The sequence below is a fragment of the Martinezella lusitana genome, from assembly GCF_016901135.1.
GTDB classification, from domain to species: Bacteria; Pseudomonadota; Alphaproteobacteria; order Rhizobiales; family Rhizobiaceae; genus Rhizobium; species Rhizobium lusitanum_D.
Genome location: NZ_JAFEVL010000003.1, coordinates 288,358 through 346,028 on the forward strand (window position 1 = coordinate 288,358; position 57,671 = coordinate 346,028).

A 57,671-nucleotide genomic window follows, 5' to 3' on the forward strand; every position below is an offset into this window, starting at 1 on the left:
GTCGTGGCGATCGGCGACTTCGTCGGCGTTGTCGCCACGCGCGAGGAAAACGCTGCCGAGGCCGCGCGCCGGCTTGAGGTCGTATGGCGCGATCCGCCACTTCTGCCCGACCTCAACAATCCGGAGCAGGCGCTGCGCGACAATCCGGCGAAGAAGCGCATTCTAGCCGATCAGGGCGATGTCGAGCGCGCACTCGAAGGCGCGTCGCCGCGTTTTGATCGCAGCTATGTGTGGCCCTATCAGATGCACGGTTCCATTGGCCCATCCTGCGCCGTCGCCGATTGGCGCCCGGAGCGATTGGTCGTCTGGTCCGGAACACAAAATCCCTATCCGATGCGCCGTGATCTGGCGCTTCTCCTCGACATGCCGGAAGAAGCTGTTCTCGTCGAGCGGCTGGAGGCCGCCGGCTGCTACGGGCGCAATTGTTCCGACGACGTCACAGCCGATGCCGCCCTTTTGTCGCGCGCAGTCGGCCGACCGGTACGCGTGCAGCTCACCCGCGAACAGGAGCACGGCTGGGAACCGAAGGGCGCCGCGCAGGTGATCGATGTGCGCGGCGGGCTCGATCTCGAAGGCGGGCCGGCGGCCTATGATTTCGAGACGCGCTATCCGTCGAACCTGTCGCCGACGCTTGCCCTGATCTTGACCGGCAAAACCTCGAACATCACGGCAACATCGGATATGGGCGACCGCACGGCGATCCCGCCCTATGCTTTCAGCAATATGCGCATCGCCGTGCACGACATGCCACCGATCGCGCGGGCGTCGTGGTTTCGTGGCGTCTCGGCCATGCCGAACAGCTTCGCGCATGAAAGCTATATCGACGAACTCGCCTTCGCGGCCAAGGTCGATCCAATCGAATACCGGCTGCGCTACCTGAAGGATCCAAGAGCGGTCGATCTGGTCCATGCGGTGAGCGAGCGCGCCGGCTGGACGCCGCGCACGGAGCCGGGAACGATGGGCGGCGAGGGCGACCTGCTCTATGGCCGGGGCTTCGCTTACGCGCTCTATGTCCACGGCAAGTTTCCGGGAACACCGGCTGCCTGGTCGGCCTGGGTCGCCGATGTCGCCGTCAACCGCAAGACCGGCGAAATCGCGGTCACGCGCGTGACGGTCGGCCAGGATTCCGGCATGATGATCAATCCGGATGGCGTGCGTCACCAGATCCACGGCAATGTCATCCAGTCCACCAGCCGCGTGTTGAAGGAGAAGGTGGATTTCTCCAGCACCGCGGTCGAGAGCGCCGAGTGGGGCGGCTATCCGATCATCACCTTCCCGGAAGTGCCCGAGATCGACGTGCTAATGCTTTTGCGGCAGGACGAAGAGCCGCGTGGCGCCGGTGAATCCGCTTCGGTCCCATCGGCTGCAGCCATCGTCAACGCCGTCTTCGACGCCACCGGTATCCGGTTCCGCGAACTGCCGCTGACACCGGAACGCGTACTCGCAGCCCTTGGCGAAACACATCCGGCACTCGCTCCGCCGACACCGGTCAAGAAACCATGGTGGCGGCGCGGATCAACGCTCGCGGGCGCAGGCGGCATCGTCGCAGGCGTGCTTGCCGGCGGCATTCTCGCCGCCTCGCCCTGGCGCGGGGCCTATCCGGAGATCACGCGACCGGACCCCGGCACCTACAGCGCCGCCACGATCGAACGCGGACGGCTGGCGGCGGCGGTCGGTGCCTGCAATGTCTGTCACACCGGACCGGACGGAACACCCTTTGCCGGCGGCCGCGCCTTCGACACGCCGTTCGGCGTGGTCCATGCCACGAATATCACGCCCGACGCCGAAAGCGGCATCGGCGCCTGGTCCTATCCAGCCTTCGAACGGGCGATGCGACAGGGCGTGCGCCGTGATGGAAAACATCTATACCCCGTCCATCCCTATCCGTCCTTTGCCGGTGCCACCGATGCCGATCTTCAGGCGCTCTATGCCTTCCTGATGACGCAGGCGCCTTCTGCCACAAAGACCGCGGACAACGCCTTGCGCTTTCCCTTCAACATCCGGCCATTGCTGGCCGGCTGGAACATGCTTTTTACGGGCGGAAAGACGGTACCGACGGACGCAACGAAAAGTGAAGCCTGGAACCGCGGCGCCTATCTCGTCGAAACCCTCGGCCATTGCGGCGCCTGCCATACACCGCGCAACGCGCTCGGCGCCGAAAAGAAGGGCGAGTTCCATCTTGCGGGCGGTGTCGCGGAGGGCTGGGATGCACCGGCGCTGAACGGTGCCGGTCTTGCCCCCGTCGGCTGGAGCCAAACCGCTCTCTACGATTATCTGCGCACCGGTACCGCCAAGGGCCATGGCAGCGCCGGCGGGCCGATGGGCGCGGTCGTCAAGGCGCTTGCTCCCCTTCCCGACAGCGATATCCAGGCCATGGCGACGTATCTGGCAAGTTTCTCCGGCCAAACCGAAGAGGGTGCTGTGGCGCAACAGACGACCGCGCTCGCTGCCACAAAGACGGCCGAGGCGATGGCGGCACGGATCGCGCCGGTGGGAGCAAGGCTGTTCGAGGGTGCCTGTTCAGCCTGTCACACCGAGACCTCACCGCTCGGATCGCTCACCTTCAATAGCAACCTGCACGCTGACCGTCCCGACAATGTCCTGCTGACGATGATGCACGGGGTGGAAGCTCCGGCGCTGCTTGCCCAGAAGGCAGGTGCCGATGCCGCCGAGATCATGTCGATGCCAGCTTATGGCGAAAGCCTGAGTGATCGCCAGCTGACCGACCTTGCCACCTATCTCCGCGCCCGCTTCGCCCCCGATAGGCCTGCCTGGCAGGATCTTGGTGCCGCCATCGAACGCGCTCGCGCCGCCCAGCCGATGGATTGAGGTGGGAGTGAATGCGCATGATGGAGGAGGCCGGAAAAATGGAAAGGACTGAGCAGGCAGCGCCGGACTGGTTTGCAGCTCCGCAATCCCGTTTCCGTCCAGCCGCCTACTGGTTCTGGCATAGCCTGCCGACTCCAGACGAGATGCGGGCGCAACTGACGGACTTTCGCGACAAGGGTTACGGCACGATCCTCATCCAGGCGCGCCTTGCGCTGCCGCGCTCGGTCTACCTCTCGCCTGCCTTTCTGCGGGCCTATGCGCAGGCAGTCGCGATTATGGGCGACCTCGGCCTCACCGCCGGTCTCTACGATGACTACAACTGGACCAGCGGCCAGGCCGGCGGACGCACGGTCGAGGGCGCGAACCACTTGCGCGAACGGCATCTCTTTTGGGCAACCGTGGAGACGCCCGCGGGCGAAATCGACGGGATCAAAGCGCCATTTGCGGCCGCGCTAGGCCCGGATATTGCCGATTGGCTATATGACGGCGGTGTACCGCGCTTCGGCGATTGGCAATACGTCGCCGCCTTGCTGCATCCCGTCGATGCTCCGTCTCCGGACCTGATCCTAGACGTGACCGATCGGGTTCGCATTGTGGGGACAGACGAGGGCTGCCGTTTCTCTTACGATGGCCAAATTCCGAAGGGATGGAGGCTGACGGTGTTCGCCTCGGCGCTCTGCCTAACCTCTCGCCTCATCAACTATCTTCTGCCGGAAGCCGGCCAACGGTTCGTGGACGTCGGCCTCCAACCCTATGCGGATGCGCTCGGCAGGCTGATGCCGAAGCCGCTTGAATTCCTGTTCTTCGACCAGCCGGGTCCCGGCTTCTATCGCTGGCGCCAGCATACCGGCAACCTTGGCAACAGCCCGCTCTATGCGCCGCTGCTGGCAGCCGCGGTCGAGACGGCAAGCGGAACCGCGTTCGGCACTGTGTTGCTGTCGTTGGTGATGGACCTGGGTCCGTCGACCGCACGGCTGCGCTGCCTCTTCTATGAGACCTATACCCGGCTAATGTATGATGGCTTTTTCCAGCCGCTGAAGGCGTTTGCGGAAAGGCATGGCCTGTCCTTGACCGGACATGAGATCCTGCCGCATGTCGGCGGCTTCGCGCTCAATGGCGGCTTCTCGTCGATCGACCCACGGGTCGCCCCTGCTGTCGACTTTTTCGGCCTCGACGCATTGCGTGACGAGACTGCCGTCGATGCCAATAATTTCGCGGCACAACTCGCACCGAAGCTCGGCGATTCCGTTGCCCGCGCCCACGGACGTTCGCGCACGATTGTCGAACTCTACGCGACCGCCACCCGCACCGAGCGGCGCGGCGCCGGGCAATGGGAGCTGACGCCGGCAACGCTGCGCGCGCAATCGATACGGCTGCATCTGCTTGGCGCCCGCCAGGTGCTGATGCACGCGCTCTACCAGACCGACGGGCACGATGATGACGATAGGCTGTTCATCAATCCGCGATTCGACTTCGCGCCCGGCCTGAATTTCGAACCCTGGTGGCCGCATCATGCCGCCATTGCCGACGAGACCGCACGGCTCTCGGCTTTCCTCGAAGATACGACACCGCTTGCGCCCATCGCGCTCTTCTATCCGCTCCACACGGCATGGGCGGAAGGACCGCGCCACGCACACGCCCGACATTTCGGTAGATGGTGCGAGGCTCTTGCCGAAAACGGCTGCGACTACATGGTGATCGATGAAGAAAGCCTGGCAAATGCCGAGATCCGTGATGGGCAGCTGCATGTCAACGGTCTCCGTTTTGCAGCCCTCGTCCTGCCAGCCGTCAGAGTTCTCGGGAGCGTTCGGACAACCAGCATACTCGGTGAGTTTGTTGCCGCGGGTGGAGAGTTGTGGACCTCGGGCGAGGTGCCGGAATGTGCATGCGACGGAAGCTTGTCAATTAGCTCGACAGCCCATCTCGACGCCGAACCGGATGCGCAGATGGTCACCCAACTGCTGAGCCGGTTGCCGGCGCAAGGTCCGACAATATCTTTCTCCGGCAAAATAGGCCGTCACATCGCCCGTGATCGCGAGGATTTCTGGCGCGTGGTGCTCTTCAATGAGGGAAACGACGCGGACCACCTGCTGATATCGCTTGGCACTGGCGTGGAATACGACATCTGGGACGCGGCACAGGGAACGCGCACGCCGATCGCAACGGCAGCATCCCTGGATATAACCCTCGAGCCGCAGCAGCTTGCTTGTCTTCGCCTGCGCGAAAGTCCGGCAGCATCCGGAGCAATCGCGCCCCTGTTCAAACAGCCGAAGCCATTGCGTGCGGTGGCTCTCGAGCGCGGCTGGACATTCAGGACACCGGAAGGCGGCGATGCTCTCGCGATCAATGTCGATGAAGGCTGGCAGGTGCAGGGCTTTGCGGATTTCTCCGGCACAGGCCGCTATCACCTTACATTCGATCTCGCCGCCGCCGCCGATATTATCCTGGATCTCCCCTCGGTGGCGACGGCCGTCACGGTTCGGATCGACGGGCGTGATGCCGGCATGCGCTGCTTTCCGCCCTTTCGGATCGCTCTCGGTCACCTCTCCGCAGGCCTACATGATCTTGAGCTTGCAGTCAGCAACACGGCCGCCAATCGCTATTATGCCGGAACGCCCTATGCCGGCTCAGCCTGGCCCGACGAAAGCGGCTTGACGGCAGCGCCGCGGCTGCTTTTCTACGCCCCGGTCAGTGTGAAGGAATGAATGCAATGCCCGGCCACGTCACGATCCCACTTGCCCGCGCCTGGAATAGCTGGTCGTCCCGCCCGGCGGAATTGACGTTCCTGCCGCTTGGCCTGCGCATTACGCCGGTGCTCTATTCGACGCGCGCGCGACGGGCGAGCGCCATTGAGCCGCGCCACGATCCCGTCCGTTTCGGCCGCCACACGATCGACAATAGTCTGATCGAGCTCGAAACGGAGCTTGGCGGAACGTCGATACGGTTTCAGGCGAGTGCGTCGGATCCTTTCGCCATCCAGGGACAATGGGAAGCGCCTCAGCTCGGTGAGTGGGGGACGCGGTTCTGGCTAACGCTGGCCGTATCATCCGATGGCGGGGAAGTGGTTCGCTACGACGCGGAAAAGGGCGCCGCCATCGTCAAGATCGATCGCCGCTTCGCGGCCATCGTCACCCGCGCACCGGCGATCCAGGTGAGCGGTCATGACAGCATCGATGCCCTGCGCGCCGACTTCGAGACCAACGGTTATTTCTATACCGCGACCCGCAGCGACAGCGCACCGGTACTCGGTCTTCGCTTCAACATGGAAATGATGCGCGAAGGCGCCTACGCCGCTGCGATCGCCGACAGCGAGGAGCTGGCGATATTGAACGCGCGCGCCTGCCTCGAAGCAGCCTCCCGGCCGGCGCCTTCTCCGCATGACGGACAATTTGCCGGCGCGCTCGATGCGGTACGCGATGTCGTCGGCTGGAACACGATCTGGGACAAGGTCAACCACCGCCCCTACACCGCCGTCACCCGCATCTGGAACCTCGGCGAGTTCGCCGTTTGGTACAATGATCAGACATTCGCCGCCCTGCTGGCTGGTGTCGTCGACACCGATCTCGCCCGCGAGAACATGGCGACGGCGCTTGCCGGTGCCACACCGCAAGGCAACATCGCCTGCATCGTCACCTCGAACGACGCCTGGGTCGACCGCAGCCAGCCGCCGCATGGCAGCCTTGTTGCTTGGCTGCTGTATCTGAGAAATGGCGAACGCTCGATGATCGAGGCGAGCTACGAGGCGCTCGCGAGAAACCAGCGCTGGTGGCGAAGCCATCGCGATCCCGATGGTTTCGGACTTATCTCCTGTGGCACCAGCGATGTCGGCGAAGGGCTCTACAAGGGGACGATCTTCGGCGCCCGCAACGAGACCGGAATGGACAATTCCGCGACGCATGACGAGGCCGTCTATGATCCCGTCACCCGAACCCTCTCGACCTATGATCTCGGATTGAACTGCGCACTGGCGCTCGACGCGGAAATGTTGTCCCACATGGCCGCCCTTCTCGGCCGCGCCGAAGAGGCCGATGAGTTCGCGACACTCGCAGACCGGAGCCGGCAATTGATCCGCGAGCATCTCTGGGATGCCGATCGCGGCATCTTCGCCAATCGACAGCGCAAGGGTGGCTTCGTCCGCTCGCTGTCGCCGACGAGTTTCTATCCCCTGATGTGCGGCGCGGCGAGCGCTGAACAGGCCTCCCGCCTCCTGGCACATCTTGCCGATCCCGCGACCTTCGGCGGCGCCTTCGTGCTGCCGAATGCCACGCGCGACGACCCGGCCTTTGCCGAAAATGTCTATTGGCGCGGCCGCATCTGGCCGAATGTCAACTTCATGGTATGGCTCGGGCTCAAGCGTTATCGCTTCGATGCCGAGGCCAGCCATCTGGCGAAGCAAAGCTACGATCTCTTCATGCAATCCTGGCGGGACCGGCGCATCGCCGCCGAGAACTACAATGCCACGACCGGCGAGGCGATGGATCAGGGCGATACCGATCCGTTCTACATCTGGGCGGCGCTGCTTCCCTTGATGGCGGTCGAGGAGCTCTGCGGCTTCGACCCGTGGAACGGCTGGAGCCTTTGCAACAACGGCACTGACGCAAGTTTTGGTCCGCTGTTGTCACCCGCAGGACGTATCCATGTCAGCGCGGAAAACGGAACGCTGACGGTGATGCGCGATGGTGTCCCGTTCCTGTCGACAAATATTCTTGGGCGGTTCACCCATCTCGTCGTTGGGGATGGCTACATTTCCTGCCGCATCGAAAGCACATCGCAGAGCGTGGCGGAACTGCATCTCGCCGGGATCGGTGCAGGCGAGGTCGTGGCGGTGAAACTTGGCGAGATGGATGCCCAATGGCGCGCAGCCGACACCGGTATTGTAGTCACTCTTCCCGCAGCGGACAAAGCCCGGGAATTTCACCTATGGCATCGCCGACAAGTAAAATGAAGCCTAGATCACGCCAACTCGCAGCCTGTGCTTGACAAGGCAATATCTCCGCATTAATCGTTTGTATACAAACAAAAAAGAATAGGGAACGACCGAAGAACTTATTTCGCGCCAGATGCGAAAACCTTGGAATTGGCGATCAATTCCGGGATGTATTCTTTTGTTCAAGAAACTATACGGAAATCAGCCGCGTTCCGAGAAAGCCGGCGATTTCCACTTCACTGATGCATATCCGTTTCGATATCCGCTAGGACTGCGAGCAAGACGAAGCCTTCACAAACATCGGCAAATGGACCAAAAGTCAGAAAAAAGGGGAACATCAGGATGAACACCACACGACGTCAAACTCTGGGCCTGATCGGCACCGGCGCTCTCGCCGCTGCTACATCGTCCCTGTTACCGCGCCAGGCGCGCGCCGCCACCAAGATCACCGTTCTCAATTGGCAGGGCTACGGCACCGACGAAGCCTGGGCTCTCAAAGCCTTCACCGAAAAGACCGGCATCGAGGTCGTTCACGACTATTTCAGCTCCGAGCCGGAAATGCTGACGAAGCTCAGGACCAACCCGGGCGTCTACGACGTGGTGCTGATCAATAGCGCCCGTTCGCAGCAAGCTGCGAGCGAAGGTCTCATCTCTCCCATCGATTTCTCCAAGGTGCCGAATGCATCGGGCCTGTCGCCGGAGCTGAAGAACCATGCCAACCTGCAGCTTGACGGCAAGACCAACGGCGTCTCCTGGGTCTGGGGCATCACCTCGCTTGCCATCACCGAGGGGTCGCCCAAGCCGGACAGCTATGCAGCGCTTGGCGACCCCGCCCATAAAGGCCGCGTCGCCCTGTTCGACGATGCCGTCACCGGCGTTGCGATCGGCGCGCTGTTGTCCGGCCAGGACATGAACAATCCGAAGGACCTCGCCGTCGTCACCGAGAAGCTGAAGGCATTCAAGCCGAACATCAAGCTGCTCTGGTCGAGCGAAGACGAATGGAACAAGGCATTCGCTGCCAAGGAATTCGACCTTTCGATCTTCTGGTCGGGTGCTGCCGTCCGCTCCAAGCGCAACAGCAAGCTGCCGGTCGAATTCGTGGTTCCGAAGGAAGGCGGCATCGGCTGGCTGGATAGCCTGTCGGTTCCGGCGACGAGCACCAATCCGGATGCGGGCCTTGCCTTCATCAACTATATGATCGACCCTGACTTCTATTTCCAATGGGCAACCAAGGTCGGCGCGCCGGCTTCGGCCAATGCCGCCGCCATGGAAAAACTGCCGGCCGACGATCTCAACCGGTTGATCCACAAGCCGGAATATCTGAAGACGATGACGATCCAGTCGGCCCTGCCCGACGATCGCCGCGAAGCCTTCAATAACCTCTGGCAGGAAGTGAAAGCCTTCTATGCAGCCTGAGGCAGTTTCTGCATCGGCCGCGCGCGGGCTGGAAGGTCCGCGCGCCCGGCCGGGCATACCCGGTTGGCTCGCGACGCTCGTGCTGCTGCTGCCCACCTACGGATGGCTCTTCATCGCGGTTCTCCTGCCGCTTTGCACGATGTTCGTGTTCAGCTTCATGAATGCGACACCGATGGGCAAGGCCCCGATCGTCTTCACGCTCAGGCAATACCAGGTCTTCTCCACGCAGCCCTATCTTCTGGGCATCGCCTGGACATCGCTGTTGATGGGTTTCTGGACGACTTTTGCCTGCGCTGTCCTCGGTTTCTTCGCGGCGCTGGCGCTCGCGCGCGCCACGATCGGCCGGACGCGCGAAACCTTGCTGATCCTGATCCTGCTGCCGTTCTGGACGAATGGTCTCGTGCGCATCTTCTCCTGGACGATGGTGCTGCGCGAAGGCGGCTTTCTCGACGATGTGCTGCACTGGGTCTGGCCGGGAGCCGGTTCGATCGGCTTTCTCTACACCAGACCGGCCATCGTGGTCGGCCTCGTGCACGGTTATCTGCCCTACATGATCCTGACCTGCTATATTGCACTGGTCACGATCGACGATGCGATCATCGAGGCCGCCGCAAGCCTCGGCGCCCGCTGGTGGACGATTCTCTTCCGCATCCTCATACCGATGGCGGCACCCGGTCTGATCTCCGGCGCCGTGCTGACTTTCGTGCCGGTGCTGGGCTCCTTCATGGAGCCGCGCATTCTCGGCGGCCGCGTCGGCGTTACCATGGGTACGGTCATCGAGGACCAGTTCACCCAAGCCTTCAACTGGCCGCTGGGTGCAGCGTTATCCTTCACGATGCTCGCGGTCGTGCTTGCGATCTTCGCGACGTTTTCGGGCGTGCTTCGGCGCGGCAGCGGGGCTGTCGCATGATCGGTCTTGCGCGCTTCTATCTCTTTGCCATCCTTGTCTTCCTCTATCTGCCGATCGTGGTGATGATGGCGATGGGCTTCAACGAGTCCTCGCTCTATGAGCTGCCGTTTCACTTTTCGACCAAATGGTATGTCGCTCTTGCAAGCAACGACCAGCTGATTTCAGCCGGGATCAACAGCATCGTCATTGCCGTCATCACGGCTGTCGTCTCGACAATCCTCGGAACGATGGCCTCGGTGGCGCTTGCCCGGCGGACATTCAAGGGGAAAACGCTATTGCAACTCATGCTGCTGCCGCCGATCGCCATTCCCTGGCTGATCACCGGAACGGCCATGCTCGTCTTCTTCTTCTGGACCGGCATCGGGCGCGGCATGCACGCACTGCTGATCGGCCATGTGGCGCTTGCCATTCCTTACGTGGTTCTCGTCGTCGGAACCGGCTTCCAAACGATCCGCGCCGATCTCGAAGAGGCGGCCATGAGCCTGGGTTCGACACCGATCCATGCCTTCTTTTCGGTGACGCTCCCACTTCTTGCCCCGAGCATCCTTGGCGCGGCACTCTTTGCCTTCGCCGTTTCGCTCGACCAGTTCGTCATTTCCTATTTCCTCGCAACACCCGGCTTCACCACCTTGCCGGTGCAAATCTATTCGGCGATCCGCAAGGGCTTCACGCCAGAGATCAACGCCATCTCGACGATCCTCTTGATCGGTTCGATGGCCGCCATCCTCGTCTTTGCGATCTTTGCCAGGCCCGGAGGCGTCAGTGACAAACGTTGAAGTATCATCGGTCGCCAAGACCTACGGCCGGACACCGGTGCTGGCCGACATCTCGACGGATTTCACGGAAGGATCCTTCACCAGCCTGCTCGGTCCCTCCGGCTCCGGCAAGACGACGCTTTTGCGTATCATCGCCGGGTTCATCACACCCGACAGCGGCAAGGTCGCGATCGGCGGCCAGGACGTGACGACGACACCGGTCTGGGCGCGCAATATCGGCATGGTCTTCCAGTCCTATGCGCTGTTCCCGCATATGACGGTCGCCGAAAACGTCGCCTTCGGCCTGGCGCGGCGCGGTATTCGCGGTGCGGAGGCCAGGCAACAGGTCGATCGCGCCCTGGAAATGGTACGGCTGCCGGGCTTCGGCGATCGCAAGCCGAAGCAGCTCTCTGGCGGGCAGCAGCAACGCGTGGCGCTTGCCCGCGCCATGGTGATCAAGCCGAGCGTCCTCTTGCTGGATGAGCCGCTCTCGGCGCTCGACCGGCGACTGCGGCAGGAGATGCAGGTCGAACTGCTTCGCATCCAGCGCGAGACCGGGCTGACAACGATCTTTGTCACCCATGACCAGGAAGAGGCACTGACGCTCTCCGATAAGGTCGCGATCCTCGATCGCGGCCGTATCGTCCAGATCGGCGCTCCTGCGGAGGTCTATGAGCGCCCGAAAACGCGTTTCGCAGCGCAGTTCCTCGGTGATTCCAACTTTCTGAACGGCACGATTGAAAATGGTGGCGTCAAGCTCGCCGATGGCACACTGGTGCGCTGCCATGGCCCACTTTCGTCCACAGGCAGCAGCGCAACGCTCGCCGTCCGGCCTGAAAAGATGTCGATCCTCCCAGTGGGTACATCGCCTGAAGCGGGTCTCAACGTCTTACAGGCCCGCATAGAGACTGTGATCTATGCCGGCCCGGCACTCACCTATGCGCTCGTAACGCCGGATGGAACCTCGCTGAAACTCTTCGCGCAAAATCGCGATGGCACCGTTCTCGCAAGCGGAACGGACGTGACCCTCGTCTGGTCGCCGGACCACACCATTGCCGTCGAGGACTGAAGATGACGACACCCTCTCTCAACAATTCCCGCCATATCGTCATCGACATGCAGCGGCTTTTTGCCGAAGAAACGGTCTGGCATACGCCGGCGGTAACCGAAATCCTACCGAACGTGCTTGACCTGACACGCGCCTTTGCCGGCCGGACGCTGTTTGCCAAATTCATGGTCCCTGCCGCCCCAAGCCACGCAACGGGGCGGTGGCGGACCTATTACGAGCGCTGGTCGATGCTGACGACGGGAACGATGGATCCGGCGATGCAGGATCTGGTCGCCCCGCTCGCGGCCTTAGCTGAGCCTCGGAACGTGATCGAGAAGACCACCTATTCCGTTTTCGGCGCGCCGGGTTTCCATGGGCGCATGATCGCCGAGGGTGTCGATACGCTAATTTTCAGCGGCGTGGAGACGGATGTCTGCGTTCTGGCGAGCCTGTTCCACGCGATCGATGCCGGCTTTCATGTCATCGTCGCGAGCGATGCGATCGGCAGTTCGGCGCCGCTGTCACATGCGGCAACCATCGAACATATATTGTCGCGCATGCCCGAGCAGGTCGAATTTCGGACCACGGCCGAACTGGTCGCTGCCGCATCCCACGCTTGAATAGGAAAGGCTCGAAACCGCTTCTACGGTTTCGAGCCTGATCGATGCGCTCAGCCGACGAAGGCGCGCTCGATGACGAAGGTGGCCGGGGCATTGTTGGCGCCTTCGATGAGACCGAAGGATTCCAGAACAGCCTTGGTATCCTTCAGCATCGCCGCCGAACCGCAGATCATGCCGCGATCCTCGTCCGGATTGATGCGCGGCAGGCCAGTCTGTTCGAAGAATTCGCCGCTGGTCAAAAGGTCGGTGATCCGGCCCATGCGCGCAAAGGGCTCACGCGTCGTCGTCGTATGCAGACGAAGGCGATCGCCGACGAGTTCGCCGATCAGCGGGTCGTCCTTCAGCGCCTCGACCATCTCCGTGATGTAGGTGAGTTCGTCTACGTCCCGGCAGGTCTGGACGAGAACAATCTCCTCGAATTTCTCGTAGGTCTCCGGATCGCGGATCAGGCTTGCGAAAGGCGCGACGCCGGTGCCGGTCGACAGGAGGTAGAGCCGCTTGCCTGGGATCAGCGCGTCGAGCACCAGCGTGCCGGTCGGCTTCTTGCGCATCAGCACGGTGTCGCCGGGCACGATTTTCTGCAGATGCTCCGTCAGCGGGCCGCCCGGGACCTTGATGGAATAGAATTCGATCTCCTCGTCCCAGAAGGGGCTGGCGATCGAGTAGGCACGGAAAACGGGACGCTCGGCATTCGGCAGGCCGATCATGATGAATTCGCCGGAACGGAAACGGAATTCCGCCGGCCGCGTGATGCGGAACTTGAAGAGCCGGTCGGTGAAATGCCGTACCTCGGTCACCGTCTGGACAAAGACATTGGCGGGCACCGGAAAGGCCGGCGTGGTACCCGTCTGTTGACCGTCGGTGATGACTGCTTCCTCTGCTGACAAGCTCATCCGTCTTCCCTCGTCTTCGTTATTTATTTCATTTGTACACGAATGAATTTTATCGCGCAATCCATTCCTTCCGCCGAGACCGCGAAGTTTCGTCACAATCGAAGACGGAAGGATGGGATCGAGGGCTTAACGGCAGCCGCTCAGCAGATTTTCTGCAGCAGTTCGAGGAACATCATCCGCTCGCCGGAGGTGAGCGGCGCCAATGTCTCCTCGGTCGCCGCGACCGCCGCGCTAACATTCGCGGCGATGACCGTGAGGCCATCTTCGGTCAGCGACAGGACGACCCGGCGCCCATCATTTTGGTCCGGCGCGGTGGCAACGAAACCGCGCTTCACCAGGCGGTCCACGACCCCTTTGATGGTCGCGACATCCATCGCCGTTTCGCGCCCGAGCTGGTTTTGCGAGCAGGGTTGGATTTCCTTGAGCTTCGAAAGCGCCGACCATTGCGTCGTCGTCAGCTTGTCGCCGATGCCATTGGCGAAGATCGCGACATGCCGCTGGTTCGCCTGCCGGAGAAAGAACCCGACCTGCCGATCGACATGGTATTCGGGTGCGGCGGATTGTCTGTCTTCACGCGATTTCTGCATTTGTCCCGCCCCGGATCTGCGCATATGGTTGCGATGTGGATAAGCTGTTCTAGATTCAAAAGATTAGAGCGTCATTGTGCGTTGATGTAAACGCTCGAGGTCGCAAGCGTCTACTTTGAAGACCATATTTGTCAACGCCGTAGCCCGGCCGATAACAGGGCCGGCCGCGGGCGGTGGTAAAGTCCATCCATGCCGATGACAGCATTTTTGCCCGGGCTCCCCGCCCTCGCTTGACAGGACCGAAAGACCGGCTGATACTCATTCGCATACAAATGAAAAATTGGGAACAATGACGGTCAAATATCCGTCCATGGGCTGATGGCAGCACCACCGGACAAGCGGCCGCGTTAAAAGGAGAGTGCCATGGTCAAGCAACGCGTGGAAAGCGTCGCAAACGGCAAGATTCGCTGCGATGCCTGTCCCGTCATGTGCTACATCTCCGATGGCCGGTCCGGCGCCTGCGATCGCTATGCCAATGTCGGCGGCGAGCTGATCCGCGTCGATCCGCTGACGATCATCGAGAACACCATTTCCGAGGGCGGCAATGTCGTGCCGTTCCTGGCCCAGCCGGGCGAGAGCGAATGGGATGGCGACATCGTCCACGCCACCAGAAGCTTCATCACCGCCGTCGGCGCCGGCACGACCTATCCCGATTATAAGCCGGCACCCTTCATCGTGTCGCAGCAGGAAAACGGCGTCGACATGGTGACCGTCGTCACCGAAGGCATCTTCAGCTATTGCGGCGCCAAGGTGAAGATCGACACCGACCGGTTTCTCGGCCCGGAAACGGCAACCGTGCGGGTCGACGGCGAAGCGATCGGCCATGTCACAACAGGCGAATACGGCTCGCAGATGCTGTCGCTCGGCGGCGTGCACCACCTGACCGGCGGTTCGAAGAAGGAAGGCCGCGTTACCTGCGACGCATTGTTGAAACTCTGTAATGGCGAAGCCGTCGACATGCAGGTCGACGGCGGGGTCAGCCTGACCATCAAGGCAGGCGCTGCACCTATTATCAACGATGTCGAGGAAAGCCGCATGCGCGTCGGCTGCGGCTCGGCGACCATCGGCATGTTCGCCAAGCAGTGGATGGGCCATGTCGATGAGGTCGTCGTTGTCGATGACCATATCACCGGCGTGCTCTCCGAACACCAGGCCGGACGCCTGCTCGACGTGCCAGCCACCGGCATTCGCATCAAGGGCCGGCGCTCGACTCCCGGCCGTTATTTCCAGGTGGCCGAGCCCGGCATCGGCTGGGGCGGCACCAACATCTCCGACCCCCTGACGATCCTCGGCGATTTCGATCCCAAAACGGCCTGGCCGGGCATGCGCATGCTGATGGTATCGACCACCGGCGAGCAGTACGGCTATTATATTCTCGACGACAATCTGCGGCCGGAACTGCAGACAATCCTTCCCGCAGCCTTGCAGGAATCGGTCGAGATCATCGCGGAAAATTGCGAGCCGGCCCTCACCTCGGTCCTGTTCATCGGCGGTGCGGGCGGCAGCCTGCGGGCCGGTGTCACCACGAACCCCGTCCGCCTGACGCGCTCCGTCAAGGAAGCGCTGACCCATGTTTCCTGCGGCGGCGTACCAGCCTATGTCTGGCCGGGCGGCGGTATCACCGTCATGGCCGACGTGACGCAAATGCCGAGCAACGCTTTCGGCTACGTGCCGACGCCCGCGCTCGTCGCGCCGATCGAATTCACCATGCGGCTCGATGATTACCGCGCACTCGGCGGCCATATGGACGCCGTCATGCCGATCGAGCAGGCGCTGGAAATGGCCGAGCGTAAAGTCACGCCGATCGGTCAGGGGCCTTGGCCGACTGCAAGCCGAAACTTCCGATGGGGCGCCTGACGGCAAAGGGAGCGATAGCATGTCGCGGCCTATTGCCCGATATCTCGATGGCGATCCGAACGGCCGGCTGCATCTGCAGCACGGACCGATCGATCTCATCATTGGCGTCAATGACGGCGCCGCTACAGGCATGGGCGAAGCCGAACGGCGCGTCCGCGCCTTCACTGCCGCCATTGCCCGTTTCCAGACCGTCCTTGACGAATTGGTGAGCGAACTGCCCCTGCTCCGCGCTCCCGCCAAAATTGACAGCCCAATGCCCGAGGGCTCGGTCGCCCAACACATGGTCACCGCGGTCCGGCCGTTTGCTGTTGACCATTTCATCACACCGATGGCGGCAGTTGCCGGTGCCGTCGCCGATGAAATCCTGGCGGCGATGTTGGCCGCGTTCGACAAGGACGACCGCCCTGCCCGCGCCTATGTGAACAATGGCGGCGACATTGCCATCCATCTTGAAGGCGATGCGGAGTTTCATGTCCGTATGGCGCGCGAAGACGGAATTTCGCTCGGCGATTTCGCTCTCCATGCTTCCAGCCCCACACGCGGCATCGCCACCAGTGGACGCGGCGGACGCAGCCTGTCGATGGGCATTGCCGATTCGGTGACCGTATTGGCAGCGAATGCGGCGGCAGCCGACGCGGCGGTCACGCTCATTGCCAATGCCGTCGATCTCCCCGGCCATGCCGCCATCAGCCGGGCGCGCGCCATCGACGTCGTCGACGACAGCGATCTCGGCGAGCGCCTGGTCGTCACCGGCTGCGGCCCCCTGACCGATGCAGAAATCGACATGGCACTTTCCTGTGGCCTTGCCAGAGCGGAGCGCTTCATCGCACTCGGCCTCATCGATCGCGCCGGCCTCTTTCTCAGGAACCAGGGCCTGCTCGCCATGCCGGCCGCAGCCCGGCCATTTACAGCCTCGCCTCTTTCAATCGATCAATCCATGGAGCGGTTTTCCAATGCCTGACGTCAAGATCCGCAAGTTCCTCACCATCGTGGAGGAGATTTATCACGAAGGCGGCAAGCCCGTCGCAAAGCCGCTGAAGCGGGGGGCGATCGTCGCGGTCATCGAGAACCCATTCGCGGGCAGCTATCATGAGGAAATCACCGGTTTCATGAAGGATCTGGAGCCGCTCGGCCTCGATATGGCAAACCGGCTGGTCGCCGCACTCGGCGGAAATGCCGCTGACGTCGAAGGATATGGCAAGGGCATCATCGTCGGTCAGGCCGGCGAACTGGAGCATGGCGCGCTCTGGCACGCGCCGGGCGGCTACGCCATGCGCGAAGTGCTGGGTGGCGCCAAGGCGATCGTACCTTCCTCGAAGAAGGTCGGCGGCCCCGGCACGCGGCTTGACGTGCCGGTTACCCATATCAACGCCTCCTATGTGCGAAGCCATTTCGACTCGATAGAAGTCGGCGTGCCGGACGGTCCGCGCGCCAATGAGATGGCGGTCGTGCTTGTCATGACCACCGGTCCGCGCGTCCATGCCCGCAGCGGCGGCCTCAAGGCCGAGGACATCAAGGGTGAGGACGGCCTGCGTTGAGCGCCGACATCCGCAAGATCACCGTCTTCGTCGAGGAGACGCTGACCGAAATGGGTCAAACCATCTCGCCGCCGACGCGCAAGGCTGCCGCCGTGGCCGTCATCGCCAATCCCTTCGCCGGCCGCTATGTCGAGGATTTGACGCCGCTGATCGAGATCGGCGCGGAACTCGGCGGCCTGCTTGGCCGCAAATGCGTCGAGGCGCTCGGGATTTCGCCGGCGCAGGTCGAAAGCTATGGCAAGGCGGCGCTGGTCGGCGAGGATGGCGAGCTGGAACATGCGGCCGCCCTGCTGCATCCATCGCTTGGCAAACCGCTGCGTGAGGCCGTGGAAAAAGGCGCCGCGCTGGTGCCCTCCTCAAAAAAGCGCGGCGGCCCCGGCCGGCCCCTCGATATTCCGCTCGGGCACAAGGATGCCGCCTATGTGCGATCGCATTTCGACGGGATGGAGGTGAGCCTCGCCGACGCGCCGCGTCCGGCGGAAATCATGGTGGCCGTCGCCCTTACGGATAGCGGCCGGCCGCTTGCCCGCGTCGGGGGGCTGAAGGCGTCGGATGTCGAAGGCAAGGATGGCCTACGCTAGGGGCATGCTCCAAGATCGTGGCGCTTGACAGCGGTTCGATCTGGTCCATAAATTCATTTGTATACAAACAATAATGGGAACAGTCGTGACTCAGTCTTCTCCGAATGAACCATCGGGCCTGACACCTGAACAATCGCAGGTCGCGGGTATCGATGTCGGCGGCACGTTCACCGATCTCGTGCTCTTCGACACGGTCTCCGGCAAGGTCCGTCTCGCCAAGACGCCGACCACGCTCGACAATCAGGCTTTCGGCGTTCTCAACGCACTGGATGCGGCGGAGGCCGATGTCGCGGCGCTCGACCTGATCGTGCATGGCACCACCACCACCACGAATGCCGTTCTGGAGCGCAACCTCTGCCGAACAGGTCTCATCACCACACACGGCTTTCGCGACGTGCTGGAGCTCGGCCGGCGCACTCGCCCGAACCCCTATGGCATGAAGGGCGAGTTTCGTCCGATCATCCCGCGCGACCTCAGGCTCGAAGTTCCCGAGCGCATGGATGCCGCCGGCAACGTGCTGATCCCCCTCGACGAGGAGGCACTCCGCATTGCCCTGAAAGCCCTGATGGACACGGATTGCGAGTCGCTGGTCATTCACTTCCTGCATGCCTATGCCAACCCGGCGCATGAGTTGCGCGCCGGCGAGATCGCCGCCGAGATCTGGCCGAACGGCAATATCACGCTCGGCCATGCGCTTCTGTCCGAAAGCCGCGAGTTCGAGCGCGGCGTCACGGCGGCCGTCAATGCATCCGTGCAGCCGCTGCTCGCACGCTATATCGAGCGCCTCGCCGACCAGCTCGCCGCCAAGGGCTACAAGCACGACGTTCTCGTCATGAACGGCAATGGCGGCATGGTGTCTGCGCGCCACGTCGCCAAGGAGGCCGCAAAGACCGTCATGTCCGGCCCCGCCTCCGGCGTCATGGCAGCGGCCTATACCGGCCGGCGCGCCGGCATCCCCAATCTCATCACCTATGATATGGGCGGCACGTCAACCGACGTCGCCCTCATCCGCAACGCCGAACCGGCGGTCTCCAACGAGATCGAGATCGAATATGCCATGCCGATCCATGTGCCGATGGTCGATGTGCGCACCGTCGGCGCCGGCGGCGGTTCGATCGCCAAGATCACCGCCGCGGGCCTGCTCCAGGTCGGCCCGGAAAGCGCCGGCGCCATGCCGGGGCCGATCTGCTATGGCCGCGGCGGCACCACGCCGACCATCTCCGACGCCAACCTGCTGCTCGGCCGCCTCAACCCCTCCAGGCTCAACTCGGTTCCCGGCAGCATTTCCATCGACGACATTCGTGACCTGTTCGAGGAAAAGCTCGGCCGTCCGCTGGGGCTCGACGCCACGGCGGCCGCAGCGGCCGTCATCCGCATCGCCAATGCCCGCATGGCGGACGCCGTGCGCATGGTCTCGGTCAGCCTCGGCGAGGATCCACGCGATTTCGCGCTGTTCTCCTTCGGCGGAGCAGGCCCGCTGCACGCGACCGCGATCGCGCGGGAGCTCGGCATTCCAAGGGTGCTGACGCCGTCCCGTCCGGGGATCACCAACGCGCTCGGCTGCGTCGTTGCCGATCTCCGGCACGATTTCGTCAATACGGTCAACCGCCCGCTCGATGTCGCCGATATGGACGCGGTGCACGCGCTCTTCGAAAGGCAGTCGGCGGAAGGGCGTCGTCTGATCGGCAAGGAAGCGGTCGCCATTCGCGAGATCCGCGAGATTTACTCCGTCGATATGCAATTCATCGGCCAGACGCATCTGCTGCGCGTGCCGCTGCCGAGCGCAATGCCGACCAGGGCCGAATTGCAAGCCCGATTCGAGGAAGCCTACTTCAACCGCTTCCATGTCGAGCTTCCGGAAATCCGCGCCAGCCTCGTCAACGTCAACACCTCGGTCATCGGCCGGCGCACCGAGATCGATCTGTCCATGTTGATCGATGCGGCCGGACGCAAGGCAACGCTTAGCGAAGCGCAGACCGGCATGCGGCCGGTCTGGTTCGACGGCTGGCGGGAGACGCCGATCTACTGGCGCGATCACCTGCCGATCAAGGCGACTATATCGGGGCCGGCGATCATCGAGCAGATGGACACGACCATTATTCTCGAGCCCGGCGACGTCGCCACTCAGGACGACGACGGCAATATCATCATCACGATCGGAGCCGGCCAATGAGCATCGACCCCATCACGCTGAGCGTCATCCAATCCGGCCTGCAGCAGGTCTGCGACGAAATGGACCTGACCTTTTCCCGCGCCGCCTTCTCGCCCGTCATCGCCGAGGCCAATGACCGTTCCGACGGCATCTATTCGGCCGAGGACGGCTCGCTGATCGCCCAGGGCGCCGGCGGTCTGCCGGTCTTTGTCGGCACCATGCAATATTCGACGCGCACGCTGATCGAGATGATCGCCTCCGGCAAGGCAGCGGCGCCGAAACCGGGCGACATCTATATCGTCAACGACCCTTATCTCGGCGGCACGCATCTGATGGACGTGCGTTTTGCGATGCCCGTTTATCGCAATGGCGAGATCTTCTGCTGGCTATCGAACACCGGTCACTGGCCGGATACAGGCGGCGCGGTCCCCGGCGGCTTTTCGGCGTCGGCCACCTCCGTCGAACAGGAGGGCCTGCGCCTGCCGCCGGTCCGGCTTTTCAAGGAAGGCAAGCTCGACACCGAGATCTATGCGATCATCTGCTCGAACATCCGTGTCTCCGAACAACGCATCGGTGACGTAAAGGCCCAGGCGGCAGCCCTTCTTGTGGGGCAGGAACGGCTGGTGCGCATTCTCGAACGCTACGGCGACGATACGGTCGCCCAAGCGATTAGCGAGTTGCGACGCCGCGCGGCCGAGCAGATGCGCGCCAATATCCGGCTGATCCCGGAAGGCACATATCGTTCCGTCGCCTATATCGACAGCGACGGCGTGGTCAACGAACCGCTCGAAATCCGTCTTTCAATCACGGCGACAGGCGATGAACTGTCCTTCGATTTCGAGGGGTCGTCGAAACCCTGCGCCGGGCCGATGAATTCGGTGCTGGCGACGACGCTATCCTCCGTCTACCTCGCCATGCGCCATATCTTCCCCGACGTTCCGATTAGCGCCGGCGCCTTCGAACCGTTGAAGGTGAAGACCCCTGAGGGAACCTTCCTCGATGCCCATTATCCGCGCCCGGTTTCCGGCTGCGCTGCGGAAGTCAGCCAGCGCATCGCCGAGGCGGTGTTTGCGGCGCTGGTCGAAGCGCTGCCTGATCGGGTGACGGCGTCGCCGGCCGGAAGTTCGGGCAATTTCGCGCTCGGCGGCCACGACCCGGAGCGCGGGCGCGGCTACGTCATGTACCAGATTTCCGGCGGCGGCTACGGCGGCAACAGCGATCACGACGGGCTCGCCAATGGCTGCTCGACCATCGGCATTTCCAAGGCACCGCCGGTCGAGATCATGGAGCAGCAATTCCCCGTGCTTTACCATCGCTATGCCCTTCGCGAAGGGTCCGGCGGCGCCGGCAAGCATCGCGGCGGCTTCGGTCTCGACTACGAGATCGAACTCAGGCGCGGTGCCGCGACCGCAAGCTTCGTCATGGATCACGGTCGTTTCGGACCGCAGGGCGCGCTTGGCGGCAGCGACGGGCGGACGAACAGCGTCACGGTCTGGCGCGACGGCGAAGCCATGACACCCGAGCATCTGTCGAAGGCGCAGGACATCGCGCTCAAACCCGGCGACCGCGTCCGCGTCGGCACGCCGGGCGGCGGCGGCTACGGCGATCCGCTGACACGCGATCCAAAAGCGGTGAGCGAAGATGTGCGGCTCGGTCGTTATACGACGGCGGAAGCGCTCGATCTCTTCGGCGTTGTCGTGACGGCGGATTGCCATTCGGATACGACCGCCACCGAACGAGCCCGCGCCAGCCGCAAGGCATAGACTAGCCGCGATCGAGAAAAGAAAGATCTGGGAGACAAGAGCATGAGCCGCGAGATTTTCGACTGGGCCGATCCGTTCCGGCTGGTGGAGCAGCTGAGCGATGAAGAACGCATGGTGCTGGACACCGCCCATTCCTATGCGCAGGAGAAGCTCAGCCCCCGCGTGCTCGAAGCCTTCCGCCATGAAAAGACCGATCCGACGATCTTCCGCGAGATGGGCGAGCTCGGCCTGCTCGGGCCGACGATTGCGCCGGAGTATGGCGGCGCCGGCCTCGGCTATGTCGCCTATGGCCTGATCGCCCGCGAGGTGGAACGGGTCGACAGCGGCTATCGCTCGATGATGAGCGTACAGTCCTCGCTCGTCATGGTGCCGATCGATGCTTTCGGCTCGGAAGCACAGAAGCAGAAATATCTGCCGAAGCTCGCCACTGGCGAATGGATCGGCTGCTTCGGCCTCACCGAACCGAACCACGGCTCCGATCCCGGCTCGATGGTGACGCGGGCAAAGAAGGTCGATGGCGGCTATAGCCTCACCGGCGCCAAGACCTGGATTTCGAACGCACCGATCGCCGATGTCTTCGTCGTCTGGGCCAAGACCGAGGACGGCGTCATCCGTGGCTTCATCCTCGAAAAGGGCTGGAAGGGACTGTCGGCACCGGCCATCCACGGCAAGGTGGGCTTACGCGCCTCGATCACGGGCGAAGTCGTCATGGACAATGTCTTCGTGCCGGAAGAAAACCTGCTGCCCAATGTTTCCGGCCTCAAAGGCCCGTTCACCTGCCTCAATTCGGCGCGCTTCGGCATTGCCTGGGGTGCGCTCGGTGCTGCCGAGGATTGCTATGCCAAGGCGCGGCAATATGTGCTCGACCGCAAGCAGTTCGACCGGCCGCTTGCCGCCAACCAACTGATCCAGAAGAAGCTCGCCGACATGGTGACCGAGATCACGCTCGGCCTGCAGGGCTGCCTGCGTCTCGGCCGCATGAAGGAAGACGGCCATCCGCCTGTGGAGCTGACGTCGATCCTCAAGCGCAACAGCTGCGGCAAGGCGCTCGACATCGCCCGCGCCGCCCGCGACATGCTCGGCGGCAACGGCATCTCCGACGAGTTCGGCATTGCCCGCCATCTCGTCAACCTCGAAGTGGTCAACACCTATGAGGGAACCCACGACATCCACGCCCTCATCCTCGGCCGCGCCATCACCGGCATCGCCGCTTTTTCGAATTGAGGCCGGCTTTGCGATCACGATTGGCCTGAAAAAAGGAGATGCTATCGAGCGATGGCATCTCCTACCGGTCTATTTCTCCGGCGCGTTCGATGATTTGTCATCATGATAGTTCAGGATGCGGCGCAGCAGATAAAGCAGGGCCACTCTTTCGGCGGGATTGAGGTCAGCCATCGTCAACTCACTGATGAGGCGGGCGGCCGGTATCATTTCCTCCAGCAGCTGCTCCGCGGCCGGCGTCAGGGACATGATGATCTTGCGTCCGTCCTGCTCATCCCCGGAAGTCGTGATTAGACCTCGTGCGGACAGTCGTTCGATGATGCCCCTGATCGTGCCTTGATCGACGGCCGTGGCCTTCACGAGTTCGGTCTGGGAACTGGGCCCGTGATCGCGCAGCGCACAGAGGGTGACGAACTGCACGGAGGTCAGATTGGGATCGGAGGCGTTTTCCTGGAAGATGGAGAGATGACGTTGATACACCCTGCGCAGCAAGTGGCCCACTTGTTGCGTGACATCATAGTCGTCCGTATCCGGCCTATCGTGCTTCACATCAGCCATCCGCTGCCAAGATTAGTGTGTACACGCGAATTTCCACGTTCTTGGAACGATTGGCAAGCTGGAAATGCGGGATTTTTGCGCATTTTTGCCTAAAAAATACACACAGAAAGATCTTGCATTTATAGTGAACACACCAGATCATACCTTCAGGCGACAAGCTATGGATCGCGATTGCACGCGCTCGAAATTCGATGCCGCCGATGACGTGCCGTAATAACAAGAATCAAAACAGATCAATCCAGAGAGGACGGAAATGAGAGGACTTTTTGCGATTATGGGTACGGCCCTTTGTCTGGCGGCCGGGACACAAGCGATGGCCGGCGAGATCAAGGTCGGCGAGATCAACAGCTATTCTGCCCTTCCCGCGTTTACCGACCCTTACAAGAAGGGCTGGCAGCTGGCGCTTGACGAGATCAATGCGGCGGGCGGCATCAACGGCGACAAGCTCGTGATCATTTCCAAGGATGACGGCGGCAAGCCCGGCGACGCACTGACAGCCGCCAACGAGCTGGTCGCAAAGGAAGGGGTCGTCATGATCTCCGGTTCCTTCTTTTCGAATGTCGGCATGGCGGTTGCTGATTTCGCCAAGCAGAAGAAGGTCTTTTACCTGGCCGGAGAGCCGTTGACCGACGCGATGATCTGGTCGAAGGGGAATGACTATACTTTCCGGCTGCGCCCGCCGAACTACGTGCAGGCCGCCATGCTGGCGCAGGAAGCCGCCAAGCTGCCGGCGAAGCGCTGGGCGACCATCGCACCGAACTATGAATACGGACAAAGCGCCGTGGCTGTGTTCAAGGAACTGCTCCAGAAGGCCCGGCCAGACGTTGAGTTCGTCGCCGAGCAATGGCCGCCGCAAGGCAAGATCGATGCCGGTTCCGTGGCGCAGGCCATCGAGGCCGCCAAGCCGGATGCGATCCTCAACGTCGAGTTCGGCGCCGATCTGGTGAAGCTGGTGCGCGAAGGCACGACCCGCGATCTCTTCAAGGGCCGCTCGGTCGTTTCCTTCCTGACCGGCGAGCCGGAATATCTCGATCCGCTGAAGACCGATACGCCGGAAGGGTGGATCGTGACGGGCTATCCCTGGTATTCCGTCGACACACCCGCGCACAAGGCCTTTCTTGACGCTTACCAGAAGCGCTACAACGACTATCCCCGCCTCGGCTCGGTGGTCGGCTATTCGCTGGTCAAGTCGATGGCCGCCATTCTGACCAAGGCGAAGTCGACCGACACGGACGCGCTGATTGCCGCCGCCAAGGGTATTTCGGTCGACACGCCGTTCGGTCCGATCACCTATCGTGCCGCGGATCACCAATCAACGCTCGGCGCCTTCATCGGCAAGACCGCTCTCAAGGACGGGAAAGGCGTGATGGTCGATTTCCAGTACCACAACGGCAGCGAATTCCTGCCGAGCGAGGCCGACGCCGCCAAGCTCCGCCCCTAGCGGAACCGTCAAAGACCGGCGGTCGCGGCTTCATGCCCTTCCGCCGGCAAAACGGACATGCATTTCGTCATAACGCATCGCGCCGGCGTTCGCTCCGTGGATCGAATGCCACCCTTGTTAAATGGGCAGGGAGCCTACGTTGGACCTTTATCTTCTGCAGTTCCTGACCGGGCTTTCCAATGCCGCCTCGCTGTTCCTGGTCGCCTCCGGACTATCGCTGATCTTCGGCGTGACCCGCATCGTCAATTTCGCCCATGGCGCCTTCTACATGCTGGGCGCCTATCTGGCCTATAGCCTGACGACCCGCTGGGAGAGCGCCTTCGGCTTCTGGGCAGCGCTGCTTGTCTCCGCCGCCATCGTCGCGGTCTGCGGTGCTCTGCTGGAAATCCTGCTGCTGCGACGCATCTACCGTGCTCCCGAACTGTTGCAGCTTCTGGCCACATTCGGCGTCACCCTCGTCGTCGAGGACGGCGTGCGACTGATCTGGGGACCGGAGGACCTCGTCGGGCCACGGGCACCCGGACTGTCCGGCGCCGTCCAGATTCTCGGCCGGCCCTTTCCAGCCTATGATCTCGTGCTCATCGCTCTCGGACCCGCCGTTCTCGGCATGCTGTGGCTGCTGCTGCACCGCTCGCGCTGGGGCATTCTGGTGCGCGCAGCCACCCAGGACCGCGACATGGTCAGCGCGCTCGGGGTGAATCAGAAATGGCTTTTCACCGGAGTCTTCGCGCTCGGCGTCTTCCTGGCTGCCTTCGGCGGCGGCCTGCAAATCCCGCGTGATGCCGTCACGCATTTCATGGATCTGTCCGTCATCACCGAGGTTTTCGTGGTGGTGGTGATCGGCGGGCTGGGCAGCATCGGCGGCGCTTTCCTGGCGGCCATCGTCGTCTCGGAGCTGAACGCCTTCGGTATCCTGGTGTTTCCGGGCATTTCCCTCGCGTTGATGTTCGTGGTTATGGCCGTCGTCCTTGTCCTGCGTCCCTGGGGCTTCTTCGGCAAGCCCCTGCCTGCCTCCCGCGCCGGCTATGCGGCAAGGACGACGTGGCGGCCACTTGGCCCGCGCAGCCGTGCTACCGCCGGCATACTCATCCTCAGCGCGATCCTGTTGCCACTGGTGCTCGGCAATTACGGCCTCGGTGTCGCGAGCGAAGTCCTGATCGCCGTGATCTTCGCCACCAGCCTTCAGTTCATGATGTCGGTGGGTGGGCTGGACTCCTTCGGTCATGCGGCGAGCCTCGGCCTCGGCGCCTATGGGGCGGCACTATCGGTCCAGTGGCTCGGTGCGCCGATGGAGCTTGCCCTCCTCATCGGACCCGTTGTTGCCGCTGCCATATCCCTCGTCTCGGGTTGGTTCTGCGTCCGGCTGTCCAACATCTATTTTGCCATGCTCACCTTGGCCTTCGCGCAGATCTTCTGGTCGATCGCCTACCAGTGGGTCGACGTGACAGGTGGCGACAACGGCATCGTCGGCGTCTGGCCGTCCGACTGGGCAAGCGGGCCCAAGGCCTTCTATTGGCTGACGCTCGCGGCGGTCGTCCTATCGGTCGGCTGCATCCGGTATCTGACCTTCGCGCCGTTCGGTCATGCCCTGAGGGCACTTCGGGATTCACCGCAGCGCGCGGCGGCAACCGGCATTCCGCGCCGCACCGTCCAGCATACCGCATTCGTCGTGTCGGCCTTCTTTGCTGGGCTTGCCGGCTCGCTTCTGGCCTTTCAGAAGGGAAGCGTCTTTCCTGAGGTGCTCGGTATTCCGATGTCGATCGACGGGCTCGTCATGGTCCTGCTCGGCGGTTTCGGTACGGTATCGGGAGGCATCGTCGGCGCAATCGTCTACAAGACCGCCTCGATCTGGCTGATGAGCAACACCGATCTCTCCCGCATGATCCTCGGCGGCCTCATCATTCTCCTGGTCGTCGCATTTCCCGAGGGGATCGTCGGAACGCTGGGCCGAATATTGGGGACTCGCAAGCAACGGCTTCAGATCCTGCCGCAAACCCTTTCGCAACCGGCTGCCAAAATGGGGGATGCGCCATGACCCCACCGCTTCTGTCGGTATCGCATCTGAGCAAGAGTTATCAGGGCGTCAAAGCGGTCACCGACGTCTCCTTTTCGCTTACCCGTGGTGAGCTGATGGCGCTTATCGGCCCGAATGGCGCCGGGAAAAGCACCTGCTTCAATATGCTGAACGGGCAGATCAGGCCCGATGCCGGATCGGTGATCCTCGACGGCGTCAAGACATCGGGCCTCTCGCCTGCCAGGATCTTCCGCCTCGGCGTCGGCCGTACATTCCAGATCGCGGAAGTCTACCTGTCCATGACCGTTCGCGAGAATGTACAGGTGGCGATCCTGTCCCATGCCGGACATCTTTCCGGTTGGACCGGCTTCTTCGGGCGCCTGGACCGCAAATTTCGCCGCAAGGCCGAAGAGCTGATCGGCCTGATCGGTCTTGGCGACCAGGCCGATCGCGCCTGTCGCGAGCTTCCCTATGGCGACGTCAAGCGCCTCGAGCTTGCCATCGCGCTGGCCGGCGATCCGAAGCTGCTGCTGATGGACGAACCGGCCGCCGGAATGGCCCCGCGGGAGCGCATCGAGCTGATGAAACTGACCGCCCGGATTGTCGAGGAAAGACAGATCGGCGTTCTCTTCACCGAGCATGACATGGATATCGTCTTCGAACATGCGTCGCGGATTCTCGTGCTCAATCGCGGCACGATCATCGCGGAAGGAGCCCCCGAGGCGATCCGGGCCAATCCCGACGTCCAGGCCGTCTATCTCGGCTCCGGCCTGCTTTACGCCAACAGATCGGAGGGCTGATGCTGGAAATATCCCGTCTCAATAGCTGGTATGGACCCGCTCATATCCTGTTCGACGTGGAATTGCAGGTCGCCGAGGGCGAGGTGATCGCCCTGCTTGGCCGCAACGGCGCCGGCAAATCGACGACCTTCAAATCGATCATGAGCCTGCTCATGTCGAAACAGGGGGAGGTCCGGTTTCGAGGAGAGGATATTTCCAGGCTTCCTCCGTTCGACATCGCCCGCCGGGGGCTCGGCTATGTGCCGGAAGACCGGCGCATCTTCACCGCCCTCACGGTGGAGGAAAATCTCGAAGTCGGACGGCAGGCGGGCCGAGACCAGCGCGCGGTGTGGACGCCCGAGCGCATCTACGAGATCTTCCCGAACCTCGGCAACATGCGCAGGAGGCCGGCCGGCAACATGAGCGGCGGCGAGCAGCAGATGCTGACGATCGGCCGCACCCTCATGGGCAATCCCCATCTGATCCTGCTTGACGAACCATCCGAAGGGCTGGCGCCCAAGATCGTCGAGCAGATGGCGGATGCGATCCTCACGATGAAGCGCGAGGGGCTATCCATCCTTTTGTCGGAACAGAACCTGCATTTCGCCCGGCTGATATCCGATCGCGCCTATATTCTGGAAAAAGGCGCAATCCGATATTCCGGCACCATTGCCGAACTCGAAAGCCGCGAGGATATCCGGCAGGCCTATCTCGCAATGTAATGGGCGAATGCGGGTCGAAAGAGAGGATCGATGATCCGCACTTTGTCATACAAGGTGGGCAGCACGGCTGAGATTGTAGGCGAAAACCAAATTAAATTATCTAGGATTGAACGCCTTGGGGGTGCTTGCCGACGTTTCATCCTTCAAACTGGCCTAGGCGATCATGCGATCCAGGCCAGCGCCAGTTCAGATCCGGTATGGCAGCGGACCATATCGACAATGTATTTTACCAATCATCGATCTCGATTCTGGGTGTGAAAACGCCGGGCAAGCAGCAATAGAAAATAATTTCTATAAAAATAGTAGATTACAGAAAGACAGGTCTTTCTCTCTCACAGTGCGCTCCTCTAAGGTTCAGGCATGATGTGCTGGACAGCGCGAGAGAGGAAAAACAATGCCGACCGAATTCATCAGCGTTACGTTCCCGAACCCCTCGACCGAAATCGATCCATTGCCAAATCCAGCAATAGATCCCCGGTTTCTGGTGCGCTATGCGCGATCACTCGATGAGTACGGCTTCAACTATACCTTGATCCCCTACGATTCTTCATCGTTCGATCCCTTTACGATCGGCGCGACGGTCGCGGCCAACACGAAGAACTTAAAGATCATCATCGCGTTGCGCCCCAATACACTCTATCCGACGGTGGCGGCAAAGGCGCTCGCAACACTCGACCAACTGAGCGAGGGGCGTGTCGTCGTTCATTTCATCGCCGGCGGCAGCGACGAGGAACAGGCCCGCGAAGGCGACTTTCTGACAAAACAACAGCGCTATGAGCGGCTGGAAGAATATATCCACATTCTGCGCCGTTCCTGGCAATCGGCAGAACCCTTCGATTTCGACGGGAAATACTACCAGTTCAAGCAATTCCGCAACGCGGTCCGACCGATCAGCGGCACCATTCCGGTGTCGGTCGGCGGGTCGTCCGACGATGCCTACCGCATTGGTGGAGCACTCGCCGATATTTTCGGGCTGTGGGGCGAGCCGCTCGCCGAGACGCGGCAGCAGATCGATCGCATCCATGCCGAAGCCAAGCGCGCCGGACGCAGCGATCGACCGCGTATCTGGGTGACCTTCCGGCCGATCGTTGCGGAGACGGATGAACTGGCCTGGGCGAAAGCACACCGTGTGCTCGAGGCATTGAAGGAAAACCGCGCCAAGGGTCTCGGCAAAGCACCGGCCTCTGCGGCGGCGCCGCAAAATGCCGGTTCGCAGCGCCTGCTTGAGATCGCGGCGCGCGGCGACATCCACGACCGGGCGCTCTGGTATCCGACCGTGACGGCGACCAATGCCCGCGGAGCATCGACCGCGCTTGTCGGATCACCGCAAACGATCGCCGACTCGCTTCTGGACTATGTCGATCTCGGTGCCGATCTCATCTCGATCCGCGGCTACGATAACTTCAACGATGCGATCGACTATGGCCGCTACATTCTTCCGCTGGTCAGGTCGGGCCTGCGAGAGCGGGCAGAAGGTCAGCGCCAGGTCGCCTGAAGACAAAGCATACATCCGGTGAGCCCTCCGCCCCAGAGGCGGCGGGCCTAACCCTCCTCACCCCGATATTCGGACCAGACTTCAGAGCATGGTGAAGGCCGGTGCCGGCTGCCGCTCATCTTTCAATCGGAAAGGCTTTTCCAGGTGTCCCAGAGCACGATCGATTTGACTGATGTCATCCAGCAGCTGGCCGACGCTGCGCCGACGGTGGATGCCACCGGCGACTTTCCCTGGGTCGGGATTAACGCCGTCCATGAGAGCGGGCTTCTCGAAAGCACAGTCGGTAAGCGCTTCGGTGGCGCCGGCGCGTCTTTGCCCGAAGTTGGCCGGATCCTTGCCAGCCTCGGACGTGGCGATCCGTCCGTAGCGTTGATCAGCGCCATGACGATTTTCACCCATCTGAGCGAGGCCGGACGTGGCCGATGGCCCGAGGATCTTTATCGACGCCTGCTGGCGGAGGCCAAGGAGCGGCCCATTCTGCTCAATGCGGCACGCGTCGAACCCGATCTTGGCTCGCCTGCGCGCGGTGGCCTGCCCGAAACCCTGGCACGACGCACGGCGCGCGGCTGGTCGATCACCGGCCGTAAGCGCTTCGTCACCGGCGCGCTCGGGCTGACGCATTTCCTGGTCTGGGCGCGCACGGACGAAAAGCCGCAACGCGTCGGCACCTTCGTCGTGCCGGCGACCCTGCCCGGGATCGAGGTCATCCAGACATGGAAGAGCCTCGGCATGCGCGCCAGCGGCTCACACGATGTGCATTTCACCGACGTCGAGGTGCCGCGCGAAGACGTGCTCGATCTCGTCGATGCCGGCAGCGGCGCGCAGGACAATCGCGCCCATGCCGGCATGACGCTGGCGCTAAGCGCGATCTATCTTGGTGCCGCCGAGGCAGCACAAGATGCCTTCGTCCGCTTCGCTCATGAACGCGTTCCGTCCAATCTGGGCTATCCGATCGCCCGGACCGAGCGCTTCATTTCGCTGGCCGGCGAAATCGATCTTCTCGTTGCCGGGGCCCGCCAGATCATTTTCAATGCGCTGGATTACCGGCTCGACGATCCCGAGACCCTCATTCGCGCCCGTCTTCTGGCCGGACGCCAGATCCTCAAGGCGGCGCATCTTGCCCTCGGAGCGCTCGGCAATCCCGGCCTCAGCGCCGATCTGGGCATCGAGCGGCATTTCCGCGACATCCAGTCCGTTCTCGTTCACGCGCCGCAGGAAGACACCGCAATCGCCATTCTCGGGCGCGCAGCGCTGGCACGCGGGCAACCACCATCCCAGGCGACGGCGAGCGTTCCGACACCCGTCTCCAGTTCCATTCTCAAAGCCGGCTGATCGGCAAACACGTTGAGGGTTTCCGCCATGACATCTTTTTCATCACCAGTGACGACCCGCCGCCGCCTGCTTCAGTCTGCAAGCGCGCTTGTCGCGCTGTCGGCCGTAAACCTGCCACTGTTCGGCAAGTCCGGGGCGAGTGCCGCGGAAACAACAGCCGAAGGCGGAGCCTTGCACATCGCATTCCACCGCGACAACACAGATCTTGTCAGCATCGATCCGTTCCAGGTCTATTGGCTGGAACATCGGGTCGTGCTGCGCAATCTTGCGGAATCGCTGACCGACCAGAATCCCAAGACAGGCGAAATCATCCCCTGGCTCGCCACCGGCTGGCAGATCAGCGAAGACGGGTTGAGCTACACATTTACACTGCGAAAAGATGTGACCTTCTCCAACGGCAGCCCGTTCAATGCGCAAGCCGTACGCACTGCCTTCGATTCCAACAAGGCCTTCGCGGCCAGTGTTCCCGCAACCTTCGGCCGCACCTATCTTGCCGGCTATGACCGCGCTGATGTCGTCGACGATCACACCGTGCGCATTCACCTCTCGAAGCCGAATGCCGGCTTTCTCCAGGCAACATCCACCACCAATCTTTCCATCCTTGCCCCCGAATCCTATCAGCGCACGGCGGAGGAGCGGTCGCAAGGCGCCATCATCGGCACGGGGCCGTTTGTGCTGGAGCACTACAAGCCGCAGGTCGGCATCAAGCTCGTCCGCCGCGATGACTATGCCTGGCCCTCGGCGGCGGCACGCAATCGCGGCAAGGCCCATCTCGCTGCCATCGAGATCCAATATATTCCGGAGGAAAGCGTCCGGAACGGCCAGTTCCTGCTGGGAGAGCTGGATCTGCTTTGGCCGCGCGATCCCTTTTCCGAACCGGATCTTGCGCAATTCCGCAGCGCCGACGCACAGGTTCTCAGCCGATCGCTGCCCGGCCCGGCCCTCAATCTCTATCCCAATGTCAGCGAGGGGCGCATCCTCAGCGATCCGCAGGTCAGGGCCGCCCTGCAGAAGTCGATCGATCGCAAGACCTTTGCCGAGGGGGTCTACAGCGCGGATTTCCCCGTCGTTCAAGGCCCCTATGATGTCACCACACCCTATTTCAAATCGCAATCGGCCAAACTTGCCTATGATCCCGATGGCGCCGCGCAACTGCTTGATAAGGCCGGCTGGCTGAAGCGCGATGATGGCTGGCGCTACAAGGACGGCAAGCGCCTGACGCTTATTCGGCCGCTGCAGACGGTCGAGAGCGCGGGCGACGTCCTGATCCAGGATCAATTGCGGCAGGTCGGCATCGAATTGAAGCTGGAAGTGCTGGTCGCCGGCGAATTCCAGGCCTTCGTGGCCGGTGCCCGCTACGACCTGCATTCAACCTATATGACCCGCGCCGACCCGGTCGTCCTCCAGACGATCCTCGACCCGCGCTACACCAATAATTCAGCGCTCTCGAAGAACGCCTATCCGCCGGAAACGCTGAAGAACGTGCAATCCTTCTTCGACGCCGGCTTGCAGACGACCTCCAGCGAAGAGAGAGCGAAAGCCTATGCCGGCCTTCAGGATGTGCTGATCGACGACAATGTCGCCTTTCCGATCTACGAGCGTCTTTGGCAGGCGGTCGCAGCACCAAAGGTGCGGGATTTCCAGTGGACGTCGGAGGGCTTTGCGCTCTTCAACGACATCTGGTTCGGCGAAGCCTGAGCTAGGAGCGCGGAAGCGATGAAGACCTATATCATCGGCCGCATCGCTCAGGCGCTGCTCGTTCTATGGGGCGCCTATACGGTCACCTATGCGATCCTCTACCTGCTGCCGAGCGATGCCCTGACGATCATGCTGACGGCCTCGGGGATCGACATCGATACGCTGAGCGCGGACCAGATCGCGCAGGCGCGACATCACTACGGGCTGGATCGCGGCGTCGTGGAGCAATACTTCCATCTCCTGGGCAATCTTCTGCATGGTGATCTCGGCACCTCGCTTGCGACGGGAAATTCCGTGGCCGCCTTGCTTGCCGAGCGCCTGCCGCAGACCTTGATGCTCTCCGGGCTGGCGGTGACGCTATCAATCCTGGGCGGCTTCAGCCTTGCCTATGTAGCAGGATGGTTGCGGTGGCGGCCTCTGAAAGCAGCCTTGCGGCGCCTGCCGGCACTCGGACTTTCCGTACCGGTCTTCTGGACGGGCCTCATCCTGATACAGATCTTTTCCTTTACGCTGGGCTGGCTTCCGGCCATGGGCAACAAGGGCTTTGCCTCTCTGATATTGCCCGCCGTGACGCTCGCCATTCCCAGCGCCGCCATCTATGCCCAGGTTCTCATGCGAGGCTTCGACGACGTCTGGGCCGAACCCTTCATCGCCACGGCGCAAGCCAAGGGGCTGTCACGCGGACAGATCCAGCGCCGTCATGTGCTGCGCAATGCCGCCCTTCCGATCCTGACGCTCATTGGTCTGCAAGTCGGCAACACGGTTTCCGGCGCAGTGCTGGTCGAAACGGTGTTCACGCGCATCGGCGTTGGCCGCCTCGCCCAGGAGGCGGTGCTGCGACAGGATATTCCGGTCGTGTTGGCCATCGTCACGGTTTCGGCAGCCGCCTTCGTGATCGTCAATCTCATCGTCGATCTTCTCTATCCGCTTCTCGATCCGCGTATCGCCCGTGTCGGCAAAGCCGTCTGAAGGAGTTTGAGACCATGGCCATTCAGGACTTTCCGCAATTGGTCGCAGTCGGGCCTGTGCCTCGCCACGCGCCGGAAGGCGACGACATGCCGATCCGATCCGCCCGCTGGCGCCGTTGGAGCGAGGCGCTGCGAATGCTGCGTGGCCGTCCGGGCTTTGTGCTCGCGCTCGCTTTCATCCTCTTCATTCTGCTTGCAGCAGTCGCGCCCGCTATCCTCACCGGCTTCGACCCATACGCGACCGCTCCGCTTCAAAAGTTGCGGCCGCCCAGCTTCGCCCATTGGTTCGGCACCGATGAGCTTGGTCGCGATCTCTATACCCGGGTCATCTATGGCGCAGGTCTTTCGGTGCAGGCGGCGCTGCTTGCAGTGTCGATCGCTTTCATCGGCGGCTCGAGCCTTGGACTGTTTGCGGGCTTCTTCGGCGGACGCATCGATGCGTGCATCATGCGGCTGATCGACGTACTGCTCGCGCTGCCGGGACTTCTCCTCGCGCTCGCCATCGTCACCGCCATCGGCTTCGGCACCCTGCCTGTCGCCGTCGCGGTCGGTTTCGGCATCCTGCCGGGCTTTGCCCGGACGATGCGCGCCGAAGTGATGCGCGTAAAAACGCTCGCCTATGTCGAAGCCGCCCGCTTGGGCGGCGCTGGTTGGGGTCGCATTCTCGTCAATCATATCCTGCCGAACTGCCTGGGCGCCGTCATCGTCCTTGCCACGCTGGATTTCGGGGTCGCGATCCTCGTCGCATCCGGGCTGAGCTTCCTCGGTTTCGGAGCCGCTCCACCGGCTGCCGAATGGGGCACACTGATCGCCAACGGCCGCAAGTTCCTCGTCACCGCCTCGTGGCTATCGCTTCTGCCGGGCTTGTTCGTGGCGCTGGCCGTCTTTGCGCTCAACCACATTTCCCGCACGCTTGAGGAGGTAGAGCGATGAACGCGCCATCGCAGGAACCGATCGTCGAACTCAAGGACCTCAACGTCAGCTATCGCTCGGGCAACGAGATCGTCACGGCGGTGAGAGAGGCCGATCTGACCATTGCGCGCGGTGAGATCGTCGCCATCGTCGGCGAATCCGGTTCGGGGAAATCGACGCTGGCCAACACATTGATCGGCTTGCTCGCAAACAATGCCAGGGTCGAGGCCGCATCGATCCGCATCGATGGCGAGGATGTAAGCGGTGCAGGCGAGTCCCTGTGGAGAACGTTGCGCGGCCGCGTTGTCGGCCTTATCCCGCAGGACCCGACGGTCAGCCTCAATCCGACCATGCGCATCGGCCGCCAGATCGGCGAAGCGGTGGAGCGCGCGCGCGGCCCGCAGGGCAGACGGCTTGATGCCGAGGTGGTGGAATTACTCGAGCAGGTGGGCATTGACCGGCCGCTGCTGCGCGCCCGGCAGTATCCGCACGAACTCTCCGGAGGAATGCGCCAGCGCGTTCTCATCGCCATTGCCATGGCCGGTCGGCCGAAGCTGATCATCGCCGACGAGCCGACGAGCGCGCTTGACGTCACGGTGCAAAGACGCATCCTCGATCACCTCGAGCAGCTGGTTAAGAGCCGTGGCATTTCGATGCTGATCATCACCCATGATCTCGGTGTGGCGGCAGAACGCGCCGATCGCATTCTTGTCATGCAGGCCGGTCGTATCGTCGAACAGGGTCGCCCGGCGGAGATCCTCAACCAGCCGGTCGAGCGCTATACCCGCACTCTCGTCGCCGCCGCACCGGCATTCAAGAAGGTCCCCACGGCGAAAAGCTCCATAGCCGCGCCTCCTGCCAGCGAGATCCTTCGGTTCGAAGCCGTCAGCAAGGTCTTCGATCTGCCTGGTGAAACCTCCTGGTTCGGACGGAGATCCAGGCAACCGTTCCAGGCGCTCGATCAGGTGAGCTTCAGCGTCCATGCCGGTCAGACGCTGGCGATCGTCGGGGAGTCCGGCTCCGGCAAGACGACATCGCTGCGCATTGCGCTCGGGCTTGAAAGGCCGACATCCGGACACGTCCTTTTCGAAGGACAAGACGTCACGCGGTTGAGCTGGAACGAATTCCGGCCCTTGCGCCAGCGCATCCAGCTCGTGCAGCAGAACCCTTTTGCCTCCCTCGATCCGCGCTATACGGTGTTCGAGAGCATCGTCGAGCCCCTGCAGTCCTTCGGCATACGCCAATCGACCCAGCTCCAGGCCCGCGCCCGGCAGCTTGCCGACCAGGTTCGCTTGCCGAGACTCGCGCTCAATCGACTTCCGCGTGAACTTTCCGGCGGTCAACGGCAACGTGTCGCCATTGCACGCGCTTTGGCGCTCGGACCGGAACTGCTGTTCCTCGACGAGCCCGTCTCGGCACTTGATGTCTCGATTCAGGCGCAGATTCTCGATCTGCTCGGAGAGCTTCAACGCGAATTGGGAGTGAGCTACGTGCTCGTGTCACATGACCTGTCAGTGGTGTCGGCGATCGCCCATCACATCGTGGTGCTACGAAGTGGCCAGGTCGTGGAACAGGGACCGGCAGATAAGGTCTTCGGTGCCCCTGAAGCGGCCTATACGCGCGAACTGATCGAAGCGATTCCCGGCAGACGATTGGCATGAGGCAATCCATGTGCGCTCTTCCCGATCGACGCTCAGGAGCGCGGCGTCTCTTCAATTCCGACCCAGCAAAAGCGCAGCAGCAAGCATGATGAGAACATCCATACCCGAACAGATCCTGGCCGTTGCAGGCGCGCTCTTCTACCGCGAAGGAATCCGCGCGGTCGGCATAGACAGGATCATAGAGGAAGCGAGTGTTGCCAAGGCAACGCTCTATCGCCATTTCCCGTCGAAGGATCATCTGGTGGCAGCCTATCTCAGTGAGCGGCATGAGCGGGTCATGGCCTCGCTCGACGACGTGATGACGACTGTCGAAAAGCCGCGACAACGGCTGGCATTGATATTCGAAAGGTTGTTCGAGAAGGCCGACAGTCAAGAGTTCAGGGGTTGCGCCTTCGCGCTGGCCGTCGCCGAACACGGCGACTCCGAGCGAGTGGTGGCGGTTGCGCGCCGGCACAAGCATGCGGTTCGCACGATCTTCGGCGCGATCATGGCCCAGGCGGGTGCGGGATCGGATCGGCCGGCCCTGCATCTGGCTCTTCTCTACGAAGGTGCGCTCGCGACAGTTGCCGTCGGGCGTGATCCCAATGCGGTTCTGATCGCCAGGGATTGCGCGCTGACAGTCTTCGACGGGACCGTGATGCTCCAGGAAATTCAGAATGGAAACGGAAAATGACAAAGACCATCGACTACTTCTTCGGCATCGGCTCCCCCTGGGCGTTCATCGGACTTGAACCTTTCGGCGCGCTGGCTGCACGCTTTTCAGCCGAAATCCGGCCCTGCATCATTCCGCTGGTCGAGGAGAACGGTGCCATCTCTTCGCGCAACCGGCCCGAAGCGCGGCGCGCCTATTGGTACACCGATCTGAAGCGCTGGGCCGCACTACGGGGGAAGACCCTGAATCTTAACGACAGAGCTCGGCTATCCGACCCGACGCCTGCCTCCTTTCTCGTCCTTGCCGCACAGCATGAGGGCCAAGATTGGTTCGCATTGACGAGGACCTTGCAGGAAGCCTTCTGGGTTGGGGCAGAGGATATCGGCAATGCTGAAGTCCGCAAGACGATCGCAGATGCCGCCGGCTTTGACGGGGCTGCCCTAGAAGAGAGGGCGCAGCGGAACGACATACAAAGCATCTGGAGATCGAACTATGATGTCGCCAAGGCTGCCGGCGTCTTTGGGTTTCCTACATTTCGATATGATGGCGAGCTCTATTGGGGGCAGGATAGCCTGCCATTCCTGGAGCGCCATCTGAAGGGCGAAAAGCCGGTCGCCTAATCTGATCGACCATGATGCAATTTGGATGATGGGAAGCAAGGCGAGCCGAGATGCTCGCCTTTGCATTTTGCTGACATCCATATGATCTCAAGTGAAAGGCCAGCCGCCTCCGGGCATTTGCCACCTCTGTTATAGGATGGAAGCTTCCACCCATCGAAGCTGACAAGCAACGATGCGGTGCAGTCGGCGCACGTCTCAAGAAGGATTGAGCAACTCTCGCGCGCGAATGAGATCGGGGGTTTCAAAACCTTCGGAGAACCGGCCGTAGATGGGGCCGATGAGATCACGGGCTCTTTGGACTTCGCCGTTCGCGATCCAGATCTGAGCGAGTTGCAATGCTGCTCTCAGTTCGTATGAAAGTGCCGATTGCTTCCGCGCCAAGGCCATCGATCTCTCAAAATATTCCTCAGCCGATTTGAGATCAGGCGTTTTACCTTGGACAAACACCAGGGCTTTCGTCAGCAAAAGCGCCGGCAGGTGGATGACCATGTTAACTTCGGTATAGCTGGCGATCACCCCGTCGAGGAGAGCCAATGCTTGCTCGCGGTCGTTCTGCTTTGCCAGGCAGACGGCCAGCTCCGCGGCGAAATCCGATACCAGCATCTTGTACCGTCTAACCGCAAGCCTCTTCAGGGTGTCGCGCAGATACCGCATTCCCTCCAATGTGTGGTCAGTGCGTATCAGGTAGAGGCCCTTTAGCCCATGTGCGACCGCCCGATACGGGCCGAACAATGTCTGCTCCGAGATGTGCTCGAACTTTATGAGGTTGCGCTCGACCTGCAGCAAATCGTCGATCCAGAAATACAACGACATCATCATCCCGAGAGCGCTGATCAGCGTGATCGGATGCTCTGATTTGCCGGCCTCCTCGATGGTCGTTTCTGCATAGCGCACGGCTTGATCGACGTTGCCGTTCAACCAGTGTGAGCGAGTAAGGCACATAAGCGATTGGGCTCGCGGATCGAACATATACTGACTGGCTATTGACGGTGCCTCGTCGGGCAGGTCGCGCAACGCTCGTTCGAGATGTTTCTGTGCCAGCGGCTGGTCACCGGAAAGATAGTAAGCCGTTCCGAGCATGCAGTTGGCCATGGCCGCGGCGTCCCAATCTCCGGTCTTTTTAGCGATGGCTTCGCCTCGAGAAGCGACATCGTGAGCGCCGGCTGCGTCGGCGAGATGCAGAAAATACATCGAGAGACCGCTGAGCAGACGCAATTGCTGACAAGGATTGTTGCACTGCTCGGCAAAACCAAGCGCAGTATAGAAGGCACCACGGACCTTCTCGCTGTTTCCTTCGATTAACATCAGCGCCAAGGCAAACGACGCATGAACCTCCATCTGCTGGTTCAGATCGCACTCCGGGGATATTCGATCGATCGCCCTTTCCATCCAGCTTCGGCACTCAGCGAGAAGCGGCATGGACAGAAACAACGACCCGGCAGCCGCTGCCAGCCTGATGGCCAACGCGTCGCTGCCGCCCGCACCGAAGCTCCACTCGAGGGCGGCGCGGACACTTCCGAGATAGTCTTTCACCAGCTGCGCGCTGTTCGGGGCTGGGCTGTTGGCCTCCAGCAGCTCGATCGAGTAGTTCGCATGCCGGGTCGCAATCGCGTCATGCTCACCGCTCGCGACCAGCTTCTCCAAGGCATAGGAGCGCGTCATATCGAGTAGCCGATAAGATGCTCCCTGTGCGTCGATGCGGGCCTCGATCAGCGATTTCTCGACGAGACTACCCACCGCGTCAGCGATGCCTGGCCGGCTGGTGCCTTCCTGGCCCGCCACTGCCAGCGCCGCTTCCAGCGTGAAGCGTCCCACGAAGATCGCCACGCTCCGCAAAACAGCGCGCTCGATCTCGGAAAGGAGATCGTGGCTCCAGTCCAGCGCCGCCCTTAGCGTCTGATGCCGTCGATTTGCCGTTCGTCGACCGAGCTTCTGCAGGTCGAGATGTGAGGCCAGTCTTACCGCAGTGTCCCGGACGCCGAAAACCGCTGCCCTTCTGGCGGCAAGCTCGATCGCCAGCGGGATGCCGTCGAGCCTGCGGCACACCTCGGCCACAAAGGCGGGATCTTCGGCACCGAGGGCCAGATCAACACCCCGCGCGCTGACCCGCTCCATGAACAGCCGTGCAGCTGAATAGGAGAGAACCTCATCCGCAGTCTGTCCAGGTTGCTGGGGCGGGCAATCCAGGGGCTGAAGTCGGAACACGCGCTCGCCGGGGGTCTGCAGTGCCTCCCTGCTGGTGGCCAGCAGGTAGATGCCCGGCGCACATTGACATATGCGATCGACGATCTCTGCGGTTTGTTCGATGAGATGCTCGCAGCTGTCGAGGATAAGGAGAGCCCTTCGGGAGCGCAGGAATTCCAACAATACCTCTTCGGGATCGCCGGGCTGCGCAGCAACCCCCACGGCGGAAGATATGGCAGCGACGACCTGCTCCTTGCTCCTCAACACTGAAAGATCAAGGAAAAAGACCGCGCCAGAGAAGTCGGTCAACGCTGCATGTCCGACGGCCAAGGCGACAGTGGTCTTGCCGATGCCGCCTGCGCCTAGGATTGTGATCAACCGCTCCGCCCCAAGGCGGCTGCTGATCTGGAGAACGACGTCATCACGACCGATCATCCCGCCAAGCGCAACAGGCAGGTTCGAACCTCGGGTAAAGAGGTTCGTTTTATGGTCTTCGGTTCCCTGACGCGCGACAGGCGCGACAAAAGAATAGCCGCGTCCCTGCACGTTCGTGATATATTTGCGACCGAACTGTCCATCGCCCAACGCTTTGCGCAAGGCCGACAAGTGAACACGCAGACTGCCTTCCTCGACAACCACCTCGGGCCACACCTTGGCAATCAACTCGTTCTTGCTGACGATCTCGCCGGCTCGGTCGATGAGGGTTACAAGAATGTCAAACGCCCTCGCCCCGAGCGGAATCACTTCGTCCGCCTTGGTGAGGGAGCGCTCGCTTAGATTCAGCTCGAATGGACCGAACAGAACCCTGGCTTCACTCTGTGTGCCCGGCTGTTCAACCGCCATGACAGGCTCCGCCAAAACCTGGGCGACGGGCTCGTCGTCCGCTTGGCGCAATAAGCATCTGGCAAAATTGACTGTCAATCAAAACCTTATGCATTCCGATCTAGGCCGCGCTATCGGCGCCGCGCGCACGGGAGCCAGCGGCGTCCCCAGGGTCTCGCGTTCGCGCCTCCAGTTGGACGGGCTTTGACCAAGGGCCTGCCTGAAGTGCTTGCACAAATGTGACTGGTCGGAAAATCCGACGCTAAGAGCGATTTCGCTCAGCGACGCCGAGCTGGTCAACATCAGATGACAGGCCTCCTCGAGCCGCCGCCTCACGACGTAGGCATGCGGCGGCTCTCCGAACGCTTGTTTGAACGAGCGCGAGAAGTGTGCCGTGCTTCGCCGCGCGACGGCACTCAGATCACTTGCGTGAATGGCCCGATGCAGGTTCTTGTCGATGAAGGATCGGACACGCGCTATCTGCCAGCCCGCCAATCCACCTGTTCTGCCGCCCTTAGCGTGCGAACGGCGCTCGACTTCCGACTGGAGGATGGACGATGCGGTGGCCAGCGATGTCCTTGCCGCCTCATGATCATGCTCGAGCTCGGTTTTGGCTGCTTCAAGGAGCAGCGCGAGGCTATTTGCCAGGGAACCAAATTCGAGATCGGTTGGAGACGAAACATGGACATCCTCAGCGCGTAGCCTTTGCATATCGAAACCTCGCCAAATATCCCGTGCCCGAAGTCGGACGCGGGAGACCATGGTCCAAAAGGCCCTGATTGGCTTGTTAAGAGGTGTTCTGAATTGTTAAATGCGTTAACGTCGACGGCATCAAAGATCGACCTGTGCCCAATGGCGTGAAGTCATGGAAGCGGTGGCCTCCCCGTCGTTTGCAGGGAAGTTGCAGGCTTGGCATCACCTGTCGTCACTCTCGACGCAGTCGTGGAAGGCGCTGATGGCGGCTGGTTTTTGAGCAGGTCGCGCAGCGGGTCGTATGGCCGCCTCGCGCGCCTGGCTCTCTGCCGCGCGCGGCTGGCCACGTCGTCAGCCTTCGGACCGTGTAGGCATGCCAACAGGCGCACAAGCCCGAGCTCGGCCAGTTGTACGCCCACTATGCAATCTTGAGTGAGAACCGGTGCTTCCTGGGATGCCAGAAGAGTCAAACCTCAATGCGCAAGGTATGAAACCGCACTTGTCAAGGCAGCCAGACGGTCATTCCGGGTTCCAGGCCCTGATCTCCGGCCATCGGATCGAGGCGCAGCCAGAAGCTGTTGAGATCGTGGTCGCCGACCGCGCGCGCGGCCCGCCACGTGGCAAATTCGCCGAGCGGCCTCAGTTCGCTGACGCGGGCGTCGATGCTGTGCCCGTCGCTGGTCTTGAGGGCGACGGTCTTGCCAATCACCAGGCCTCTGAGCTTATCCTCGCGGAGCGTGAAGGCGAACCATCGCTGTCCAACGGGCTCGATCGTGAGCACCGGCTTGCCGGGTGTAAGGGCCTCGCCTAGCTCGGCCACCTGAATGAGGATGATGGCATCGATGGGAGCCTTCAGCGTCGTCTTGTCGAACGCGATCTGCGCCTCGTCCACTGCCGCCCGTGCGGCCGCCACCTTGGCGTCGGCGAGCGCAAGCTCCTCCTTCGTCGGTCCGGCGCTTGCCGCCTTCAGCTCCGCGCGCTTCAGGTCGAGGTCGGCTTGCGTCTTGCCGAGTTGTGCGGTCGTCTCGTCGAGCAATTGCCGGCTTCCGGAGCCCTTCGCCAAAAGCGAGGTGGCCCGTGTGTTCTGCTGCTGAGCGAGGAGCAGGTTCGCCTCGGCGGTCTGCACGGATTGCTCCGCCATGGCGACTTCTTCAGACCGCACGCCGGCATAGACGTGATCCCGGTCCGCTTTTGCGCTGGCGGCCGCTGCCTTCGCCTCGCCGAGGGCTGCCGCCAGTTCCGGGCTGTCCAGGGTCGCAAGCACGTCGCCCTTCTTGACATGCTGGCCCGGTTGAACGGCAACGTTGAGGAGCCGCCCGCCGACCTCCGGCGCGATGCGGATTTCGGTGCGCTGGACCATGCCGGGGACAGCGTCATTCGTCTCGCCATTGTCGCCGGAGAAGGTCGCGCCGCCACCGCCGATCGCTGCCACGACGATGGACGCCGTCAGGAAGATTGTCCGGGTGCGGGACGCGAACAGGTGAACCGCTCTAGCCTTCATTGTTGCCTCCCCGCAAGCTTGGCCACCGCACCGGACGCCATGGCGAGCGCCGCATATACGATGGCCAGCGTCCACAGCCTCTGCCAATTACTCCACACATCTGTCAGCGACGCTCCCATCTGGTTGACGCGCACCAGGCCATCGATGGCAGACGTGCTCGGCAGCACCTGACTTGCGATGCGGACCGCGTTGGGAATTGCCTCAAGCGGCCAGGCGACGCCGACCTGGAAAAAGAGCGGCAGGCTGATGGCGATGAACAACAGAACCGCGCTCTCACGATGAGTGAACCACGAGCCGACGAACTGTCCAAGAAAGCTCACCGACAGAATGAAAGGGATGGAAAGCGCCAGCATGTCCAGGAAGCGTCCGTTGGTCGAGAACCCGTAGATGTGCGGCAGGATGATCAGGTAGAGCCCAAAGCCGGGCAGCGCGAGGAGCAGATGCGCGAGCGCCTGGCCGAGCACCGCCGTGGGCCGGCCGCGGCCGCCGCGCGCCTGATGTCCGCCTCTCTCGAAGGCGACGCCGCCGAGCATGGCCGAGCCCATCAGCAGCGTCTGCTGCAGGATGAGAATGAAGGCCGCCGGCACGACATAGCTCGCATAGCCGCCGGTCGGATTGAAGAGCGGCTGATTGAGAAGCTCGACCGGCGAATTTCTGACGAGCGCCGCCCGGTACAGGCTCCCGTCGGTTCGCGCACTGCCGGCCGCAAGATCGGCCGAAACGGTTGCCGCCGCCTCCGTTATGCCCTGAAGGGTCCGATTATAAAGCAGGAAATAGGTGGAATCGACATAGATCGGCAGTCGGGCGCTTTCCCCCTTCAGCACATCCCGTTCTGTCCCCGCCGGAATGCCGACAATGCCGAACACCTCCCGCCGGGCGAGTGCTGCCTGCGCCGCTTCAAGCGTTACGGGCCGGGCCGCCACCTGCGTCGCCTCGTCGGCATTGAGCATTTGTATCAAGGTCCGGCTGATATTGGTGGAATCGTCATCGACCACCGCGACGGGTATCTTGCGGACAAGCTGTCCCAGATAGGGTTGCGGATAGAACACGCCGTAGATGATCGGGGCGAGCACGATGAGGCCGAAGACGGCGCTGTCGCGGAGCACGCGTTTGTACTCCGTGGCGAATGCCCCGACGATTCCGGAAGGTGCGGCCTCCGGCGGAGCCTCCATTCTCGGTACTTTGTCCGGGCTGCGGGCGATGACGGTTAATCTCAGCCAGGCAAGGCCGAAATACGCGACCATAAGCGCTGCCAGCGCCATGAAGGGTCTCACCGATTCATAGGTCGGAACGCCGCGGGCGGCCTGGTCGAACAGGATCTGGATGTACCAGCGCAGCGGCAGCGCATCGCCCCAAACGCGCGCGAAGCCGCCCATGGCCAGAACCGGAAAGCCGACACCGGCAAAACCGAAGGACGGCGAGCAGATCAAGCCTGTCAGCGACAGCCCGAGCGGCAGGTTCCTCACCAGCAGCTGCAGCAGCGCTCCGAGCGACAGATAGGCGAAGACGAACAGGATGGCGGAGGCTCCCATCAGAATGGCATCGCCCCGGAACGAAATCTGATTTAGGCCGTGGATGACGCCGAGGCCGACGGCCATCAACAGAATGAAAATCGCAAAGTAGGGAGCAAGCTTGCCGATCAGCGCCGTGAGCGGGCTGCCGCCGGCCGCAGCAAGCCATTCCCGAACATTGCGCGAACCGAATTCGGAGCCGACAGCGTAACCTCCGGCAACCGCGGTCAGAACATGGAGCACCGTCGGCAATATGGCTCTGAGCAGGAACTGGACGTAATTGAGGGCGGGATTGGTCAGCACATATTGTTCGGTCACCAGTGGACCCGGCGTGAAGCCTGCGCTCCCGCCGGGCGGTTTGGGCAAGGTCGCGGCCGCAGCGGTGATCGCCGACTGCAGCCCGCCGGACGCGATATTGCCGGGCGAGAAATACTGCTTGTTGTAGAAGATCACGATCTGTGGGCGCTTGGCGGCAAAGATGTCGCGCTCGAAGTCCGGCGGGATATAGACGGCAGCGATCGCGGCACCCGAGCGGATCGAATGCATTGCGCCATCGAGATCGGACGAACGGCGTGCCACGGCGACCGAGGGAGCCGAGTCGATGGTCTGAATGAAGCGAAGCGACGTGCCGGAATGGTCCATGTCGACCACATCAACATGCAGATTGCGGACCACCGCATTGCTGAAGGTCGCCGTCAGGATGAAAACGGCCAAAAGTGGGATCACCGCCACGAGCAAAAGCGCCACCCGGTCGCGCCGGATCCAGGCCACTTCTCGCGTGGCGACGCTGAGCAGACCGGGTGAACCGCGTCCCGGCATCAGCGTCCCCCACTCCATTGAAGATAGGCGCTCATGCCGGGGCGAAGCTCGGGGATCGTCTCGATCGGGTAGGCCCGTACCTCGAAGGTGCGCAGATCGAAGTCGCCGGTGGCGCGGGTCGCGCGCCAGCCGGAATATTCGCCGCGCGTCGCAATCGTCTTGACTGCGATCGGAACCAACCGGTCGCCGAGGGCCGGAATGCGAACCTCGAGCTTGTCGCCGACCTTCAGGCCCTTCACGAGGTCTTCCCGAAGGTCGAAGCTCAGCCAGACATCGTTGAGGTCGACCAGAGAGAGGAGCGGCACGCCGGGCGAGACGTATTCGCCGAGCTCCGCGCCGATCTGGTAGACCTGGGCACCGACCGGCGCCTTCACGGTCATTTCGTTGACCTGCGTGTTCAGCGTGGCGATCGCCGCCGCCGCCTTGTCGACGCTGGCCTGGGCGACGCCGCGCTCCTCCTTCGTATAGCCGGCGACCGCTTCGTCATAGGCGAGCTTTGCCTGCTCGAGGCTGCGCCTGGCGACGTCGAGGGATGCGGTCGCTTCGTTGAGCGTCTGCGTGGAGGCGACACCCTTGCCTGCCAATTCGTTGGTGCGGTCGTAGGTCTGCTGGGCGAGCGTCAGATTGGCATCGGCCGAGGCGATCTCCGCCTTGCGCTGCGCGACGATCTCCTGCCTGATGCCGACATCGATGCGGGCAAGATCGGCGACGGCGATCGCCTTCTGTGCTTCCGCGTCCTTGAGCTTGCTCAGGATCTCCGGATTGTCGATCTCGACCAGAACCTGCCCCGCAGCCACGTTCTGGCCGCGCTCCACGGGTCGCTCACCGACACGGCCGTCGACGCGGGCGGCGATGTCGATACGGGTGGCATCCGCTTCGCCCTGCACCAGCAAAGGCTGCGGCTGCACCAGATACCATAGGGACAGCCCGACAATGACCGCCACTGTCACGATGACGATGAAGGCAGCGGCCCGAGAGGGACGATGGCCGGGTGGACTGCCGCCTGTGACAGGCCTGGAGCCTCCCGATGCTTCCTTGGGGATATCGGATCCACCCTCGGGTGACTGCAACTGCTCACTCATCGCAACGCCCTCCGCGACGCGCAACGCGTCCTGTCGATCGCATCTTTTTCCCCTATTCTCGCGGCCGTCAATGCAGCAAGTCTCCGTAGCCCCAGATCACCGTTCCCACGATGCCTGTCAGATGGCTGAGATTTGATGACAATGATGCGCGCTCCCGATCTGCAGGCACGAAAAGCACCGTCCGGGGCATCAGTTTTGCCGAGCGTCAAGATGTATGATCCTCAAGGATTTTGAGATCGGTGACGGAGTAAGACAGGGAGTAGCGAAATCCTGACTCGATGGCGATCGGCGCAAGACCATGCAGCTCTTCACCGTGTACCTCCGGGAGATTCAGTTCGCCATCTCCGATCCATGCATCAGCAACAGTCAGATTGTCGGTGATCGCCATCGTTAGCTCATTGACGGCTGGCTTGTCCTGATATCCGGCTGCCAAGCGCGGAAAGTAGCGCAGCAAGACGGTCGGGCGGCTGAGAAGGGACAATCCGTCTTCGACGGGCTTCTGCAATGTGATGCGAGCCTCTGCCAAGCGCTGCCCGTGCGCGGAGAGACTCGCTCCAAATCGTCCACCGGGAGCAATCGGCGCGGCCGCGGGGCTTGCGGCTGCGTAGCTACGCGTTTGGAAAATGCTGCCGATTTTCTTCGGAAAACCTTGTGTCCAACCGCGCGCCAGCGCTGCATCATTGTCGACAAAAACGTAAGGACACCACATTACCGGGGTGTTCCGATACACGGCGTCGAGCAGCACGAACGCCTCCCGATACCGATAGCGCGCGGGGTCAAGGTATTCGTCGTCTTGGGCGGTGAACTGCCAGTCCACGAACATCATGACAGCATGGCCGTTCGATTTCGGATCGGGAGAAAGGCCGTTCGGCAAAGTCGCAGCTGTCGCGCTCGGATCGGTCCGGAATTCGACCCCTATGACATCACCTGAATAGTGCCAGGGCGGCGGCGGCGTTAAAGCAGCCTGGCCGAATGGCGATTTAGGAAGGGTAAAGCCCTTCAGCATTTCCATCCCCCGTGTGCTTCAAGTTGGCGATGATATTATCGGCATCGACCGCAACTAGATTGGATTGGCATGCGTCGGCTTGTCGGTTTCTGCTGCTAAGTCAGGAAATTGACCAACAGACTGGATGGCACCGCCGCCCCTCAAGGCAGGCGGTGGCCGCTAGGCGGTCAAGTCTGCCAGAATCTTGCAGCCGCTGACTGAATACGAAAATGAGAATCGGAGCCCGCGCCCGACCTTGATCGGTGCCAAAATGTCCAGTTCTTCACCGAAGGTCTCAGGAAAAGCGAGCGCACCTTCGCCCACCCATATGTTCGTGATCACCACATTTTCCAGGATGCAGCGAACAAGCTCATCAACGGCTGGCGTTTCGAGCCTGCCGGCCGAGAGACTTGGAAAATACCGTCGCGTCACAATCGGGCGATCAAGAAGGCCGACAAGATGACTGAGCCTTTCCCGCAGCGTGACGCGCGCCTGTGCCAGAAGCTGTCCATGGGAGGAAATGCAGGCGGCAAACCTGCTGTTCCTGGCGAGGGGCGCCGAGGCCGGGCTGCCGGCAGCGAATGTGCGGGTCTGGTGAACAGAACCAAGTTTCTCCGGATAGCCGCAGATCCAGCCTCTCAACAACGCGGCATCATTGTCGACAAAGGCGTAAGGGCACCAGGCAATCGGTGAGCCTTGCCACATGGCGTCCAGGAGAACGAGAAATCCGTGGCACTGGTAGCGCGCCGGATCGAGGTGTTCCTCATTCCGAGCTGTAAACTGATACTCGGTGAAGAGCGCGACGGCGTGGCCCTTGCTCTTCGCGTCAGGCTCGACCCCTCTGGGCAGAGTATATGCCGACAGCTCCGGGTCACTCCAATACTCCACGGCCAGAACCTCGCCCGCAAAGTGCCAAGGCGGCGGCGGTATCAGAGCGGCAATCCCCAGAGGCGACCGCGGAATTGCAAAACCCTTCAACATTTCCTGGTCCCTCAAGAACAGACGATCCATCCGCTGCCGGTGTCAGCGTGAAAAGGCTATGCGGGCCGGAGTCCTGCTGCTTGTATGGGTATGCGACAATCTTGCATTTCTCTGAATTCCGATGGCGTCATCAACTTCGGTTCGAGAACGCCGGTCGGCAGGTGCGGAGTCAGCGAGAGCCGTATTTCTCTCGGAGTGCGTTCTTGTTGAACTTCCCGACGCTTGTCTTGGGGAGGGCGTCGACGAACAGAACAACGTCGGGGATTCCGTACTTTGAAATCACCCCCGCATCGGCGAAAGACTTCAGATGCGCCTTTATCTGCGTGTCGCTGAGATCGGCGCCCGTCTGGGCATCCCTGACGACGAGCGCCAGCGGCCGTTCGCCCCATTTGTCGTCCTTGACGCCGATGACGGCGGCCTCCGACACGCCCTTGCACTGCGAAACGAGATCTTCGATCTGGAGCGATGACACCCACTCGCCGCCGGTCTTGATGACATCCTTGATCCGGTCGACGATACGAAGATAGCCGCTCGGCTCGATGATGCCGATGTCATCGGTGTGCAAGTAGCCGCCAGCCCACAGCTGCTCGGACGCCTCGGCATTATCGATGTATCCTTGGGTGAGCCACGGCGCACGCACGACGACTTCTCCACGAGTTTTTCCGTCATGAGGCACGTCGTTCAGTCTTGCGTCGACCAGACGGATATCGACCAGTGGGGCTGACATGCCGGCTTTGGTTCGGATATCCAGCTCCTTCTCGAGGTCACCGCTGAGATCGGCCGATTTCACCTGCGCCAGGCAAAGCAGCGGAGCACTCTCCGACATTCCGTAGCCGGCATAGACATCAACGCCCAGCGCGAGCGCCTGCCTGGCGAGCGCCCTCGGCAGTTCCGATCCTCCGACTATCATCTTCAAGCCGGCGAGATCGGTATTCGCCGCCGTGGCAGCGCCAAGCAGCATTTGCAGGATCGTCGGCACGCCGTGCGTGAAGGTTACGCCTTCGGTCTTGATCAGCTTGACGAGGAAGGCAGGGTCGTAGCGACCCGGATACACTTGCTTGACGCCAGCAAGTGTCGCCGTCCACGGAAGCCCCCAGGCATGCGAGTGAAACATCGGGGTGATCGGCATATAGACGTCGTCGCGGCAAAACCGGCCCTGTTTCGCAGCGGTGCCGAGGAAAGCCATTTCGGCGAGCGAATGGAGCACGAGTTGTCGATGGCTGAAGTAGACGCCCTTCGGCGAACCCGTTGTCCCGGTCGTGTAAAACGTCGTGGCAAGAGTGTTCTCATCGAAGTCCGGGAAGCTGTAGTCGGGTGATGCGCTGAGGAGGAGGTCCTCATATTCGCCGGCGAATGTAAGCCCGCCGGCCTGGGGTACCGCCCGATCCGACATCAGGATCAGCGTCTTCACGTTAGGCAGCTGCTGCTTGATACCTTCCAGAACCGGGACGAAATCGTCGTTGACAAGAAGGACTGACGCGCCCGCGTGATCGATCGTGTAGGCGATCTGTTCCGGCGGCATACGGATATTGACCGTCTGCAAGACAGCTCCCATCATCGGAACTGCAAAGTAGGCCTCCAGAAAACGATTGCTGTCCCAATCCAGCACGCCGACCGTATCGCCGGCAACGACGCCGAGCCTGGCGAGGCTGGATGCAAGCCGTCCAACGCGCTCGCGCAACTGCCGGTAAGTCAGGCGCCTCGTGTCACGATAGACGATCTCCTGATCGGGCGCCTGCTGGAGCGGCGTATGCCACAGCTGTTTTATGAGCAGCGGATACTGATAGGCAGACTTGGTGACTGGTATAGGCTTTCCGGCCATGGCGGCGTCCTTAGGATATGTCGCGCCTCAACGCTCGATGGCAGGCCCGCCGGCCGAGTCGTTGATGACGGCGAGCCTCTTCTTTTCAGACCTTCAATCTGGCGCGGCTCGCGTCCAGGCGATGCGACCACTTCTTTTCGATTACTTGGCCTGTCCAGCCGCCTTGTTGCGCAACTCCAGAAGCCCAAGCAGGACCTCATCGCGTTCTGCCGCCAAGTCGTCGATCGAGCGCGAGCCTACTTCGGCATGAACGCCTGCTATCAGCTTTTCCTGAAGTTCCGGGGTTAGCTGCGGCGAGCCGAGGACCTTCCACCACGCCGTCATGGGGCCGGTGAATTGTTCGAGAAAATGCTCCATGCCGCCTTGGCCACCACCGAGATGGTTGAGGAGGACCTGGCCCATGATTCCCCAGCGGAGCCCCGGCCCCCAGCAGAGCGCGGTATCGACATCAGCGACGCTGACAACGCCCTCGTTCACCAGATGATACACCTCCCGGGCAAGGGCAGCTTGCAGCCGGTTGGCAACATGTCCCGGCACCTCCTTGTGAAGGCGGACCGTTTGCTTGCCCAGAGCCGTATAGAATTCCGAAGCGCGGCGGATTGTCTCCTCGGACGTCTTCGCTCCGCCGACGATCTCGACCAGCGGGATCAAGTGCGGCGGATTGAACGGATGCGCGATGACGCAGCGCTCCGGATGAGACGGGCAGCCGGACTGGATCTCGCTCATCGTCAGGCCGGAAGAGCTCGACGCGATGATCACATCGGGTGGCAGCAGCTCGTCGAGTTGACCGTAGAGCTTTTTCTTGAAGTCGATCCGCTCGGGCCCGTTCTCCTGTACGAGATCGGCGCCCTTCACGGCCTCTGCCAAGTCAGGCGTAAAGACCAGCCGGAGTGGCGAGGCGCCGGCAGTGATGCCCAGTCTTTCGAGCGCGGGCCAGGCCGCGTAGACGAAGTGCCTCAACGAAGCTTCCGCGTCAGGAGCTATGTCTGTCGCCACGACATCGAGCCCCTTTGCAAGGAAGAGTGCGGCCCAGCTCGCGCCGATGACACCCGTACCGATAATTGTGACCTGAGAGATCGGCCTGTTGCCAGCCATGATCAATTCTCCTTTGAGGGAATTTCGGCGTATGCGACGCCGGACAGATTGCCTTGGGCAAAGAGAAATGCACGCTTCTCGGCGCCATTGAGCCTTGCAGAATAGACGGAGCCACCCAAGTCGGTGACGAACAGCCGATCGCCGGAAACGTCGAGCGCGAGGCCGATACCTTCCATCAGATCGCCGGCGATGACCTCAGGCGCGTGGCCATCTCCGACCGGCGCATCGACTGAGGCACGGTTGACCGTATTGCCGAGCGGCGGGTTGCCGCGATCCGTCCAGTAGAGGATCCGGCTTTCCAAATCGAGCTCGAGGTCGATCGGTTCAGGCAGATTGTCGAACCATACTTCGATGTCGGTTCGACTTACAGCGTCCTCGCCATTGGGCACCTCTATGCCGGCGCGGAGGATGCGGCCGAGGCCGGAATTATCCGAACCCTTCTGTGTCCAATAGATCTGTCCGCGCTTGGGATCGACAGTGATTCCGACGCACCACTTCGTGGCGTCGCGACGGTCGTCCTCGCCTTCACCCGTCCTCACCAGCGTCTCGACGTTCGTGCCGTCGAGATTTGCACGCATCACCCGCATGCCCTCGCGGTCGCACCAATAGAGCTTGCCAGTTCGCTTCTCGAAGTGAAGCTGCTTTGGCGTGAACGTGACGCCTTGGGGAATGATGACCTTGCGATTGCTTCCATCGAGGTCGGCGCACTCGATGGAACCGTCATTAAGGTTGGGCACCCCCATATTCGTCCAGTAGATGTGGCCGGCCTCGACATCGACAGCGATGCCATCGGGAAGATGACAGTCGGCAACGATGACCTTCCGGTCGGAACCGTCCGGGCTCATCGAATGAATGCGACCACCGCTCAGTTCGAGAACGAACAGTCGGCCAACCGCTACCTTGCGGCCAGACGGCTTCGCCGCGAAAACCTCAGTCATAGCTCTTTCCTTTCACAACTCAGACCTGGATGCCGAAATGTTCCCGCGGCATCTCTGCAGGCTCGTTAGTCGGCAATGGCTCTAGCTGGCCGCTGCCGGTTTCCCCGTCTTGGTGAAGTCAGGTGGGCGCTTCTCCAGGAAAGCGGTCAGTGCCTCCTTCGCCTCCTCGGAACGAACCTGTATGCTGAACGCCTCGTTCTCGGCCTTGATCGCCGCCCTGATCTGTTCGAGATGAGGACGCTTCAGAAGTCGCTTGGAGGCCTGCAGCGCACCGGCCGGCTTCGCCGCCAGATTTCGTGCCGTTTCGGTCGCCACCTGCAGGAGGTTCTGATCCGGCACGACTCGCGTGACCAATCCTAACTCTGCAGCCCGCATGGCATCGAACGGCAATCCGAGCAAAATCAGCTCAGCTGCGCGAATGTGCCCGATCGTAAGTGGAACCAGACAGCTCGAGCCGAATTCCGGCACCAGAGCGAGGTTGATGAAAGGCATCTGGAACTTGGTGCTTTCGCCGGCGTAGACGAAGTCGCAGTGCAACAGCATAGTGGTTCCGCCACCGATCGCGGCACCCTGCACGGCCGCAATCAGCGGCTTGTCGAAATCGACCAATGCGTTCATGAGCCGATACTGCGGAGATTCGCCTGGGCCGGGAGGATGCTCCAGAAAGTCCTTCACATCGTTGCCGGCGCTGAATGCATTCCCCGCGCCGTGCCAAAGCACGACACGTATGCTCTCGTCCTTGGCCGCGTCGGAGAAGATGTCCGCGAGCTTGGTATACATGCTCGACGTCATCGCGTTCCGCTTTTCCGGACGATTCAATTCAACGCGAAGTATGCCTTCGAAGCGTTCGGTAACTATCTCATCCATCGTCTTCATGTCTCCGTCCGCCTGGTAATGTCTAGGCAAGACCGGGGCGGCTGCGCCACCTCGCTCTATGCGGCGTGCCCTTGTGCTTTCGGAACGGCACCGCTGGCGTGCAGGCCGTCGATCTCATCGGCGCCGAAGCCGAGTTGTTTGAGGATCTCCTCGCTGTGTTCGCCGAGTTCCGGAGCCCGGGTGGCCGGGACCTTGGCTATGCCATGCACCTGGAGAGGGCTGCTGATCGTGAAGTTGAGGTTGCCGCCAGCGCCATAGAGTGGAACGACGATGTCGTTCGCTCTGAGCTGCGGGTCCTTGATCACTTCGCTGGGTGCATGCACCACGCCAAAGGTAAGGTGAGCCTGCTCGAAGATCTCACTCCAATGCGCCATGGGCTGCGCGGTAAAGGTCTCATCCAGTATCGCGGTGAGCTGCGCCGAATTCGCGCCCTGCTTTGCGGGGTCGGCAAACCGGGCATCCGTCAAAAGATCCGGGCGGCCTATTCCATAGACCAGAGCCGGCCATTTGTCGGGCGTCAGTACGATCACGAACCATGTGTCATCGGCTGCCCGATAGACATTGAAGGTCGCATTCGGCGGGTTCGCGCGATCATGCAGCGGGAAGAACGTGGCATCGCTAAGTGCCGCCTGAGTTGAGACTGCACAGGCCCAGACGCCGGCCGCGAGCAGCGAGGTCGTGACGTACGAACCCTTTCCCGTGCGTTCCCGCCGGTAGAGCGCGGTCACGATTGCCGAATAGAGGCTGACAGCCGTCGAATGATCGCCGCTGCCCGCGACCGGGAGCGTCGGCGGGGCACCCGCGTCTCGCGTCAGAGACAGCAGGCCGCTTCGTGCCCAATAGGCCGTAATGTCGAATCCCGGAAGCTGTGCGTCGGGACCATGATCGCCATAGCCGGTCACATCAGCATAGATCAGGCGCGGGTTCCACGGCGCGACATCCTCGTAGCCGAGCTTCAGTTTTTCACGCGCGGGATGCGGTGTGTTGACGATCAGAACGTCGGCCCATTCAACCAGCCGCCGCAGAACTTCCCTCGCCTCGGGCGATTTCAGATCGAGCGCCAATCCGCGCTTATTGCGATTGTTGAGATGCCAGGGATAATTGTCCTTTGCGCGAGGCTGCGGCGGGATCTTGTAGCCAATCCGCCAGGTGTCGCCGGTTGGCGGCTCGACCTTGATCACGTCGGCGCCGAAATCGGACAGTATCACCGCGGCACCCGGACCGGCGATGAAGCTCGCCAGGTCCACCACCTTCAGTCCTGAGAAAATATTGTCGTCTGCCATGGGTTGGCCTTTCTGAATTGCCGTGCGGGGTCGAGTTTTCTTCAGCGTCCGCGAAATTGTGGAGCGCGCTTTTCGAGGAAGGCAGTCGTGCCCTCCTTCTTGTCCTCGGTTGCGGCGCAGAGCCCGAAGTAGGAGGCTTCGAGCAACAGGCCTTGACCCTGGCTCGTCTCCATCCCCTTGTTTACCGCCTCGAGCGCGAACTTGACGGCAATGGGAGCGTTGACAGCGATTCTCGTAAGGATCGCCTCGGCGCGCTGGATCAACTCGGCCGCCGGAACGATCTCGTTGACCAGCCCGATCCGATAGGCCTCCTGCGCCGTGATCATCTCCCCGGAGAGGATGAGCTGAAGGGCGCGGCCCTTCCCGACGAGCCGCGGCAGCCGCTGCGTTCCGCCGCCACCGGGCACCAATCCAAGTGCGACTTCCGGCTGGCCGAATTTCGCCGCTTCCACCGCGATCCTGATGGTGCAGGCCATCGCCGTCTCGCAACCGCCGCCGAGCGCAAAGCCATTCACCGCTGCAATCACAGGCTTGCCGAGATTCTCGATGAGATCGAGCACTTCCTGTCCAAAGCGACTGGACTGTTCAGCGTCGAACGCCGATACCTGCGCGAGCTCGCTGATGTCGGCGCCGGCGATGAAAGCCCTGTCGCCGGCACCCGTCAAAATGACGCCGCGTATCGCGGCATCGTCCCGGGCATCCTCGAAGGCCTTTCTCAAGTCCGACCAGGTTGGCGTATTCAGCGCGTTGAGGACCTTTGGGCGATTGACAGTGACGTAGGCGATGCCGCCCTTCTTCTCATAGAGGACGTTTGCGAGCGTCAGGCCCGCGTTTTCCGAAGCCATGATAATGAATCTCCTATTGGGAAGCGGCGCGAGCCGGGATGGCGGAGATCCCGGCTCGCCGTTGCTCAGACGAATGCACCAAACCCGGTGATGGCTTTGCCCACGATCAGATTCTGCATCTGATAGGTGCCTTCGTATGAGTAGAGCGCTTCCGCGTCCGCGAAGAAGCGCGCGAGATTGTAGTCCGCGACAATGCCGTTACCGCCCAGGAGCTCGCGGCCCCATGAAACGGTCTCGCGGGACTTTGCCGTGCAGAACGCTTTCGCCAGCGACGCGTGGTGGTCGGCAAGCTTGCCCTCGTCATCCATCTGCGCCAGGCGGACCATCAGGCACTGGCACGCGGTCACGTTGGCAAGCATCTTGGCGAGGAGATCCTGGACCATCTGGAACGAAGCGATCGGCTTGCCGAACTGCAGACGCTCCTGCGTATATTTCAGGGTTGCCTCGAATGCGCCCATCTGGACACCGGTCGAGGCCCAGCCGACCATGTAGCGCGTCATCCGCAACACGCGCGCGGTGTCGCGGAACGAGTTGCCCTGCTCCAGGCGGTTCGCTTCCGGTACGCGGACGTCGTTCAGCGTTATGACGCCATTCTGGACGACCTTGAGCGCGATCTTATGCTCGATCTTCTCAACGCTGAATCCCGGTGTCGTCTTGTTCTCGACGATGAAACCCTTCACCTGATTGTCGTCGAGGTCGCGCGCCCAGATGATCGAGACATCGCACCACGTCGCATTGCCGATCCAGCGCTTCTGCCCATTGAGGACCCAAGTGTCGCCCTCGCGTTTCGCAGTCGTGGTCAGCCCTCCGCTCGTGCCCGAACCGACCAGTGGCTCGGTAAGGCCGAAGCAACCGATTTTTTCCCATCGCGCCATCGCTGGCAGCCACTTCTGCTTCTGCTCCTCCGAACCGTCGAGATAGATCGAGCCCATGGCGAGACCGCTGTGCACACCGAAGAAGGTGCAAAAGGAAGCATCGACGCGGGCCAGCTCCATTGCGACGAAGCCGAACAGCTTCTGGCTGCCGCCGGCGCAGCCGTAGCCCTCATACCCAAGGCCGCCTATCCCCAGTTCCTTGAACGAAGGCAGCAGCTCGAAAGGAAACGCGTCGTCGGACCAGTATTTGTTGATGATCGGCTGGACCCTGGTCTCCATGTAGGTTCGCACCTTCTTGACCACAGCCAATTCGTCGGGGGTCAAGACGTCGACAAGCTGGTAGAAATCGCTGTTCGGCGCCGGCAAAGGTTTCGCCTTCTTGTCTTCATTGGTTGCGATTGCCATCCTCGTCCTCCTGCTCGATTCTCAATCTCTCGGAATGAAGTCTGAGCAGGAATATGGCGTCAGCTGGTGTTTTCCTCTTGGAGAACTCTGCGGCGGTTAGGACGCCTGTGCCCGATTTTGTCCCATTGCCGCTCCCGCAAGTATTTTGAGTATCATCTTCGCATTCGTCCTATCGCTTGTGTCTTGTTTGGCCGAATAAGGTTCGGCGGATCTTCAGTGGCATGCGCAGAACGCCGACCTCGTGCTTCGTGTCACTGAATGTCCGGGAGGAATCGACGGCGGCATAGCCCTTCATGATGCGGGCCGGGATCGCTCCAACGTGGCGGCTCCGCCACTCAAGAAGGCAAGGACGAAGTGGTCATGCCTCTCACGCCGCGCCTTCATCGATCACCTGGTTGCAGAGCTTCCCAAGGTCGTATGAGCGTCAATCGTAAAGGACACCTCGCATTTCTTCATCACAAGGGACCGTGTTGCACGGATCAGATCGGAATCAGCATTTAGCCTTTCAGCAAATTGTCAGCGGACACGCTCGTAGTTTGCCCGTCCGAGGTCGGACATGCGGTTCAGGCGGGACGACGACATCGACTTCGTATCCGAAAGCGGCGGCCAGGCAATCCGAAACGCCAGAGCCATCATAGGCGCCGTCTGCCAGAAACCGATCTACCGGTGCGTCGACACGTCCGAGAAGGCTTGGCAGCGCGGTCTCGTCGCCAACGTGCTCGGTCGTCAGTTCGGATGCGAGAATGTCTCCGCTGTCAGGATCGAAGGCAAGATGCAGCTGTCGGCCGATCGTAGTCGTCACCGTTTGGCGTCGAACCGCCCGTCAGGCCGGTGTTGGCAGCCTGCATGATGACGGCGACGTCCCGCGGCAACACATGCCTGCAGCATATGACATTGTTCGATAAGCCGCCCCCGCAGCACGACGGCGAGGGCCGTACCGTCGCACGATCGAAAGCCCCTGCGATAGCGGTGCGTTCGACGGCGGCTGTCATCATGTCCGTTCTC

45 protein-coding genes and 1 pseudogene (2 of these 46 only partly in view) are annotated in these 57,671 nt (G+C 61.8%); 27 read left to right on the forward strand and 19 right to left on the reverse strand.

Translation table 11 applies throughout. The annotated features are described in order from the left end of the window. The 8 genes from JTP94_RS02070 to JTP94_RS02105 all read left to right on the forward strand — a co-directional run. A protein-coding gene (locus JTP94_RS02070; protein WP_204848894.1) for a molybdopterin cofactor-binding domain-containing protein crosses the window boundary here: on the forward strand, nt 1-2,829 show its 3' portion. It extends 729 nt beyond the left edge of the window; the window shows 2,829 of its 3,558 coding nt (coding positions 730-3,558); the start codon falls outside the window, past its left edge; its stop codon occupies nt 2,827-2,829. A gap of 38 nt (nt 2,830-2,867) precedes the next feature. Beyond that, entirely contained in the window at nt 2,868-5,534 is a 2,667-nt protein-coding gene (locus JTP94_RS02075) for a carbohydrate-binding protein (protein ID WP_204848895.1), read from the forward strand. A gap of 5 nt (nt 5,535-5,539) precedes the next feature. After that, nucleotides 5,540-7,774, forward strand: coding sequence for an MGH1-like glycoside hydrolase domain-containing protein (locus JTP94_RS02080; RefSeq protein ID WP_204848896.1), 2,235 nt, complete (start codon nt 5,540-5,542; stop codon nt 7,772-7,774). Between the two features lie 324 nt (nt 7,775-8,098). Beyond that, nucleotides 8,099-9,172, forward strand: coding sequence for a PotD/PotF family extracellular solute-binding protein (locus tag JTP94_RS02085; RefSeq protein WP_204848897.1), 1,074 nt, complete (start codon nt 8,099-8,101; stop codon nt 9,170-9,172). After that, complete coding sequence (locus tag JTP94_RS02090) at nt 9,162-10,082, forward strand: ABC transporter permease (protein WP_204848898.1); 921 nt, start codon at nt 9,162-9,164, stop codon at nt 10,080-10,082. Before JTP94_RS02085 ends, JTP94_RS02090 begins: the two co-directional genes overlap by 11 nt. Beyond that, nucleotides 10,079-10,858, forward strand: a complete 780-nt coding sequence (locus tag JTP94_RS02095; RefSeq protein ID WP_204848899.1) for an ABC transporter permease — start codon at nt 10,079-10,081, stop codon at nt 10,856-10,858. The genes JTP94_RS02090 and JTP94_RS02095 overlap by 4 nt, the downstream gene beginning before the upstream one ends. Continuing rightward, nucleotides 10,845-11,906, forward strand: a complete 1,062-nt coding sequence (locus JTP94_RS02100) for an ABC transporter ATP-binding protein (RefSeq protein WP_204848900.1) — start codon at nt 10,845-10,847, stop codon at nt 11,904-11,906. Before JTP94_RS02095 ends, JTP94_RS02100 begins: the two co-directional genes overlap by 14 nt. Nucleotides 11,907-11,908: 2 nt before the next feature. After that, the gene (locus JTP94_RS02105) at nt 11,909-12,505 is read left to right on the forward strand and encodes a cysteine hydrolase family protein (RefSeq protein ID WP_204848901.1); all 597 of its coding nucleotides are present in this window, start codon (nt 11,909-11,911) and stop codon (nt 12,503-12,505) included. Between the two features lie 50 nt (nt 12,506-12,555). Here JTP94_RS02105 and JTP94_RS02110 read toward each other — a convergent pair whose 3' ends face one another. Both JTP94_RS02110 and JTP94_RS02115 read right to left on the reverse strand, forming a co-directional pair. Continuing rightward, nucleotides 12,556-13,398 (reverse strand): ferredoxin--NADP reductase, encoded by an 843-nt coding sequence (locus JTP94_RS02110; RefSeq protein WP_246754615.1) that lies wholly within the window; start codon nt 13,396-13,398, stop codon nt 12,556-12,558. A gap of 140 nt (nt 13,399-13,538) precedes the next feature. Beyond that, the gene (locus JTP94_RS02115) at nt 13,539-13,985 is read right to left on the reverse strand and encodes a MarR family winged helix-turn-helix transcriptional regulator (protein WP_246754616.1); all 447 of its coding nucleotides are present in this window, start codon (nt 13,983-13,985) and stop codon (nt 13,539-13,541) included. A 363-nt stretch (nt 13,986-14,348) separates the two neighbouring features. On the opposite strand from JTP94_RS02115, the gene JTP94_RS02120 reads away from it, so the two are divergent. The 7 genes from JTP94_RS02120 (at nt 14,349) to JTP94_RS02150 (ending at nt 23,100) form a co-directional block, all read left to right on the forward strand. Further along, nucleotides 14,349-15,842, forward strand: coding sequence for a 6-hydroxynicotinate reductase (locus JTP94_RS02120; protein WP_204848903.1), 1,494 nt, complete (start codon nt 14,349-14,351; stop codon nt 15,840-15,842). Nucleotides 15,843-15,861: 19 nt separating this feature from the next. Further along, nucleotides 15,862-16,803 carry a UPF0280 family protein gene (locus JTP94_RS02125; protein ID WP_204848904.1) on the forward strand — a complete coding sequence of 314 codons (942 nt, stop codon included), beginning with the start codon at nt 15,862-15,864 and terminating at the stop codon, nt 16,801-16,803. Next, nucleotides 16,796-17,380 carry an amino acid synthesis family protein gene (locus JTP94_RS02130; protein ID WP_034505967.1) on the forward strand — a complete coding sequence of 195 codons (585 nt, stop codon included), beginning with the start codon at nt 16,796-16,798 and terminating at the stop codon, nt 17,378-17,380. The genes JTP94_RS02125 and JTP94_RS02130 overlap by 8 nt, the downstream gene beginning before the upstream one ends. After that, nucleotides 17,377-17,961, forward strand: a complete 585-nt coding sequence (locus JTP94_RS02135) for an amino acid synthesis family protein (protein ID WP_204848905.1) — start codon at nt 17,377-17,379, stop codon at nt 17,959-17,961. Before JTP94_RS02130 ends, JTP94_RS02135 begins: the two co-directional genes overlap by 4 nt. Nucleotides 17,962-18,034: 73 nt before the next feature. Beyond that, nucleotides 18,035-20,134: a hydantoinase/oxoprolinase family protein gene (locus JTP94_RS02140; RefSeq protein WP_204848906.1), complete on the forward strand. Its 2,100-nt coding sequence runs from the start codon at nt 18,035-18,037 to the stop codon at nt 20,132-20,134. Further along, entirely contained in the window at nt 20,131-21,876 is a 1,746-nt protein-coding gene (locus tag JTP94_RS02145) for a hydantoinase B/oxoprolinase family protein (RefSeq protein WP_204848907.1), read from the forward strand. The genes JTP94_RS02140 and JTP94_RS02145 overlap by 4 nt, the downstream gene beginning before the upstream one ends. A gap of 42 nt (nt 21,877-21,918) precedes the next feature. Next, nucleotides 21,919-23,100, forward strand: a complete 1,182-nt coding sequence (locus JTP94_RS02150) for an acyl-CoA dehydrogenase (protein ID WP_204848908.1) — start codon at nt 21,919-21,921, stop codon at nt 23,098-23,100. A gap of 69 nt (nt 23,101-23,169) precedes the next feature. On the opposite strand, the gene JTP94_RS02155 is transcribed toward JTP94_RS02150, so the two are convergent. Next, nucleotides 23,170-23,655, reverse strand: a complete 486-nt coding sequence (locus JTP94_RS02155; RefSeq protein ID WP_204848909.1) for a MarR family winged helix-turn-helix transcriptional regulator — start codon at nt 23,653-23,655, stop codon at nt 23,170-23,172. A 253-nt stretch (nt 23,656-23,908) separates the two neighbouring features. Between JTP94_RS02155 and JTP94_RS02160 the strand changes: the two genes are divergently transcribed. The 12 genes from JTP94_RS02160 (at nt 23,909) to JTP94_RS02215 (ending at nt 37,949) form a co-directional block, all read left to right on the forward strand. Beyond that, on the forward strand, nt 23,909-25,096 hold the full coding sequence (locus JTP94_RS02160) for an ABC transporter substrate-binding protein (protein WP_204848910.1): 1,188 nt from the start codon (nt 23,909-23,911) through the stop codon (nt 25,094-25,096). A gap of 139 nt (nt 25,097-25,235) precedes the next feature. Continuing rightward, complete coding sequence (locus tag JTP94_RS02165; RefSeq protein WP_246754617.1) at nt 25,236-27,131, forward strand: ABC transporter permease; 1,896 nt, start codon at nt 25,236-25,238, stop codon at nt 27,129-27,131. Continuing rightward, nucleotides 27,128-27,910 (forward strand): ABC transporter ATP-binding protein, encoded by a 783-nt coding sequence (locus JTP94_RS02170; RefSeq protein ID WP_204848912.1) that lies wholly within the window; start codon nt 27,128-27,130, stop codon nt 27,908-27,910. The genes JTP94_RS02165 and JTP94_RS02170 overlap by 4 nt, the downstream gene beginning before the upstream one ends. Further along, complete coding sequence (locus JTP94_RS02175) at nt 27,907-28,611, forward strand: ABC transporter ATP-binding protein (protein ID WP_409456579.1); 705 nt, start codon at nt 27,907-27,909, stop codon at nt 28,609-28,611. The genes JTP94_RS02170 and JTP94_RS02175 overlap by 4 nt, the downstream gene beginning before the upstream one ends. A gap of 394 nt (nt 28,612-29,005) precedes the next feature. Beyond that, entirely contained in the window at nt 29,006-30,106 is a 1,101-nt protein-coding gene (locus tag JTP94_RS02180; protein WP_204848914.1) for an LLM class flavin-dependent oxidoreductase, read from the forward strand. A gap of 144 nt (nt 30,107-30,250) precedes the next feature. Further along, complete coding sequence (locus tag JTP94_RS02185) at nt 30,251-31,438, forward strand: acyl-CoA dehydrogenase family protein (protein WP_204848915.1); 1,188 nt, start codon at nt 30,251-30,253, stop codon at nt 31,436-31,438. 27 nt (nt 31,439-31,465) lie between these two features. Next, a complete protein-coding gene (locus JTP94_RS02190) occupies nt 31,466-33,136 on the forward strand; it encodes an ABC transporter substrate-binding protein (RefSeq protein WP_204848916.1) in 1,671 nt (556 codons plus the stop codon). Between the two features lie 18 nt (nt 33,137-33,154). After that, nucleotides 33,155-34,105, forward strand: coding sequence for an ABC transporter permease (locus JTP94_RS02195; protein WP_204848917.1), 951 nt, complete (start codon nt 33,155-33,157; stop codon nt 34,103-34,105). A gap of 14 nt (nt 34,106-34,119) precedes the next feature. After that, nucleotides 34,120-35,037: an ABC transporter permease gene (locus JTP94_RS02200; RefSeq protein ID WP_204848918.1), complete on the forward strand. Its 918-nt coding sequence runs from the start codon at nt 34,120-34,122 to the stop codon at nt 35,035-35,037. Next, nucleotides 35,034-36,677 (forward strand): ABC transporter ATP-binding protein, encoded by a 1,644-nt coding sequence (locus JTP94_RS02205; RefSeq protein ID WP_204848919.1) that lies wholly within the window; start codon nt 35,034-35,036, stop codon nt 36,675-36,677. The genes JTP94_RS02200 and JTP94_RS02205 overlap by 4 nt, the downstream gene beginning before the upstream one ends. A gap of 88 nt (nt 36,678-36,765) precedes the next feature. Further along, complete coding sequence (locus JTP94_RS02210) at nt 36,766-37,350, forward strand: TetR/AcrR family transcriptional regulator (RefSeq protein WP_204848920.1); 585 nt, start codon at nt 36,766-36,768, stop codon at nt 37,348-37,350. After that, nucleotides 37,347-37,949 carry a 2-hydroxychromene-2-carboxylate isomerase gene (locus tag JTP94_RS02215; protein ID WP_204848921.1) on the forward strand — a complete coding sequence of 201 codons (603 nt, stop codon included), beginning with the start codon at nt 37,347-37,349 and terminating at the stop codon, nt 37,947-37,949. Before JTP94_RS02210 ends, JTP94_RS02215 begins: the two co-directional genes overlap by 4 nt. A gap of 195 nt (nt 37,950-38,144) precedes the next feature. Here JTP94_RS02215 and JTP94_RS02220 read toward each other — a convergent pair whose 3' ends face one another. The 16 genes and pseudogenes from JTP94_RS02220 to JTP94_RS35300 form a co-directional block, all read right to left on the reverse strand. Next, complete coding sequence (locus tag JTP94_RS02220) at nt 38,145-40,976, reverse strand: winged helix-turn-helix domain-containing protein (RefSeq protein ID WP_204848922.1); 2,832 nt, start codon at nt 40,974-40,976, stop codon at nt 38,145-38,147. Nucleotides 40,977-41,054: 78 nt separating this feature from the next. After that, entirely contained in the window at nt 41,055-41,717 is a 663-nt protein-coding gene (locus JTP94_RS35985; RefSeq protein WP_271023765.1) for a helix-turn-helix domain-containing protein, read from the reverse strand. A 433-nt stretch (nt 41,718-42,150) separates the two neighbouring features. Beyond that, nucleotides 42,151-43,149, reverse strand: coding sequence for an HlyD family secretion protein (locus JTP94_RS02230; RefSeq protein ID WP_204848924.1), 999 nt, complete (start codon nt 43,147-43,149; stop codon nt 42,151-42,153). Continuing rightward, a complete protein-coding gene (locus JTP94_RS02235; RefSeq protein WP_204848925.1) occupies nt 43,146-45,479 on the reverse strand; it encodes an ABC transporter permease in 2,334 nt (777 codons plus the stop codon). The genes JTP94_RS02230 and JTP94_RS02235 overlap by 4 nt, the downstream gene beginning before the upstream one ends. Continuing rightward, nucleotides 45,479-46,561 (reverse strand): HlyD family secretion protein, encoded by a 1,083-nt coding sequence (locus JTP94_RS02240; RefSeq protein ID WP_204848926.1) that lies wholly within the window; start codon nt 46,559-46,561, stop codon nt 45,479-45,481. Before JTP94_RS02240 ends, JTP94_RS02235 begins: the two co-directional genes overlap by 1 nt. 205 nt (nt 46,562-46,766) lie before the next feature. After that, complete coding sequence (locus tag JTP94_RS02245; RefSeq protein WP_246754618.1) at nt 46,767-47,573, reverse strand: acetoacetate decarboxylase family protein; 807 nt, start codon at nt 47,571-47,573, stop codon at nt 46,767-46,769. A 153-nt stretch (nt 47,574-47,726) separates the two neighbouring features. Beyond that, a complete protein-coding gene (locus JTP94_RS02250) occupies nt 47,727-48,527 on the reverse strand; it encodes an acetoacetate decarboxylase family protein (protein ID WP_204848927.1) in 801 nt (266 codons plus the stop codon). Between the two features lie 169 nt (nt 48,528-48,696). Next, nucleotides 48,697-50,349, reverse strand: a complete 1,653-nt coding sequence (locus tag JTP94_RS02255) for a fatty acid--CoA ligase (RefSeq protein WP_204848928.1) — start codon at nt 50,347-50,349, stop codon at nt 48,697-48,699. Nucleotides 50,350-50,490: 141 nt separating this feature from the next. Next, on the reverse strand, nt 50,491-51,444 hold the full coding sequence (locus JTP94_RS02260) for a 3-hydroxyacyl-CoA dehydrogenase NAD-binding domain-containing protein (protein ID WP_204848929.1): 954 nt from the start codon (nt 51,442-51,444) through the stop codon (nt 50,491-50,493). 2 nt (nt 51,445-51,446) lie between these two features. Next, nucleotides 51,447-52,382, reverse strand: a complete 936-nt coding sequence (locus tag JTP94_RS02265; RefSeq protein ID WP_204848930.1) for a 3-hydroxyacyl-CoA dehydrogenase — start codon at nt 52,380-52,382, stop codon at nt 51,447-51,449. Between the two features lie 81 nt (nt 52,383-52,463). Next, on the reverse strand, nt 52,464-53,258 hold the full coding sequence (locus tag JTP94_RS02270; protein WP_246754619.1) for an enoyl-CoA hydratase: 795 nt from the start codon (nt 53,256-53,258) through the stop codon (nt 52,464-52,466). A 56-nt stretch (nt 53,259-53,314) separates the two neighbouring features. Continuing rightward, a complete protein-coding gene (locus tag JTP94_RS02275; protein WP_204848931.1) occupies nt 53,315-54,541 on the reverse strand; it encodes a CaiB/BaiF CoA-transferase family protein in 1,227 nt (408 codons plus the stop codon). A gap of 41 nt (nt 54,542-54,582) precedes the next feature. Then, nucleotides 54,583-55,386 carry an enoyl-CoA hydratase-related protein gene (locus tag JTP94_RS02280; RefSeq protein ID WP_204848932.1) on the reverse strand — a complete coding sequence of 268 codons (804 nt, stop codon included), beginning with the start codon at nt 55,384-55,386 and terminating at the stop codon, nt 54,583-54,585. Between the two features lie 65 nt (nt 55,387-55,451). Further along, nucleotides 55,452-56,666, reverse strand: coding sequence for an acyl-CoA dehydrogenase family protein (locus tag JTP94_RS02285; RefSeq protein WP_204848933.1), 1,215 nt, complete (start codon nt 56,664-56,666; stop codon nt 55,452-55,454). Nucleotides 56,667-57,171: 505 nt separating this feature from the next. Further along, nucleotides 57,172-57,468, reverse strand: coding sequence for a transposase (locus tag JTP94_RS02290; protein ID WP_409456575.1), 297 nt, complete (start codon nt 57,466-57,468; stop codon nt 57,172-57,174). Further along, nucleotides 57,452-57,671, reverse strand: a pseudogene (locus tag JTP94_RS35300) (hypothetical protein); its annotated part runs 30 nt beyond the window's last position; the annotation flags it as partial. The pseudogene JTP94_RS35300 and the gene JTP94_RS02290, both read right to left, overlap by 17 nt.

Coding starts and splice junctions, on each gene's coding strand:
- JTP94_RS02075 (WP_204848895.1), top strand. CDS start 2,868: ATGGAAAGGACTGAGCAGGCAGCGCCGGACTGGTTTGCAGCTCCGCAA.
- JTP94_RS02080 (WP_204848896.1), top strand. CDS start 5,540: ATGCCCGGCCACGTCACGATCCCACTTGCCCGCGCCTGGAATAGCTGG.
- JTP94_RS02085 (WP_204848897.1), top strand. CDS start 8,099: ATGAACACCACACGACGTCAAACTCTGGGCCTGATCGGCACCGGCGCT.
- JTP94_RS02090 (WP_204848898.1), top strand. CDS start 9,162: ATGCAGCCTGAGGCAGTTTCTGCATCGGCCGCGCGCGGGCTGGAAGGT.
- JTP94_RS02095 (WP_204848899.1), top strand. CDS start 10,079: ATGATCGGTCTTGCGCGCTTCTATCTCTTTGCCATCCTTGTCTTCCTC.
- JTP94_RS02105 (WP_204848901.1), top strand. CDS start 11,909: ATGACGACACCCTCTCTCAACAATTCCCGCCATATCGTCATCGACATG.
- JTP94_RS02110 (WP_246754615.1), bottom strand. CDS start 13,398: ATGAGCTTGTCAGCAGAGGAAGCAGTCATCACCGACGGTCAACAGACG.
- JTP94_RS02115 (WP_246754616.1), bottom strand. CDS start 13,985: ATGCAGAAATCGCGTGAAGACAGACAATCCGCCGCACCCGAATACCAT.
- JTP94_RS02120 (WP_204848903.1), top strand. CDS start 14,349: ATGGTCAAGCAACGCGTGGAAAGCGTCGCAAACGGCAAGATTCGCTGC.
- JTP94_RS02125 (WP_204848904.1), top strand. CDS start 15,862: ATGTCGCGGCCTATTGCCCGATATCTCGATGGCGATCCGAACGGCCGG.
- JTP94_RS02130 (WP_034505967.1), top strand. CDS start 16,796: ATGCCTGACGTCAAGATCCGCAAGTTCCTCACCATCGTGGAGGAGATT.
- JTP94_RS02140 (WP_204848906.1), top strand. CDS start 18,035: ATGGGAACAGTCGTGACTCAGTCTTCTCCGAATGAACCATCGGGCCTG.
- JTP94_RS02145 (WP_204848907.1), top strand. CDS start 20,131: ATGAGCATCGACCCCATCACGCTGAGCGTCATCCAATCCGGCCTGCAG.
- JTP94_RS02150 (WP_204848908.1), top strand. CDS start 21,919: ATGAGCCGCGAGATTTTCGACTGGGCCGATCCGTTCCGGCTGGTGGAG.
- JTP94_RS02155 (WP_204848909.1), bottom strand. CDS start 23,655: ATGGCTGATGTGAAGCACGATAGGCCGGATACGGACGACTATGATGTC.
- JTP94_RS02160 (WP_204848910.1), top strand. CDS start 23,909: ATGAGAGGACTTTTTGCGATTATGGGTACGGCCCTTTGTCTGGCGGCC.
- JTP94_RS02170 (WP_204848912.1), top strand. CDS start 27,128: ATGACCCCACCGCTTCTGTCGGTATCGCATCTGAGCAAGAGTTATCAG.
- JTP94_RS02180 (WP_204848914.1), top strand. CDS start 29,006: ATGCCGACCGAATTCATCAGCGTTACGTTCCCGAACCCCTCGACCGAA.
- JTP94_RS02190 (WP_204848916.1), top strand. CDS start 31,466: ATGACATCTTTTTCATCACCAGTGACGACCCGCCGCCGCCTGCTTCAG.
- JTP94_RS02195 (WP_204848917.1), top strand. CDS start 33,155: ATGAAGACCTATATCATCGGCCGCATCGCTCAGGCGCTGCTCGTTCTA.
- JTP94_RS02200 (WP_204848918.1), top strand. CDS start 34,120: ATGGCCATTCAGGACTTTCCGCAATTGGTCGCAGTCGGGCCTGTGCCT.
- JTP94_RS02205 (WP_204848919.1), top strand. CDS start 35,034: ATGAACGCGCCATCGCAGGAACCGATCGTCGAACTCAAGGACCTCAAC.
- JTP94_RS02210 (WP_204848920.1), top strand. CDS start 36,766: ATGAGAACATCCATACCCGAACAGATCCTGGCCGTTGCAGGCGCGCTC.
- JTP94_RS02215 (WP_204848921.1), top strand. CDS start 37,347: ATGACAAAGACCATCGACTACTTCTTCGGCATCGGCTCCCCCTGGGCG.
- JTP94_RS02220 (WP_204848922.1), bottom strand. CDS start 40,976: ATGGCGGTTGAACAGCCGGGCACACAGAGTGAAGCCAGGGTTCTGTTC.
- JTP94_RS35985 (WP_271023765.1), bottom strand. CDS start 41,717: ATGGTCTCCCGCGTCCGACTTCGGGCACGGGATATTTGGCGAGGTTTC.
- JTP94_RS02230 (WP_204848924.1), bottom strand. CDS start 43,149: ATGAAGGCTAGAGCGGTTCACCTGTTCGCGTCCCGCACCCGGACAATC.
- JTP94_RS02235 (WP_204848925.1), bottom strand. CDS start 45,479: ATGCCGGGACGCGGTTCACCCGGTCTGCTCAGCGTCGCCACGCGAGAA.
- JTP94_RS02240 (WP_204848926.1), bottom strand. CDS start 46,561: ATGAGTGAGCAGTTGCAGTCACCCGAGGGTGGATCCGATATCCCCAAG.
- JTP94_RS02245 (WP_246754618.1), bottom strand. CDS start 47,573: ATGGAAATGCTGAAGGGCTTTACCCTTCCTAAATCGCCATTCGGCCAG.
- JTP94_RS02250 (WP_204848927.1), bottom strand. CDS start 48,527: ATGTTGAAGGGTTTTGCAATTCCGCGGTCGCCTCTGGGGATTGCCGCT.
- JTP94_RS02255 (WP_204848928.1), bottom strand. CDS start 50,349: ATGGCCGGAAAGCCTATACCAGTCACCAAGTCTGCCTATCAGTATCCG.
- JTP94_RS02260 (WP_204848929.1), bottom strand. CDS start 51,444: ATGGCTGGCAACAGGCCGATCTCTCAGGTCACAATTATCGGTACGGGT.
- JTP94_RS02265 (WP_204848930.1), bottom strand. CDS start 52,382: ATGACTGAGGTTTTCGCGGCGAAGCCGTCTGGCCGCAAGGTAGCGGTT.
- JTP94_RS02270 (WP_246754619.1), bottom strand. CDS start 53,258: ATGAAGACGATGGATGAGATAGTTACCGAACGCTTCGAAGGCATACTT.
- JTP94_RS02275 (WP_204848931.1), bottom strand. CDS start 54,541: ATGGCAGACGACAATATTTTCTCAGGACTGAAGGTGGTGGACCTGGCG.
- JTP94_RS02280 (WP_204848932.1), bottom strand. CDS start 55,386: ATGGCTTCGGAAAACGCGGGCCTGACGCTCGCAAACGTCCTCTATGAG.
- JTP94_RS02285 (WP_204848933.1), bottom strand. CDS start 56,666: ATGGCAATCGCAACCAATGAAGACAAGAAGGCGAAACCTTTGCCGGCG.